The organism is Aestuariispira insulae (assembly GCF_003385955.1).
GTDB lineage: Bacteria > Pseudomonadota > Alphaproteobacteria > UBA8366 > Aestuariispiraceae > Aestuariispira > Aestuariispira insulae.
This window is the reverse complement of the sequence record NZ_QRDW01000001.1, coordinates 1,044,479-1,101,284: the sequence shown is the minus strand read 5'-3', so window position 1 is coordinate 1,101,284 and position 56,806 is coordinate 1,044,479. Positions and strand designations below refer to the sequence as shown.

55 protein-coding genes (2 of these 55 cut by a window edge) are annotated in these 56,806 nt (G+C 55.9%); 26 read left to right on the top strand and 29 right to left on the bottom strand.

Going from position 1 to position 56,806, the window contains the following annotated elements:
* The 4 genes in view from DFP90_RS05425 to sdhC are tightly spaced (at most 25 nt apart) and all read right to left on the bottom strand, a layout consistent with a single transcriptional unit that may run on beyond the window.
* Positions 1-695, bottom strand: partial view of a succinate dehydrogenase iron-sulfur subunit gene (locus DFP90_RS05425; protein WP_115935352.1) — the 5' portion only. It extends 100 nt beyond the left edge of the window; the window shows 695 of its 795 coding nt (coding positions 1-695); it begins with the start codon at positions 693-695; its stop codon lies off the left edge, out of view.
* A gap of 25 nt (positions 696-720) precedes the next feature.
* Positions 721-2,514, bottom strand: a complete 1,794-nt coding sequence (gene sdhA, locus DFP90_RS05420; RefSeq protein WP_115935351.1) for a succinate dehydrogenase flavoprotein subunit — start codon at positions 2,512-2,514, stop codon at positions 721-723.
* A 6-nt stretch (positions 2,515-2,520) separates the two neighbouring features.
* Positions 2,521-2,901 carry a succinate dehydrogenase, hydrophobic membrane anchor protein gene (sdhD, locus tag DFP90_RS05415; protein ID WP_115935350.1) on the bottom strand — a complete coding sequence of 127 codons (381 nt, stop codon included), beginning with the start codon at positions 2,899-2,901 and terminating at the stop codon, positions 2,521-2,523.
* Between the two features lie 16 nt (positions 2,902-2,917).
* On the bottom strand, positions 2,918-3,301 hold the full coding sequence (sdhC, locus tag DFP90_RS05410; protein WP_115935349.1) for a succinate dehydrogenase, cytochrome b556 subunit: 384 nt from the start codon (positions 3,299-3,301) through the stop codon (positions 2,918-2,920).
* 1,119 nt (positions 3,302-4,420) lie between these two features.
* On the opposite strand from sdhC, the gene DFP90_RS05405 reads away from it, so the two are divergent.
* Positions 4,421-4,930 (top strand): PAS domain-containing protein, encoded by a 510-nt coding sequence (locus DFP90_RS05405; protein WP_181905199.1) that lies wholly within the window; start codon positions 4,421-4,423, stop codon positions 4,928-4,930.
* A 9-nt stretch (positions 4,931-4,939) separates the two neighbouring features.
* Here the strand turns inward: DFP90_RS05405 and DFP90_RS05400 are convergent, their stop codons facing one another.
* Complete coding sequence (locus DFP90_RS05400; RefSeq protein ID WP_115935347.1) at positions 4,940-5,824, bottom strand: HpcH/HpaI aldolase/citrate lyase family protein; 885 nt, start codon at positions 5,822-5,824, stop codon at positions 4,940-4,942.
* Here DFP90_RS05400 and pdxY point away from each other — a divergent pair.
* From pdxY to DFP90_RS05380, 4 genes are all read left to right on the top strand, one after another.
* Entirely contained in the window at positions 5,811-6,800 is a 990-nt protein-coding gene (pdxY, locus tag DFP90_RS05395; protein WP_245956967.1) for a pyridoxal kinase PdxY, read from the top strand. The genes DFP90_RS05400 and pdxY overlap by 14 nt on opposite strands.
* Before the next feature lie 260 nt (positions 6,801-7,060).
* Positions 7,061-8,104 (top strand): site-specific DNA-methyltransferase, encoded by a 1,044-nt coding sequence (locus tag DFP90_RS05390; RefSeq protein WP_342767793.1) that lies wholly within the window; start codon positions 7,061-7,063, stop codon positions 8,102-8,104.
* Between the two features lie 84 nt (positions 8,105-8,188).
* Entirely contained in the window at positions 8,189-9,469 is a 1,281-nt protein-coding gene (locus DFP90_RS05385) for an NAD(P)H-binding protein (RefSeq protein WP_115935345.1), read from the top strand.
* Positions 9,469-9,936, top strand: coding sequence for a DUF2269 family protein (locus DFP90_RS05380; RefSeq protein WP_115935344.1), 468 nt, complete (start codon positions 9,469-9,471; stop codon positions 9,934-9,936). Before DFP90_RS05385 ends, DFP90_RS05380 begins: the two co-directional genes overlap by 1 nt.
* A 16-nt stretch (positions 9,937-9,952) precedes the next feature.
* On the opposite strand, the gene DFP90_RS05375 is transcribed toward DFP90_RS05380, so the two are convergent.
* The 3 genes from DFP90_RS05375 to mutY all read right to left on the bottom strand — a co-directional run bounded on the left by DFP90_RS05375 (position 9,953) and on the right by mutY (position 14,241).
* Positions 9,953-11,749, bottom strand: coding sequence for a sensor histidine kinase (locus tag DFP90_RS05375; protein WP_115935343.1), 1,797 nt, complete (start codon positions 11,747-11,749; stop codon positions 9,953-9,955).
* Positions 11,750-11,979: 230 nt separating this feature from the next.
* Entirely contained in the window at positions 11,980-13,128 is a 1,149-nt protein-coding gene (locus tag DFP90_RS05370) for a mechanosensitive ion channel family protein (protein WP_218044573.1), read from the bottom strand.
* A 21-nt stretch (positions 13,129-13,149) separates the two neighbouring features.
* Positions 13,150-14,241, bottom strand: coding sequence for an A/G-specific adenine glycosylase (mutY, locus tag DFP90_RS05365; RefSeq protein WP_115935342.1), 1,092 nt, complete (start codon positions 14,239-14,241; stop codon positions 13,150-13,152).
* Positions 14,242-14,288: 47 nt separating this feature from the next.
* Between mutY and DFP90_RS05360 the strand changes: the two genes are divergently transcribed.
* The 3 genes from DFP90_RS05360 (at position 14,289) to DFP90_RS05350 (ending at position 19,202) form a co-directional block, all read left to right on the top strand.
* Positions 14,289-14,834 (top strand): DUF721 domain-containing protein, encoded by a 546-nt coding sequence (locus DFP90_RS05360; protein WP_115935341.1) that lies wholly within the window; start codon positions 14,289-14,291, stop codon positions 14,832-14,834.
* 81 nt (positions 14,835-14,915) lie between these two features.
* Positions 14,916-15,518, top strand: a complete 603-nt coding sequence (locus tag DFP90_RS05355; protein WP_181905198.1) for a DsbA family protein — start codon at positions 14,916-14,918, stop codon at positions 15,516-15,518.
* Between the two features lie 24 nt (positions 15,519-15,542).
* Entirely contained in the window at positions 15,543-19,202 is a 3,660-nt protein-coding gene (locus DFP90_RS05350) for an AAA family ATPase (protein WP_115935339.1), read from the top strand.
* Between the two features lie 97 nt (positions 19,203-19,299).
* On the opposite strand, the gene DFP90_RS05345 is transcribed toward DFP90_RS05350, so the two are convergent.
* Both DFP90_RS05345 and DFP90_RS05340 read right to left on the bottom strand, forming a co-directional pair.
* Positions 19,300-19,893: a hypothetical protein gene (locus tag DFP90_RS05345; protein ID WP_147300938.1), complete on the bottom strand. Its 594-nt coding sequence runs from the start codon at positions 19,891-19,893 to the stop codon at positions 19,300-19,302.
* An 18-nt stretch (positions 19,894-19,911) separates the two neighbouring features.
* Positions 19,912-20,904: an ATP-binding protein gene (locus DFP90_RS05340; protein ID WP_115935337.1), complete on the bottom strand. Its 993-nt coding sequence runs from the start codon at positions 20,902-20,904 to the stop codon at positions 19,912-19,914.
* 256 nt (positions 20,905-21,160) lie between these two features.
* On the opposite strand from DFP90_RS05340, the gene DFP90_RS05335 reads away from it, so the two are divergent.
* From DFP90_RS05335 to DFP90_RS05290, 10 genes are all read left to right on the top strand, one after another.
* Positions 21,161-21,541 carry an AtpZ/AtpI family protein gene (locus DFP90_RS05335; RefSeq protein ID WP_115935336.1) on the top strand — a complete coding sequence of 127 codons (381 nt, stop codon included), beginning with the start codon at positions 21,161-21,163 and terminating at the stop codon, positions 21,539-21,541.
* 48 nt (positions 21,542-21,589) lie between these two features.
* Positions 21,590-22,324 carry a F0F1 ATP synthase subunit A gene (locus DFP90_RS05330; protein WP_115935335.1) on the top strand — a complete coding sequence of 245 codons (735 nt, stop codon included), beginning with the start codon at positions 21,590-21,592 and terminating at the stop codon, positions 22,322-22,324.
* Positions 22,325-22,414: 90 nt separating this feature from the next.
* Positions 22,415-22,639 (top strand): ATP synthase subunit C family protein, encoded by a 225-nt coding sequence (locus tag DFP90_RS05325; RefSeq protein ID WP_115935334.1) that lies wholly within the window; start codon positions 22,415-22,417, stop codon positions 22,637-22,639.
* A gap of 81 nt (positions 22,640-22,720) precedes the next feature.
* Positions 22,721-23,293 carry a F0F1 ATP synthase subunit B family protein gene (locus DFP90_RS05320; RefSeq protein ID WP_115935333.1) on the top strand — a complete coding sequence of 191 codons (573 nt, stop codon included), beginning with the start codon at positions 22,721-22,723 and terminating at the stop codon, positions 23,291-23,293.
* Between the two features lie 13 nt (positions 23,294-23,306).
* The gene (locus tag DFP90_RS05315; protein ID WP_115935332.1) at positions 23,307-23,798 is read left to right on the top strand and encodes a F0F1 ATP synthase subunit B family protein; all 492 of its coding nucleotides are present in this window, start codon (positions 23,307-23,309) and stop codon (positions 23,796-23,798) included.
* A gap of 154 nt (positions 23,799-23,952) precedes the next feature.
* The gene (locus tag DFP90_RS05310; protein WP_115935331.1) at positions 23,953-24,291 is read left to right on the top strand and encodes a hypothetical protein; all 339 of its coding nucleotides are present in this window, start codon (positions 23,953-23,955) and stop codon (positions 24,289-24,291) included.
* A 14-nt stretch (positions 24,292-24,305) separates the two neighbouring features.
* A complete protein-coding gene (locus DFP90_RS05305) occupies positions 24,306-24,728 on the top strand; it encodes a secondary thiamine-phosphate synthase enzyme YjbQ (RefSeq protein WP_115935330.1) in 423 nt (140 codons plus the stop codon).
* 33 nt (positions 24,729-24,761) lie between these two features.
* Positions 24,762-25,538 (top strand): EipB family protein, encoded by a 777-nt coding sequence (locus DFP90_RS05300; RefSeq protein WP_115935329.1) that lies wholly within the window; start codon positions 24,762-24,764, stop codon positions 25,536-25,538.
* A gap of 65 nt (positions 25,539-25,603) precedes the next feature.
* Positions 25,604-27,001, top strand: coding sequence for a leucyl aminopeptidase family protein (locus tag DFP90_RS05295; protein WP_342767792.1), 1,398 nt, complete (start codon positions 25,604-25,606; stop codon positions 26,999-27,001).
* A 51-nt stretch (positions 27,002-27,052) separates the two neighbouring features.
* Positions 27,053-27,400: a MarR family transcriptional regulator gene (locus tag DFP90_RS05290; protein ID WP_115935327.1), complete on the top strand. Its 348-nt coding sequence runs from the start codon at positions 27,053-27,055 to the stop codon at positions 27,398-27,400.
* Positions 27,401-27,406: 6 nt separating this feature from the next.
* Here the strand turns inward: DFP90_RS05290 and DFP90_RS05285 are convergent, their stop codons facing one another.
* From DFP90_RS05285 to DFP90_RS05270, 4 genes are read right to left on the bottom strand one after another with little or no spacing between them, the layout of a single operon-like run.
* Positions 27,407-29,038, bottom strand: a complete 1,632-nt coding sequence (locus DFP90_RS05285; RefSeq protein WP_115935326.1) for an ABC transporter ATP-binding protein — start codon at positions 29,036-29,038, stop codon at positions 27,407-27,409.
* Positions 29,039-29,041: 3 nt separating this feature from the next.
* Positions 29,042-30,118, bottom strand: coding sequence for an ABC transporter permease (locus tag DFP90_RS05280; protein ID WP_181905197.1), 1,077 nt, complete (start codon positions 30,116-30,118; stop codon positions 29,042-29,044).
* The gene (locus DFP90_RS05275; protein WP_115935324.1) at positions 30,115-31,224 is read right to left on the bottom strand and encodes a microcin C ABC transporter permease YejB; all 1,110 of its coding nucleotides are present in this window, start codon (positions 31,222-31,224) and stop codon (positions 30,115-30,117) included. Before DFP90_RS05275 ends, DFP90_RS05280 begins: the two co-directional genes overlap by 4 nt.
* Before the next feature lie 2 nt (positions 31,225-31,226).
* Entirely contained in the window at positions 31,227-33,092 is a 1,866-nt protein-coding gene (locus DFP90_RS05270; protein ID WP_115935323.1) for an extracellular solute-binding protein, read from the bottom strand.
* Positions 33,093-33,259: 167 nt separating this feature from the next.
* Between DFP90_RS05270 and DFP90_RS05265 the strand changes: the two genes are divergently transcribed.
* Entirely contained in the window at positions 33,260-34,081 is an 822-nt protein-coding gene (locus DFP90_RS05265; protein ID WP_115935322.1) for a substrate-binding periplasmic protein, read from the top strand.
* Positions 34,082-34,124: 43 nt separating this feature from the next.
* On the opposite strand, the gene DFP90_RS05260 is transcribed toward DFP90_RS05265, so the two are convergent.
* Positions 34,125-35,306: an aminotransferase class I/II-fold pyridoxal phosphate-dependent enzyme gene (locus DFP90_RS05260; protein ID WP_115935321.1), complete on the bottom strand. Its 1,182-nt coding sequence runs from the start codon at positions 35,304-35,306 to the stop codon at positions 34,125-34,127.
* Positions 35,307-35,418: 112 nt separating this feature from the next.
* On the opposite strand from DFP90_RS05260, the gene DFP90_RS05255 reads away from it, so the two are divergent.
* Positions 35,419-35,997 (top strand): helix-turn-helix domain-containing protein, encoded by a 579-nt coding sequence (locus DFP90_RS05255; protein ID WP_115935320.1) that lies wholly within the window; start codon positions 35,419-35,421, stop codon positions 35,995-35,997.
* Between the two features lie 10 nt (positions 35,998-36,007).
* Here the strand turns inward: DFP90_RS05255 and hisN are convergent, their stop codons facing one another.
* Positions 36,008-36,787 (bottom strand): histidinol-phosphatase, encoded by a 780-nt coding sequence (hisN, locus tag DFP90_RS05250; protein WP_115935319.1) that lies wholly within the window; start codon positions 36,785-36,787, stop codon positions 36,008-36,010.
* A 98-nt stretch (positions 36,788-36,885) separates the two neighbouring features.
* Positions 36,886-37,428 carry a c-type cytochrome gene (locus tag DFP90_RS05245; RefSeq protein ID WP_115935318.1) on the bottom strand — a complete coding sequence of 181 codons (543 nt, stop codon included), beginning with the start codon at positions 37,426-37,428 and terminating at the stop codon, positions 36,886-36,888.
* Positions 37,429-37,607: 179 nt separating this feature from the next.
* Between DFP90_RS05245 and DFP90_RS05240 the strand changes: the two genes are divergently transcribed.
* On the top strand, positions 37,608-38,339 hold the full coding sequence (locus tag DFP90_RS05240) for a 3-deoxy-manno-octulosonate cytidylyltransferase (protein ID WP_425452144.1): 732 nt from the start codon (positions 37,608-37,610) through the stop codon (positions 38,337-38,339).
* A gap of 212 nt (positions 38,340-38,551) precedes the next feature.
* Here DFP90_RS05240 and DFP90_RS05230 read toward each other — a convergent pair whose 3' ends face one another.
* On the bottom strand, positions 38,552-40,099 hold the full coding sequence (locus tag DFP90_RS05230; protein WP_115935542.1) for an AmpG family muropeptide MFS transporter: 1,548 nt from the start codon (positions 40,097-40,099) through the stop codon (positions 38,552-38,554).
* A gap of 178 nt (positions 40,100-40,277) precedes the next feature.
* The gene (locus DFP90_RS05225) at positions 40,278-40,775 is read right to left on the bottom strand and encodes an acyloxyacyl hydrolase (RefSeq protein ID WP_115935315.1); all 498 of its coding nucleotides are present in this window, start codon (positions 40,773-40,775) and stop codon (positions 40,278-40,280) included.
* 356 nt (positions 40,776-41,131) lie between these two features.
* On the opposite strand from DFP90_RS05225, the gene rpmB reads away from it, so the two are divergent.
* Complete coding sequence (rpmB, locus tag DFP90_RS05220; RefSeq protein ID WP_115935314.1) at positions 41,132-41,425, top strand: 50S ribosomal protein L28; 294 nt, start codon at positions 41,132-41,134, stop codon at positions 41,423-41,425.
* 196 nt (positions 41,426-41,621) lie between these two features.
* Here rpmB and DFP90_RS05215 read toward each other — a convergent pair whose 3' ends face one another.
* Both DFP90_RS05215 and DFP90_RS05210 read right to left on the bottom strand, forming a co-directional pair.
* Positions 41,622-42,617, bottom strand: coding sequence for a response regulator (locus tag DFP90_RS05215; protein WP_115935313.1), 996 nt, complete (start codon positions 42,615-42,617; stop codon positions 41,622-41,624).
* Positions 42,618-42,637: 20 nt separating this feature from the next.
* Complete coding sequence (locus tag DFP90_RS05210) at positions 42,638-46,657, bottom strand: response regulator (RefSeq protein ID WP_115935312.1); 4,020 nt, start codon at positions 46,655-46,657, stop codon at positions 42,638-42,640.
* Positions 46,658-46,955: 298 nt separating this feature from the next.
* Between DFP90_RS05210 and DFP90_RS05200 the strand changes: the two genes are divergently transcribed.
* The 3 genes from DFP90_RS05200 to DFP90_RS05190 all read left to right on the top strand — a co-directional run bounded on the left by DFP90_RS05200 (position 46,956) and on the right by DFP90_RS05190 (position 48,745).
* Entirely contained in the window at positions 46,956-47,390 is a 435-nt protein-coding gene (locus DFP90_RS05200; protein ID WP_115935310.1) for a response regulator, read from the top strand.
* Complete coding sequence (locus DFP90_RS05195) at positions 47,383-47,883, top strand: peroxiredoxin family protein (RefSeq protein WP_115935309.1); 501 nt, start codon at positions 47,383-47,385, stop codon at positions 47,881-47,883. The genes DFP90_RS05200 and DFP90_RS05195 overlap by 8 nt, the downstream gene beginning before the upstream one ends.
* Before the next feature lie 193 nt (positions 47,884-48,076).
* A complete protein-coding gene (locus DFP90_RS05190; protein ID WP_115935308.1) occupies positions 48,077-48,745 on the top strand; it encodes a response regulator transcription factor in 669 nt (222 codons plus the stop codon).
* A gap of 10 nt (positions 48,746-48,755) precedes the next feature.
* On the opposite strand, the gene queG is transcribed toward DFP90_RS05190, so the two are convergent.
* The 8 genes from queG to DFP90_RS05150 form a co-directional block, all read right to left on the bottom strand.
* Positions 48,756-49,862, bottom strand: a complete 1,107-nt coding sequence (queG, locus tag DFP90_RS05185) for a tRNA epoxyqueuosine(34) reductase QueG (RefSeq protein WP_115935307.1) — start codon at positions 49,860-49,862, stop codon at positions 48,756-48,758.
* Positions 49,863-49,871: 9 nt separating this feature from the next.
* Positions 49,872-50,999 (bottom strand): tRNA guanosine(34) transglycosylase Tgt, encoded by a 1,128-nt coding sequence (tgt, locus tag DFP90_RS05180; protein ID WP_115935306.1) that lies wholly within the window; start codon positions 50,997-50,999, stop codon positions 49,872-49,874.
* Entirely contained in the window at positions 50,992-52,047 is a 1,056-nt protein-coding gene (gene queA, locus DFP90_RS05175) for a tRNA preQ1(34) S-adenosylmethionine ribosyltransferase-isomerase QueA (RefSeq protein WP_115935305.1), read from the bottom strand. Before queA ends, tgt begins: the two co-directional genes overlap by 8 nt.
* 21 nt (positions 52,048-52,068) lie before the next feature.
* A complete protein-coding gene (locus DFP90_RS05170) occupies positions 52,069-52,719 on the bottom strand; it encodes a queuosine precursor transporter (RefSeq protein WP_115935304.1) in 651 nt (216 codons plus the stop codon).
* Positions 52,720-52,855: 136 nt separating this feature from the next.
* Entirely contained in the window at positions 52,856-53,539 is a 684-nt protein-coding gene (locus DFP90_RS05165) for a helix-turn-helix transcriptional regulator (protein WP_115935303.1), read from the bottom strand.
* A 165-nt stretch (positions 53,540-53,704) separates the two neighbouring features.
* Positions 53,705-54,319 (bottom strand): DNA-3-methyladenine glycosylase I, encoded by a 615-nt coding sequence (locus DFP90_RS05160; protein WP_115935302.1) that lies wholly within the window; start codon positions 54,317-54,319, stop codon positions 53,705-53,707.
* 18 nt (positions 54,320-54,337) lie between these two features.
* Positions 54,338-54,625 carry a YciI family protein gene (locus DFP90_RS05155; RefSeq protein ID WP_115935301.1) on the bottom strand — a complete coding sequence of 96 codons (288 nt, stop codon included), beginning with the start codon at positions 54,623-54,625 and terminating at the stop codon, positions 54,338-54,340.
* Complete coding sequence (locus DFP90_RS05150) at positions 54,625-55,230, bottom strand: TetR/AcrR family transcriptional regulator (protein WP_115935300.1); 606 nt, start codon at positions 55,228-55,230, stop codon at positions 54,625-54,627. Before DFP90_RS05150 ends, DFP90_RS05155 begins: the two co-directional genes overlap by 1 nt.
* Positions 55,231-55,395: 165 nt before the next feature.
* Here DFP90_RS05150 and DFP90_RS05145 point away from each other — a divergent pair, with 165 nt between their 5' ends.
* Positions 55,396-56,806, top strand: partial view of a Rieske (2Fe-2S) protein gene (locus DFP90_RS05145; protein WP_115935299.1) — the 5' portion only. It continues 188 nt past the right edge of the window; the window shows 1,411 of its 1,599 coding nt (coding positions 1-1,411); it begins with the start codon at positions 55,396-55,398; its stop codon lies off the right edge, out of view.

The window sequence follows — 56,806 nt, the reverse complement described above, 5'->3', positions numbered from 1 at the left end:
CAACGATACAGCCGGAACGGATCTTCCAGATTATCCAGGCGCTCACCGGTATATTCGTCGCGACTGTCCGCGATCCAGCGGTAAGCCTGCAGCAGGACGGCCGGGCCGAGATACCGGTCACCGTTCCACCAATAGCTGGGGCAGGATGTGGAGCAGCTGAAGCACAGGATGCATTCATAAAGCCCATCCAGCTTTTTGCGTTCCTCCGGCGATTGCAGGCGTTCCTGATCCGGCGGCGGCGGGGTCTGGGTTTTCATCCAGGGTTCGATCGAGGCCAGCTGGGCATAAGCCTTGTTCAAATCCGGGACCAGATCCTTCACCACTTCCATGTGGGGCAGTGGGTTGATCACAACATCGCTGCCCATGTCGGATATATATTTGGTGCAGGCGAGCGTGTTGGTGCCGCCCTTTTTGCCGTCGCCGATATTCATGGCGCAGGATCCGCAGATCCCTTCGCGGCAGGACCGGCGGAAGGTGAGGGTGGGATCAATCTCGTTTTTGATCTTGATCAGCGCATCCAGCACCATCGGACCGCATTCGTCCAGGTTGATCTCATAGGTATCCACCTGCGGGGTTTCCCCGGAATCCGGGCTCCAGCGGTAGATCTTGAAGGTTTTAACGTTCTTGCCCTCCGCTTTGGGCCATTTTTTGCCCTCACGGATTTTGGAATTTGCGGGCAGTCGGAATTCAGCCATTGTCCTTAAATCCTCTTCCCGATCCTTAATAGACGCGTGCCTTGGGCGGAACGCTCTGGACGTCATTGGTCATGGGCTGCATATGGACCGGACGTTTGTCCAGCTTCACATTGCCCTTCTCGTCACACCAGGCGATGGTGTGATGCATCCAGTTTTCATCATCCCGGTCCGGGTAATCATCACGGGCCTGGGCGCCGCGGGATTCCTTGCGGCTTTCCGCGCCAACGATGGTCACCATGGCCTGAGCCATCAGGTTCTCCAATTCCAGCGTTTCCACCAGATCAGAGTTCCAGATCATGGAGCGGTCGGAAACCTTGATGCTTTCCTTCTTCTCCCAGGTGGCTTTCAGCTTGGCGATGCCTTCATTCATGCTCTCGCCGGTCCGGAAGACCGCGCAATGCTGCTGCATGGCTTTCTGCATTTCCAGGCGCAGGGACGCCGTTGAATGTTCGCCGTCCGCATGACGCAACCGGTCCAGGCGTGCCAGGCATTCGTCGCCAGCCCCTTTCGGCAGTTCCGGCTGGGTGGCTCCAGCAGTCAGGCTATCCTTGCAGCGGATTGCCGCTGCACGGCCGAACACAACAAGATCCAGCAGGGAGTTGGAACCAAGGCGGTTTGCGCCATGGACCGACACACAGGCCGCTTCGCCAACCGCCATCAGACCAGGCACGACCGCATCCGGATCACCATCGCGCTTGGTCAAAACCTCGCCATGATAATTGGTCGGGATGCCACCCATATTGTAATGACAGGTCGGGATGACCGGGATCGGCTCCTTGGTTACATCAACACCGGCAAAGATCCGGGCGGACTCGGCGATGCCAGGCAGGCGTTCGTCGATCAGGCTGGGATCCAGATGTTCGATATGCAGATGGATATGATCGCCTTCCGCACCGACGCCACGGCCTTCGTTAATCTCCATGGTCATGGACCGGCTGACCACATCGCGGCTGGCCAGGTCTTTTGCAGAGGGCGCATAACGTTCCATGAAACGTTCGCCTTCCGAGTTGGTCAGATAACCACCTTCGCCGCGGACACCCTCGGTGATCAGGCAGCCCGCGCCATAGATGCCGGTCGGGTGGAACTGGACAAATTCCAGATCCTGGGCCGGCAGGCCGGCCCTCAACACCATGCCGCCACCGTCACCGGTGCAGGTATGGGCAGAGGTTGCCGAGAAATAGGCCCGGCCATAACCGCCGGTGGCCAGGATCACTTTCTGGGCGCGGAACCGGTGAATGGTGCCATCATCCAGATTCCAGGCCATGACGCCGACACAGGCACCTTCGTCATTCATGATCAGATCCAGCGCGAAATATTCGATATAGAATTCCGCCTGGTTTTTCAGAGCCTGCTGGTAAAGGGTGTGCAGCATGGCATGCCCGGTCCGGTCGGCTGCCGCGCAGGTGCGCTGGGCCGGGGGGCCTTCGCCAAACTGGGTGGTCATACCGCCAAACGGGCGCTGGTAAATCTTGCCCTCTTCGGTGCGGCTGAAGGGGACGCCGTAATGTTCCAGTTCAATGACGGCAGGAACGGCTTCGCGCACCATATATTCAATGGCATCCTGGTCGCCGAGCCAATCAGACCCTTTGATGGTGTCATACATATGCCAGCGCCAGTCATCCGGGCCCATATTGCCCAGTGAGGCGGAGATACCGCCCTGGGCGGCCACGGTATGGCTGCGGGTCGGAAAGACTTTGGTGATGCAGGCGGTCTTCAAGCCTGCTTCGGCAAGGCCAAAGGTCGCCCGCAGGCCGGCGCCACCGGCACCGACGACCACAACATCATAAGTGTGGTCAATGATGGAATAGGATTCGCTCATTATCTGTTATCCTCCGAAAGCAACCTTGAGAATCGCGAAGATCCCCGCAGTCGCCAGGATGAAGCAGCCGAATTTTGAACCGACCAGCAGGATCAGTTTGGCCGCGCCGCCATGAATATAGTCCTCGATCACGACCTGCAGGCCCAGATGGACATGCTGGAAGGTGGCTGCGACCAACAGGATCAGCAGCACAGCGTTGAAGGGATCGGCCGCCCAGGCGGCAAAGGCCGCATGATCGGCACCGGACATCCCGGCGATGGAAAAAATGAACCAGAGGGTCAGCGGCACCAGGGCGGCACCCGAAAGGCGCTGAAGCCACCAGTGGTGAACCCCTTCTTTGGCAGAGCCCAGGCCACGGACCTGGGCGAGCGGCGTTCTCAATGTCATGATATCTGCCTCCCGATCAGGATGAATAAGCCAGGACCCACACCAGCAGTGTCAGCACCACCGATGAGGCCAGCGAAATATGGCCGGACAGTTCAGCCGGCTTCAGCTCCAGCCAGCGACCGCTGTCCCACACCATGTGCCGGATACCGTTCGCCAGATGATAAAAGAGTGACCAGGTCCAGCCCAGCAGCATGATCTTGCCGATGATGGAAGCCGAGAAATCCTGTACGAGTGTAAACTCCGCCGCTCCGCCTGCCAGCGCCACCAGCCAGCACACCAGAAACAGTGCGCCGACCGACAAAGCAACGCCCGTGGCCCGATGCAGAATCGAGTAGGCCATCGTCCATTGCCAGCGATAGACTTGCAGATGCGGGGATAGAGGTCTGTTTTTTGCGCTCATGACCGCCCCTTAGATACGCAACAAGCGGATGTGTCCGCCATTAGTCCTTGTCCTTTACCATTTTCAACGCCGCCGGTTTTGATACCGGGGATACGAAAATGATCGCGAGATAGTTTTCCGCGCCGAAGCATTTCTTTTCTTAGCGTGTCGCAATTAGTGAATTACGCACCGCCTTTATGCAGTTTCCTAAACTACTCAATGCCCGTCGCGTGTAAAGGGCTTTTGTGTTGCACTGCAAGAAATAACTGCATTCACAGTAAAAAAAACTAAATTAGGGCTTTATACTCCTGTTTGGCATATAAATACTTGTGGATAATTCTGTGGAAAAGATGTGTGTCTGTTGTGTGGTAGTAAAAAAGTTTTGCACAGATTTTTGTATTTTTCGATTACTTTTGACTCGACTCCCGAAGCGATTCCGGTGAAAATTTCTGTTACAAGTTAAAGCCGAATTCAAAGTTATCATTCAATATAATTCCAGTATTACTGGGTTTTGAATGTGAATAGATGGCTTCGGTGGGTGGAAATACTGCTTTCTGCAGTGTTTTTACTCCAGGTTGGCGCTTTTGTTCAGATATGCCTTCAGGAACGAAGCGCGGGAAAGTTGCTCTGTCTTTGAGAGGATGTCCAAAGGTTCAAGTGGGATGGTTGCGTGTATTCACGGAGCAGGTTGGGCCTTTTGCTTTCACGATCGGTATAGCCAGACCGGTTTCTGATTGGATGGTTAGACCAGGGGTGTAGGGTGCTGGGTTGTAGGCGATCTCCCTCGTCTGTGTGGCCCGGATTTCCTGGATATTGTCGACATTGACACCGCTTTTCAGTCTTTAGGGCCAGGGATCCCCATATCCTGTGTGTCCGAATGCCGCTCCGCCCGGGTCGAGGTGCTTTGCCAGGGTGACCGGAATGCCCGGCTGAGTGCGCGAGACAGCCCTTTGACTTGTGCGAGGAACCAAAGCGTTCTTCATGAAGCGTCGGGAATGTCCCCAGGGTTGCCCGGGACATTTGGTTGCAAGACAGTCTCAACCCCTGTCATGCCGCCACCGACGCTTCATCTCGTTTTTTTTCAAGGGCGCAGGCATTCAAGCCCTAATCAGGCCATATTTTTCATGCTATCTTCACCGGATGAATGATTTATCCGGGTTTTCCACCTTTCCTGATCCGCTGCATCCGGATTTGATGCGATTTATTTCCTATTGGATTGAGAAATCCGCGGGACGGGACATGCCGTCGCGATCCGACATTGATCCCTTGGATATACCCGATCTGCTGCCGGGCATCTGCCTTCTGGATGTGGAGGCTCTTGACCGGCCCGCCTGCAAAGTGCGGTTCCGCCTGGCGGGAACCCGGATCCGCGATATGGTCGGCCATGATGTGACCGGCAAATTCATCGATGATGTATTTGACCCGCCGACAGTGGAAATGATGGCGGCAAATTACCAATGGATCGCAGAGCGGTTGGAACCGCATTATGACCGGCGCACCAAACAGCTTAGCGAGGTGACGACCGCCGTTTATGAACGGATTCTGGCGCCTCTCGGGGAAGAGGGCAAAAAGCCGGATATGTTTTTCGGCATGCATGTGGTCTCCATGCAAGGGGCTCAGCCCTTGAATGAGCCGCTGCCGGTGGGGTGAGCGCCCGGCTTATTCTGACTGGGCAGCAATCTCCGCCGCTTTCTCTGCCAGGGCCAGGACCCGCCTGGCATCTTCAACATGCAGCCGCTCGACCAGCTGGCCGTCCAGCAGGGTAACGCCCTGGCTTTTGGCTTCCGCTTCCGCGAAGGCGCTGATTACCCGCTTGGCGCGCTCAATATCGGCCGGGCTAGGGCCAAAGGTTTCATTGGCTGTGGCTATGGTTTTCGGATGGATCAGGCTCTTGCCGTCAAAGCCCCATTCCAAGCTCTGTTGGCAGATGGCGGCAAAGCCCGCATCATCGTTGAGATCCTCGAACGGCCCGTCGATGATGGCCAACCCATAGGCGCGGGCCACCACGATGCAATGGCCGAGACTGTAGAGATAGGGCAGGCGGTCGGCGGTTTTCAGGCAATGCAGTTCCTTGGTAAGATCGGCCGTTCCCAGTACTATGCCGCCCAACCGGTCGCTGGCACCGGCAATTTCCTCCGCGCGCAGGATCCCTTTCGGGGTTTCAATCATGAACCAAAGCTTCATGTGATCAGGCGCGCCAGCTTCCATCATCAGATCAAGGGCGGATCGCAGGGTTGCGGCATCTTCGGTTTTGGGCATCAAAAGAGCATCCGCGCCACAGGCCGCCATCTGCCGGATATCCTCCGCGCCATGATCCGTATCCAGATGATTGACCCGCACCATAATTTCCCGCGCACCGTAACCGCCTTCACCCAGGGCGGCCTTAATATTGTCGCGTGCTGCCTGTTTTTTGTCCGGCGTGACAGAATCCTCCAGATCCATGATCAGTATGTCGGCGGCCAGGCTGCGGCCCTTTTCCAGCGCGCGCGGATTGGAGCCGGGCATATAAAGGGCGGAGCGGCGGGGGCGGATGGCGGTGGTCATGCTCTGGTTCTCGATCGAATTCTTTTTCAATAATTTTCTGGCGGCAGGGCCTGCCCGGTTATACTTCTTCAATAATGTAAAATCCTATCCCGATTGGGAAAACAACCTCAAAAGCGTCATCATGTCGATCCTCTCCATTCAAAGTCACGTCAGTTATGGCCATGTGGGCAACTCCGCCGCCGTCTTTCCGCTCCAGCGTCTGGGGTTCGAGGTCTGGCCGGTCCATACGGTGATGTTTTCCAACCATGCGGGCTATGACAGTTTCAAGGGACCGGTTCTGGCACCCGATGATTTACGCGCGGTTCTATCCGGCATGGGCGAACGCGGATGCTTTGCCAAATGCCGGGCTGTATTGTCGGGATATCTGGGCTCCGCCGCGCTGGGGGAAGTGGTGTTGGAAGCGGTGCAGAGGGCCCGGGCGGAAAACCCCAACACCCTTTATTGCTGTGATCCGGTGATGGGGGATGTGGGCAAGGATGTTTATGTCAAAAAAACCATTCCGTCCTTTATTGAAGAAAAGCTGTTGCCGGAGGCGGATCTATTAACGCCCAACCAATTTGAGTTGGAATTACTGTCCGGACATAAAGTAAAAGATCTGAATAGTTCCATCGCGGCGGCGCGTGATCTTGTTGCGCGCGGGGTGACGGCCCTTCTGGTGACCAGCCTGGAGCGCGACGATCTGCCGGCGGGCCAGATTGAGATGCTGGCGGTTTCCGGTGACGAAGCCTGGCTGGTTAACACGCCGCGCCTGGATTTCCCCATTATGCCCAATGGCGCGGGTGACATTTGCGCGGCGCTTTTCACCGGTCATTTCCTGAAAAACCGCGATTTGAAACGGGCTCTGGAGCAGACCACAGCCACGGTTTACGGGCTGTTCGAAGCCAGCTGGCAGCGGGGCGAGCGTGAGTTGGCCCTGATCGAGGCTCAGGATGAAATCATCCGGCCCAGCCATCCATTTGACGCGCGTTCTGTGTGAAACCTGAAAAGTTATCCACAGGCTGTTGTGGAAACAGCATGGAAAACAGGTGTGTAATTTCACGCGCACCACATGTAAATCAAGATCTGGTGAATGTAATCGGCGGAAGGACTCTATATATAGCGTCTGAAATTTAAGTTATTGACGGCGAATCCGTGGTGAATCATGATTCTTTTACTAACCCTGGCAAACTAAAAATAAGTAGAATCATGAAACAACTTCCGACTAATGAAATTTTAGTTGGCGACTGCATAGAATTAATGAATCAGTTGCCCGAAAATTCTGTTGACGTTGTCTTTGCGGACCCGCCCTACAATCTTCAGCTGCGCGGCGACCTGCACCGTCCGAACAATTCCAAAGTGGACGCGGTGGATGACGCCTGGGACCAATTCGATGATTTTGCTGCCTACGACCAGTTTACGAAGGCCTGGATGTCGGCAGCACGGCGCATTTTGAAACCCAACGGCACCATCTGGGTGATCGGCAGCTACCATAATATCTTCCGTGTGGGGAACGAGCTGCAGAACCAGGGCTTCTGGCTGTTGAATGATGTGGTATGGGTCAAGACCAACCCGATGCCCAATTTCAAGGGCAAGCGTTTCACCAACGCCCATGAGACCCTGATCTGGGCCTCAAAAACGGAAAAGAGCAAATATACCTTTAATTATGAAGCCATGAAGGCCAGCAATGACGATCTGCAGATGCGCTCCGACTGGGTGCTGCCGATCTGCACCGGTCATGAGCGTCTGAAGGGCGAGGACGGGCAAAAGGTCCACCCGACCCAGAAGCCGGAAAGCCTTTTGTTCCGGGTGCTGTTGTCGTCCACCAATCCGGGAGATGTGGTTCTCGATCCTTTCTCCGGCACCGGTACGACCGCGGCGGTCGCCAAGCGCCTGGGCCGGAAATTCATCGGCCTTGAGCGGGATGAAACCTATGCGGCGGCAAGCCGTGAGCGCCTGCGTCAGATCACCGACCTGGCAGATAAGGAAGCCTTGCAGGTGATGCAGTCCAAACGCAAGGAACCGCGCGTTCCCTTCGGCCGCCTGATTGAAGAAGGCCTGTTGCATCCGGGCGACAAACTGGTCAGCCCGTGCAAGAAATATGTCGCCAAGGTGCGTGCCGACGGTACCATCATGACGCCGAAACATACCGGCTCAATCCATCAGGTGGGCGCTGCGATTCAGAACGCGCCCAGCTGCAATGGCTGGACCTATTGGAATCTGCAGTCCGATGGTAAGCGCAAGGTGCCGATTGACTTGCTGCGCCAGAAGATCCGGTCCGACATGCAGCCGCGCATGCAGTAACCGGATGGTTCTTATGGGATGAGTTTTCAGGGGCGGCCCGCCGGCATACGGGCCGCCCTTGTCATATTCATGGGGGGATAAGACGTGAAAATACTTCTGACCGGTGCCAATGGCTTTATTGGCGGTCATATCCTATCGGCATTGCGAGTGGCAGGCCATGAGGTTGTTGCGGCTGTGCGCAACCCCGACCGTTTCCCGAGGCTGGAAAAAGTAACTGTGATCCGGGCTGATATGAACCGGGATGTTTCCCCCGCTGACTGGGCCGGGCGATTGGACGGGGTTGACGCGGTGATCAACTGCGCAGGCATCCTGCAACAGCGTCACGGCCAATCGATCTGGGCCATCCACCGGGATGCGCCGGTGGCGCTGTTCAAAGCATGCGACGAAGCCGGTATTGGTAAGGTGATCCAGATATCGGCCATCGGCACAGAGGCCGCCACCGATTATGCCGCCAGCAAAAAGGCAGCGGATGATTATCTTCAGGCCGGTTCACAAAACTGGGTCATCCTGCGCCCGTCCCTGGTTTATGCGCAAGGGTCCTATGGTGGCACCAGCATGTTGCGCGCTCTGGCGGTTATGCCTTTTTTCGTGCCGGTCATTGGCAGCGGTGAGCAATGTTTCACACCAATCCATGCCGATGACCTGGCCCGCCTTGTGGTGCAGGCGCTTGAAACCGATGGTCTGGACAGGCGGATCATTGAACCCTGTGGTCCGGAGAATATTGAATTGGCCGATCTGGTCATGCGCCTGCGCCGGTGGCTGGGCATCCGTGGCGGCCATATTCTGCGTGTGCCGCGATGGCTGGTCGGCCTTGGTGCCTGGTTTGGTGACAGGGTCGGTGTCGGGCCGCTGACCAGCACCTCTCTGGCGCAGCTGGATTTCGGTACTGATGCGGACCCCAGAGCTTTCCGCGAGACCATCGGTTGGGAAGGCCGGCGCCTGGATGATGCGCTGGCCCAAAACCCGGCCCAGGTGCAGGATCGCCTTCATGCGAGGCTTTATAATCTGCGGCCCTTGGTCTGGATTTCGCTTATTGTGCTTTGGCTTTGGTCCGGCATGCTCGGTTTCCTGACGGATGACGCTTTCGTGGCCCGCTATGGCGATGCATTGGGCCTGGGCGCGGAAATTATCCCCTGGGTGGGCCCGGTGACGGGCCTGTGGGACCTGGTGTTGGCTGGATTGGTTCTGGCCCGATATAAAGTGGTCCGGACCGGCGCGCTGCAATTGGCGACAATCGCTGCCTATACCGCCGGGATCACCTTTGCCCAGCCGGATATCTGGCTGGATCCTTTCGGGTCCTTGCTGAAAAACATTCCGATCCTGGTTTTGATCCTGATCTGGATGGTGTTGGAGGATGAACGCTGATGGATCTTTATCTGATCGCGAAATGGGCCCATATCCTGAGCAGCACGATTCTGTTTGGCACCGGGCTTGGCACGGCACTTCACATGTGGCTGACCCATCTGACCGGGAACGAAAAGGCGATTGCGGTGACCGCGCGCAACGTGGTCCGGGCGGATTGGTGGTTCACCACGCCCAGCGGCATCTTTCAGCCGCTCTCAGGCGCAGTGCTGATCTGGCAGGCGGGTTATGATTGGAATGAGGGTTGGTTGCTGGCGACCTATGGCCTTTATCTATTGGCGCTTTGTTGCTGGTTGCCGGTGGTCTGGCTGCAACTTCGGGCCTGCCGCATGGCAGAACGGGCCGTTGTCGAAGGCCAGCCGTTGCCAGAGGCCTATTTCCGCTATATGCGTCGCTGGTTCTGGCTGGGATGGCCGGCCTTTATCGCGCTGATCACAATTTTTTATCTCATGGTGGCCCGGCCCGGCTGACTTTTGTCAGTTCGTATCAGGCGATCCGGGCGGCGGTATCCGGGGCCATTGCCCCGGAGAGATAAAACACCACAGATGATCCCTGGCCCAATGTGCTGTAGAATTCCAGGCGGCCGCCATGGAGCGTGCAGAGCGCGCGGGCCAGCGGCAGGCCCAGCCCGGTGCCGGTACCCTGTTGGCTGACCATGGGGTTCTTCACCTGGCCGAAGGGTTCGAAGATGGTTTCGATATCCTTGGGACTGACCCCGATGCCGCTATCACAAATCTCAACCCTTAGGCCGCCATCCGCCTGCATGTCGGCATGGACCGATATGGTGCCGCCCGCCGGGGTGAATTTCACTGCGTTTGATAGCAGGTTCAGCAGCACCTGGCGTATCTTGCGTTCGTCCGCCTGCAACAGGATGCAGTCATGGCTGACATTGCGGGCAATGCTCAGCTGGCCGGCGGTGGCTTGTGGGGTCACCATCTGTATCGTGGTGTCGATCAGCGCGATGATATCGATTTCCTCCAATTCCAGCTCTTCATGGCCGGATTCTATTTTGGACAGATCCAGGATATCGTTGATCAAGGCCAACATATGTTTGCCACTGTTGTGGATGTCGTTTGAATAGCTGACATATTTTTCATTCATCGGGCCGAAATACTGGCTGCCCAGCACTTCTGAGAAACCGATGATCGCATTGAGCGGCGTTCTGATTTCATGGCTCATATTGGCCAGAAATTTGGATTTCAGCGCATTGGCGGTTTCCGCCTTGTCGAGCAGATGAAGCTGTTTATGGGAATGGTCCTCCAGCACATCCAGCATGCTGTTGAACTCCTGTTCCAGCTCGTTAAGCTCGCGCGCTGTAAAGATATCATTCAAACGAACCCGGCGACCGGGGTTGCCTTCCTTGACCTGTTTGACAATGGCCAGGAAGCGAGAGATCGGCCGGGTTAGAAAAGATGCGAGGATCCAGCTTGCAAATAACGCCAGCAAGGCGCCCCACAAAATCACCAGAAGGCTGTCCCAGCGGACCGAGTTTGCTTCTTCAACAAGCTCGGAAAACGGCTGTGGAATCATCACGCCCCAGCCGGGGCCTGCAACAGAGGTGAATCCCGCGATCATGTCTCCTTTGAGGGCGGGGGAATAGAATTGCGCGACCCCGGTCTGGCCCTTCATCATATGTCTGACCGGTTCGATCTGATTGATATTGCGGGCGGAAAGCCGCCAACTTTCCAGCGGGTGGGCCAGGATCGCGCCGGTTTGGTCAACAATGGCTGCATGTCCTTTTTTGCCAAAGGAAACGGATTTGCCTAACTGGGTAAAATAATCCGTTGTCAAAGTGCCGATCGCCAACAGGTCACCATATCGGCGCAGCGCATAAAGGACAGGCTCGCCGGAGGCGGCCAGGATCACACCTGTCATTCGGGTTGCATCAGCGCGGGTTTGTGCGATTTCGACCGCGATGCGATTGAGCTCGGTTTGATCCGGACAAGCGCGTCCCGGCTGGAGCAAGGCTTGGGAAACAGCCCCCGATCCCGGATCAATCAGGCAGACAGATTGATAATGCAGGCCGGCTAATAAGGGGACCGAACCGTCAATCTCATTGCCGGAAACCATATTGCCGGAGACGAACTCAAAACCGATCCTGAGATCCTTGTGATAGCGTTCCAGCGCGGTTCCCAGATTGCGCGCAATCACCAGATGGCGTTCCGAGACCTCGGCGATGGCATTATCGAGCGCGCGCGAATGCGGCCACAGTGTGAAAATGGCAATAGGGATGAAGGTGACCACCACCACAACGATGAAGACCAGATTCCGATAACTGAACATATATTTTACGGTACCCCGCTGACACCTTGCCGAGAATGCACCCTTCAGGCCTTTAAAAAAGTCCGACCTGCCTACCCTGGTATGCCCTCGGCGCGGGGCGGAGTGTCTCTATGAATGCTATCGGAGTCAAGCGGAAGCGGGTTTTCCGGCGTTTTCAATCATGGCGGAAAACCGGGGAAAGAAACGGCCCCGGCAGATAACTGACAGGGCCGTATGGCAAATATCCATTGTCAGGCTTTTGCAGCCTCTTCCGGTGGAACAAATATTTCCGGTGTATCCGCGCCCTCTGGCATGCTTTCGAGATAGATTGACTGGCTCGGGAAGGCAAAGCCGCTGCCGGCACCTTCGACCACTTCCTTAATGTCACAGGCCAGTCTTTCCTTGATTTCCAGCCATTCCCCCCAATTGGTGGTCTTGGTGAAGCAATAGAGCATGATGTCGATCGAGGAGGCGGCGAATTTATCGATCCGGACAAAGGAAGATACTTCCGGCGGCTGCGCAAAATCCGGATTGTCGGTGATCAGCGCGTCAATACCGTCGCGAATCTGATGCAACTGTTCCACGGTGGTGCGGTATTCAACCCCGATCATCCAATAGATTCGCCGATGGGTCATGGCAGAGAAATTGGTGACGGCATTGTCGGCCAATTTGGTGTTGGGGACAAAGACCGGCGCCTTATCGAACTGACGGATCCTGGTGGACCGGAAACCGATGCTTTCCACGGTGCCCTCAACCACGCCGTCGACCCGGACCCAATCACCGACGCCAAAGCGGTTTTCCGCAATGACCAGAATGCCGGCAATCAAATTCTTGAACAGGTCCTGCGCCCCAAGGGCGACCGCCACACCGAACAGGCCAAGACCGGCAATCAGGGCGCCGACATTGACCCCCCAGATCTCCAGGACGGTGGCACCGCCGATGATCACAACAATCACTTTCAGCGTTTTGCCAAGCCAGTCGACGAGGGCGGGGGGAAAGACCTGATCCAATTTTTCCAGCATGTAGGAAAATTCGTTACAGGCACGGAAAAGGGTCCAGAACAGCGTGAAAACGACCAGGGTGCGGATCAGATTGTTGGCGATAATCGACATATCGCCTTCCAATTGCAGATATTCGAAAGACAGAAAAAGGCCGAACACAATCGGCACGAGACGGATCGGGTTTTTCAGCGCCCGGATAATCCGGTCATCCGCTTCTGTCTTTGTCTTGGCCGTGAGCCTGGCGATTCGGTTCAGGACAAGTCGGGAGAAGATACGCCGGATGAATAGGAAAGCCAGGAAAATGCCGATGGCGGTAAAGACCCGGCCAAAATCAAATCCCATAAATCCATGTTGCCAGACATCAACGACAATGTCCCAAAATGCTATCAAATGTTCCACCGATACCCCCGGATACCCCGATTAGTCCGAATTTTCGCCATTCTTTCTGCTGCCGCCCTGTTTGGCAAGCAGGCGTACTTTTTTCATCACCGTCGGCAGGGCGAGACTGTCCAGTTTCTCTTCCGCCGCCCAGAAAAACTGGTCTTCCATCTGGTTGGGCAGGTGGCTTTCGGCCAGGGTTGCCGTTGCCACCGACAGTTCCAAGTGAAAATGGGTAAAGGTATGTTTCACATGCCCTTCAAGGAGAGTGGGTGCAAGATGGGGCAGCGGTGGCTGGGGCAGCGGCTGATCCTCTTCCTGCCAGGGACTGCCTGGAAAGCCAGTCATGCCGCCCAACAGGCCTTTTTCCGGCCGCTTCTCCAACAGGACGTGGCCATCGGCGCGCTCAATCCAAAAACAGGTCCCGCGTCTGGTGGGTTTGTTTTTTTTCGGGGCCTTGCGAGGCAGGCTTTCCGCCTCCATCCGTCCCAGGCAAAGATCCAATGCCGGGCATAGTGTACATTTCGGTGATCTGGGGGTGCAGACGGTCGCGCCCAGATCCATCAGGGATTGGGCATAATCACCGGGGCGCAATTCCGGGGTGCAGCTTTTGGCCAGCTGATAGTGCTGTTCCCGCTCTTTCGGGATTTCCGCATGACAGGCAAACAGCCTTGCCATGACCCGCTCTATGTTGCCGTCGACCACGGTTGCCGGTTCTTCAAAGGCGATGGAGGCGACGGCGGCGGCGGTATAACGCCCGATCCCTGGCAGTTTTATCAGCTCCGCTTCGGTCTCGGGAAAACGGCCACTATGCTCGTTGGCGACAGTTTGTGCGCATTTATGGAGGTTCCTGGCCCGGGCGTAATAGCCAAGTCCGGCCCAGGCGGCCAGAATATCATCCAGCGGCGCGGCGGCCATTTCGCGCACATCAGGCCAGAGGGACAGAAATTTCCGGTAATAATCCCGGACCGTGGCAACGGTTGTCTGCTGCAGCATGATCTCGCTCAGCCAGACATGGTAGGGATCGGGACGTATGCCGGGTTCCGCGCGCCAGGGCAGGCTGCGCCGGTGCTGGTCATACCAATCCAGCATGCGGGTCGCGAGATGGGATTCGATTTGCTTAATTGCCGTCATGCTGATTTACATATAGGGACTTCTATTCTTCGAAAAGAGTTCTTGTCATGGCGGCAGCCAGAAAACCCGGATCTTCGCAAAAAGGCCAGAAACAGCGCCGTGGCGGGGGCATGAAAACCATTGGTTCAATGATTCCGGGGCTGACACGCCGGGCGCTGGGCAAGCATGGGTTTGCGCATACATCCGTGATCACGGATTGGGAAAAAATTGTCGGCCAGGGGCTGGCGGATCAGTCCCAGCCGGTGCGCCTTGTCTTTCCGAAAGGGCAGCGGATGGGGGGGACGCTCTATGTCCGTGTGACCGGGCCGCTGGCCACAGAAATGCAGCATATGGAGCCGGTCGTTCTGGACCGGATCAACGGCCATTTCGGATATGGGGCGGTTTCAAAAATCAAATTGATCCAGGCACCGATTCGCAAAGACGAGGTGAAATTGCCGCCGCGGCGCCGAAATCTGCCACCGGCCTCAAAAACCGACCTCAAAGTCCTTGACGAAGAGCTTGGGGATGTGGAAGACCCTGAATTCCGTGAGATTTTGCGACGTCTGGGGGAAAGTGTCCTGCGCCGCAAAAAAGCCACAAAGGATGGTCATTAACTTCAAATGTAGTGGCAATCCTTGACTCTCTGAAAGCCTACCCAGCAAACTTTTATCCAGAACCTCAAAATGGGGACTATTATGCGACGTATCTTGTCTGTTCTGTTTTTCTGTCTGATCGGTGCCATGGCACAGGCTCAGGAAACCGAAACGCCTCTGGCGGTGCCGGGTGACCGGGTTTTGGGGGATCCCAATGCGCCGGTGACGATAATGGAATTTTCGTCGCTGACATGCCCGCATTGTGCAAGTTTCCATAAAAACACGCTGCCCCTGCTGAAAGAGAAATATATCGACACCGGCAAGGTAAAGCTTGTTTACAAGGATTATCCCATCGGTGGCAAAGCTCTGCGGGCGGCCATGTTGGCGCGCTGTGTGGCACCGAGCCGCTATTTCCAGTTCCTGGACGTCCTTTTCAAACAGCAGGAAAGCTGGGCATGGGAAGAAAATCCGGATGCTTATCTGATTAAGCTTGGAAAACTGGCCGGGGTCAGTGAAAGCAAATTTGCCGCCTGTGTGGATGACAAGGCTGTTCGCGATGGGGTGCTGAAATCCTATGTTGAAGGCAGCCGGGTTTACAAAGTGGATGCAACCCCGTCCTTCATCATCAACGGCGAAGACAAGATTTCCGGTGCCGAAGGCATTGAGGCCTTTGACGAGATCTTGGAAAAATACTTGGAAGAGTAAACCGCAACCACATATGGGACGCCCGTGCAGTTCAAAAAGCTGAAGGTTTCCGGATTTAAATCCTTTGCAGATCAGAGCGAGCTTCTGATCGATCCGGGACTCACGGGCGTCGTCGGGCCGAACGGCTGCGGCAAATCCAATGTGATTGAAAGCCTGCGTTGGGTAATGGGGGAAACCTCTGCCAAGCGCATGCGTGGCAAGGATATGGATGATGTCATCTTTGGCGGATCCTCTAACCGGCCCGCGCGCAACCTGGCCGAAGTGTCAGTGGTCCTCGACAATGGCGACCGGACTGCGCCACCCGCCTTCAATGATGCCGATGAATTGGAAATCACCCGCCGGATCGAACGGGGCCGGGGCTCGGCCTACCGGATCAACGGCCGGGATGTCAGGGCGCGCGACGTGCAATTGCTGTTTGCCGACATGGCCAGCGGCGCCAACTCAACCGCCATTGTCAGCCAGGGGCGCGTCGGGGCCCTGATTGGTGCGAAACCGGCGGAACGCCGAACCCTGTTGGAAGAGGCCGCCGGCATCCGTGGCCTGCATTCCAGGCGCCATGAGGCGGAATTGCGCCTGCGCGCCGCGGAAACCAACCTGGAGCGGCTGGAAGATGTGATCCGGGCGCTGGATACCCAGAATCAGGGCCTGCAGCGCCAGGCCAGGCAAGCCAACCGCTATCGCCGTCTCTCTGAACAGATTCGTCGATTTGATGCGATCCTGCTGCATCAGCGCTGGCAAGAGGCAAAAGAAGCGCTGGCACAGGCAGGCACTGCGCTTGGTGAAGTGGAAGGCATCGTCGAGGAGCGCACCCGGGTCGTGGCCAGTGGCTCTGCCGCTCAGGTGAAAACATCAGAAATCCTCCCTGAAATGCGCCGGGCCGAAGCGGAAGCCGCGGCGGAGTTGCAGCGGCTGATGCTGGCCGAGCGCGAGCTGACCAACGAAGAAAGCCGTATCCAGCAGGCCAAACTGGATCTGGAAAACCGGCTGCGCCAGATGGCAATGGATAGGGAACGCGAACAGGCGCTGGCCCATGATGCGGCCATTGCCCTGGAACGTCTGGTGGCGGAACGCGAGGACCTGGCGGCCAACCAGGACAGTCAGCAGGATATGGTTGAGGAATTGCGCGAGCAGATGCAAACCGCATCCGAGGAGGTGGCGACCCGGGAAGAGGAATTGAACCGGCTGACCGAAGAGGTGGCGGGCCTGGAGGCTCAGCGCACCGCCTATCAGCGCCAGGCTGAACAGGCGGTTTCGCGGATGGAGCGCCTACAGGCGCGGCTGGCGGAGCTGGCCGAAGAGAAGCAGGGGCTGGCTGCCGATATGGATGCGGTATCCGAATTGGAGATCGCCGAAGAGGCGGTGGCCGCAGCGGAAGAAGCCCTGGCCCATGTTCAGGCGCAGCTGGATGAAATGGAGGAAGCGCATAGCCAGGCGGCAGCAGCGGAAAAACAGGCGCGTATAACCTTCCAGCAGGTGGAAAATGCTTCGCGGGTCAATGCCGAGCGTCAAACCCGGGCGGCAAGGGACCAGTTCCGGGTCAATGAAGAACGTATCCGCGAGGAAATCCGGGCGGTGGAAAACCAATATTCCGCCCTGGCTGCGGAAGAAAAAGCCCTGGCAGCCTTGGTAGAAGGGGCCGACCTCACCAGCAATAGCCCGATCACGGATATTCTGGATGTGGAGCCTGGTTATGAAAAAGCGCTGGGTGTGGCGCTGGGGGATGATCTGACGGCGTCGATGGATGCGGCTGATCCCATGTATTGGACCGAACTGCCGCCGCAAAATGGGGCGATGGGGCTGCCCAAGGGGGCTGAGCCGCTGACGAAATTTGTCCATGGCCCGGCGGCGCTGAACCGGAGGCTGGCCCAGATCGGGGTGGTGGCCGGCGCGAAAGAGGCAGCAAAACTGCAGGGCGATCTGGGCCAGGGCCAGCGTTTGGTCAGCCGGGATGGCGGCCTGTGGCGCTGGGATGGGTTTGTCATTCAGGAAGGTGCGCCAACCAGTGCGGCCCAGCGACTGGAACAGCAGAACCGGCTGAGTGAGTTGAGACTGGAGCTTGGCGCGGCGGCGGAGGGCCTGGAACAGAAAAAGGCTAGTGCGGAAGAAGAGCTTGAAGGTTTGAAGGCGGAAATGGAAAACCGCCAGGAAGAGATCCGCCTGCAGGCTGAAGCCGAAGTTGAGGAGGCGCAGCAAGCATTTCAGGCTGCCGGCGAGGTTGAGGCCGCCTCCGAAGAAGGGCTGCGCGAGATCCGCCTGCGCCAGCAGGAAAGCTTTGCCAAGGTGAATGAAGCCCGTCAGGCCTATTCCGCCCTTGCCAGCCGGGCGGCGGCGGCAAAGTCCCGGGTGGTCGCGGTGGAGGAAAATACCGAGCGCACTAAGGCGGAGATCGAGGAAACCGAGGAACAGGCAGTATCCGCACGAGAAGGGCTGGAAGGGTTGGAAGATACCCAGGCGGCCTGGGACCGGTTGAATCAGCTGCGCGCCAATCTGGCAGAATTGCGTACCATCGAGGTGGAGCGGCGCAGCGCCTATGACAGGGTACACCGGGAGGCGGAAACCCGCCAGATGCGCCTGAGTGCCATTGAGGTTGAAGAGCAATCCTGGCGCGACCGGGCCGGGGGCGCGGGGAACCGCACAGAAGAACTGAGCCAGCGCATGGAAGAGGCGGCGGAGGAAAAGGAACGGCTGGAGGCGCGGCCCGAGGAAATCGCCGAACAGCGCATGGTGCTACTGGATGCGATCCAGGAAGCGGAGGTGAAGCGCAACACGGTTGCCGACAAATTGTCGGAGGCGGAACGCACCCAGATGGATGCGGACCGGGCGCTGAAAGATGCCGAGCATCTGCTGGCGGAGGCCCGGGAATTGCGCGTGCGCCGCCAGGCCGAGGTGGAACAGGCCCAGCAGGCCGCCGACAATGTGACCGAGCGGATCAAGGAAAAGCTGGGCTGTTTTCCGAAGGATGTTTTGCACGAAGGCGGCATAGAGGAAGGCGAGGAACTGCCGCCCAAGGGCGAGGTGGAAGCGAGGCTGGAACGCCTGTCCCGCGAGCGGGAGAATATGGGGGCGGTCAACCTGCGTGCCGAACAGGAAGCGGCCGAGCTGGAAGAGAAAATCACCTCGATGAATACCGAGCGGGATGACCTGATCAACGCGATCCAGCGCCTGCGCCAGGGCATTTCGGCGCTCAATCGTGAAGGGCGCGAACGCCTGTTGAAGGCGTTTGAGGAAGTGAACGAGCATTTCAAGGAATTGTTCGTGAAACTGTTCGGCGGCGGCGAGGCGGAATTGAAGCTGACCGAGGCGGAGGATCCGCTGCAGGCGGGGCTGGAGATCATGGCATCCCCGCCGGGCAAGCGCATGCAGATCATGTCGCTGCTCTCTGGCGGGGAGCAGGCGCTGACCGCGCTGTCCCTCCTCTTTGCGGTCTTTCTGACCAATCCGGCCCCGATCTGCGTGCTCGATGAGGTGGATGCGCCGCTGGATGACGCCAATGTGGATCGCTTCTGCCGCATGCTGGAAGAAATGTCCAATGCCGGCACCACAAGGTTCCTGGTGGTCACTCATCATCGCATGACCATGGCACGCGTTGACCGCCTGTTCGGTGTCACCATGGCCGAACGCGGCGTCAGCCAGCTGGTTTCGGTCGATCTCAGGCAGGCTGTGGCCTTCCGGGACGCGGGTTAACGTTTTATTGTCCGGCAAGCGGAGTTCCGTTGCCCTGGATCCCGGGCAGTAAGCAACGTTGCCGGAAATAAAAATCAATGGATGGGTTCAGTCGCCGTCACGGCTCCAAACAATCCATACGCTCTTTGGCCAGCTTGCCGAACCCTTTTAGGTCGAAGGTGAAGTCATGGGGTTGGTCCTTGTCATCGACCACCTGGACCTTGGCAAAGCTGCCTTCCATGAATTCCTCCACCAATGAATGATGGATGGCATCGACCCAGCCGCGAAAAGCGAGGGAAACCAGGCCTGTCTGCTGGTCGATGAATTCCGGTGCGACCCCGAAGCGCTCGTTGTAAATCTCGGTGTGGCGGACATAAAAAGTGCCGCGTTTGGGATCGTTTTCCACCAGGAAATAATGCCAATAAACATCGTTGTCATCGATCTGGTAGAAAAATTTGAAGGGTAGGGAAAGCTCGGCCAGCGGTTCCAGGTTGTTGAAGATGATTCGCGGCACCGAATTGGTCGGATTGCACTGGAAATGCAGCTGCGCGCGCTTGTCTTCCGAGAGGATCGCAACCCCGCTATATTCTTTCTTGGTGCGCGGATCGGTCCCCTGGGACAGGAACAGCTTGGCCTGGGCCAGGCCCGGTGCCTGCAGGAAAACGGCGGCGGCAAGGCCGAGAAACACGCGTCTAATATTTGCTGTGCTCATGATATTTGAACTGGAAATTCAACATTTTATCATGACCTGGACCTCATTGCCCCGGCCTTTATATTCCACACTATCAAATGCGATGAGGGTTGCAATGGAAATGCCGCGCCCATGAGGTTTTAATGACGGGTTCATGACGGAATCCATATAGATCCGCCAATCAAAGCCTTTGCCCTGATCCCGGATTTCAACAATGATCCGGTCGTTCCGGCGCTCAAATTCCACCTGGACATATTTTTCGCGGTTTTCAGCCAGACCCAGCCTGCGCTTTATTTCCTGCTCCCAGGTCGCTTCCCGCACCAGCTGGGCTTTCTCAGCATGGCTGATGCCCAGATTGCCATGTTCGATCGCATTGATCATCAATTCCCGGAGCCCGAGACCTGCCATGACCGGATCGGGACAAACATTGGCGATCGCCGAGGCAACATTTTCGGCCTCGGAGAGGGTCTGAACCTTGAATTCCGCCTGATCCTGTTCGTTCAGCCGGTCGGTCGGATTTTCGATCAGTTTGCCGACCCGCTCCAACCCTTCCGTCACATCCTGTTCCAGATCGAAATCCAGGAAGTTTTCACCGTCGGGGGTTTGCAGCATCCTGAATATCTGGGTCAGTTCCGCGCCGGTGCGCCGTTTGGGCAGGGGGGCCAGAGAGAATACCTCGCTCAAGGCGCGCAGCAGGCTTTTGTCGTCATCGATGAAGGCGCGCCCGGTAAAAAAAGGCGGCAGGTTATTGGGGGGGTAGGCGGGCGCGCATTGATGCCCCTCCAGATAGATGAAATCCGCTTTTAGATTTTGTCGTTCCCATAGCCTGGTCAGGCGGGCGAGGCAATCTGGCTCTTTATTGACCAGAAATCCGTTGGCCAGCACGGCATCCGGATTGCATTTTTCGATGAAGGTCGGCAGTTCACCCGGCACAAAGACGGGAATCACAAAATAGCCCCACTCCGTGATCAGCTTGTTCAACCGCTCACGTGCCGCTGTATCTTCCAAAACCAACAGGATCGTCCTGAGCATCTACCGGACCGTCTTTTTCTTCCCTGACAGGCGGGCGCACCCGCCCATAACATCTTCCAGCATAGAGGATATTTGCTACCAAAAATTTAATGCCGGACAATCGGACGAACCGGGACTTTGGACCCTCCGGCACGGCTTCGGCAGCAGAGTGAAATTGGCAGTGTGAGTCAGCTTGACTTGCGGCAAGCGCCTCTTTAATGTGCGCGGCGAATTTCAGCGCTTTTACGGCGCGGCAGGCAGGAGTGCACGGGGAACCATGACCGAGGGCGGAAAAAAGCCCTCCTTGGACGAGTTGGACGCAAAAATCAGGGCGGCAAAAGATCATGCCGGGCTGAGCCAGCGTCAAAAACTCGGCAAGGATCGCGGAAACGGTGACCAGGCCCGGGGGCTTTCATTTGCCATCCGTCTTGGGACGGAACTTGTCGCGGCTTTGATGATCGGTGTTGGAATAGGGTATTTCCTGGATCGCTGGCTGGAGACCGGCCCGTGGTTCATGATCGCCTTTTTCTTCCTGGGGGCGGCCTCAGGTATCATGAATGTCTATCGCGCGGCCCTTGGCTACGATAGCGCAGTCGGATATCACCCGGCCGACGGGGAAGAAGGCGACAAAGACGAGAGCGATCCCAACCGGCGTTAAGCTGGTCGGGGTCTTATCTGTGAACTATTACTTGAGGTGGGGTTTAGCGTGGCTGGTCCATTAGCTCAGTTTGAAATTAAAGCAATCGGTGGTGAAGCAGGTGTTTCGCTGGCCGAGCAATCTCCCTACGTTTTCACCAACTCCGCGCTTTGGATGGTGATCACGGTTGCAGCCATCACCATTTTCATGGTGTTGGGCATGCGCAAACGGGAAATGGTGCCCGGCGCCTGGCAGTCCATGGCCGAAGCCTCTTACGAATTCATCAGCGGCATGATCCGGGATAATGCAGGCGACGAAGGCCGCCGCTTCTTCCCGTTCATCTTCTCGCTCTTCATGTTTGTTCTGTTCGGCAACCTGATGGGTCTGCTGCCCTACAGCTTCACCTTCACCAGCCACATCATTGTGACGGCTGTGATGGCGGTGTTTGTGTTTGTGGGCGTGACCCTGGTCGGCATCGCCAAGCACGGGCTGCATTTCTTCAGCTTCTTCGTGCCCTCCGGCGTTCCGGCCTTCATGATCCCGATCATGGTGCCGATCGAAATCATCTCTTACCTCTCCCGCCCTGTCTCCATGTCCATTCGTCTGTTTGCGAACATGATGGCAGGCCACACCATGATGAAGGTGTTTGCCGGGTTTATCGTTCCGCTGGGCTTCTTCGGTGTTGCCCCGCTGATCATGGATGTTGCGCTGACAGGGTTTGAAGTCCTGGTAGCCTTCCTGCAGGCCTATGTATTTACCGTACTGACGTGCCTGTATCTCAATGATGCACTGCATCTCCACTAAGTAACGTAATCCGTTATTAAAAAGTTCAACCTGACCGGTGGGCCATAAACCATCCCCCGCCGGTCAAACAGATCTGAAAAGGATAGTAAAATGGAACTCGAAGCTGCAAAGCTGATTGGTGCTGGTCTCGCTGTTATCGGTCTTTCCGGTGTTGGTATCGGTATCGGTAACATCTTCTCCTCCATGATTGCGGCCATCGCCCGCAACCCGGCTTCTGAAAAGTCCGTCTTCCCGAAAGCCATGCTCGGCTTCGCACTGGTGGAAGCAGTTGCTCTCTACGCCCTGCTGATCGCTTTCCTGGTTCTGTACGGATAAGAATGATTTTCCGGGGCGCGGTCTCTTACGGGACCGCTTCCCGAATCGTTTTTACGACTATTTGATCTAGGGAGCCGGCAAATGGCTAAGACACGAAAAGGTATGATGATTGCGGCAGCCGCTGCAGCCATGATGCCCGGCGTCGCCCTCGCAGAGGGTGGTCTGCCGCAGCTGAATCCTGTCAGCTACCCGACCCAGGTCTTCTGGCTTGTCGTCACTTTTGCCGTCCTGTTCCTGCTGATGTGGAAAGTGGCTCTGCCGCGGGTGAGCGAAACGCTCTCCAACCGTCAGCAGAAGCTGTCCGGAGACCTGCAGAAAGCTGCTGATCTCAAGGAAGAGGCCGAAAAGGCCCAGGCCGATCTGGAAGAAGCACTGGCATCCGCCCGTGCCGAAGCCCAGGCCGTCCTGCGCAAGGCTTCCGAAGAGATTGCCGCTGAACAGGCCAAACGTCTGGAAGCTTTTGATGCCGACATGGCTGTCAAAGCGGAAGAGGCGGAGAAACGTATCTCTGCCGCCCGTGAGGCCGCTTTGAAAAGCGTCAAGGATGTAGCTGGCGAAGTGGCTCTGGCCGCTGTGGAAAAACTGTCCGGCGATGCTGCCGATCAGGCCGCGGTGACCAAGGCGCTTGACGCGGCTTCCAAGGCTAACGGTTAAGGGGAGGCATGATATGGACGCTTTGATTCACGATACCTCCTTCTGGACCGCGCTGGCTTTTGTCCTCTTTGTCCTGTTGGTTGTCTGGAAATTCCGGAGTGCGGTTGCCTCTGCGGTAAACGCCCGTCCGGAAGCCATTCGCCAGGAACTGGAAAACGCGGAAAACCTGCGTGACCAGGCCCAGGCGGCTTTGGCCGAAATCCAGCGTCAGCAGCGCGATGCCACGGCTCAGGCCAAGGACATTGTTGCCAACGCGAAAGCCGAAGTGGCACATCTGAAGGCTGAAGCCCAGGCGAAGCTGGAAGAAAATATTAAGCGGCGTGAAGCCCAGGCGACTGACAAAATCGCCCAGGCGGAAGCCCACGCAATCCAGGAAGTGCGCAACCTCGCCGTTGATCTGGCGATGGCGGCCACGACCCAGGTCCTGACCGATAAACTGTCCGGCCGTGACGGTGATAAGGTTGTGGATGCCGCGATTGCGGATCTGTCTGGCAAGCTTCACTAAGAAGCGCTGTCAAACAGCCGAAGATTTGAAAAGGACCGGTTCGCCGGTCCTTTTCTTTTTGTCTGCCTGTCAGGCATTTGCCACTCTCGGTGATTGTTCCGGGCTCTCTTTGGCACTAGATTACGGGACGGAACGGTAACGCTGGGAGATATGTATGCCTTATGTGATTCGGGATGGGTCCAATGAGATCATCGGCCTGTCAGTGGAACCGGTCGGTGCCAAGCCTGAACTTCTGCCCGATGATCACCCGGATGTCGTCGCCTTTCGGCGGAATGCACGTCATTCGAAGTCGGCTCAAGAAGAGCTGCTCGAGAGTGATTTGGCCATGGCGAGGATCATCGAGGATTTGATCGACGTGCTGATTTCGAAGAATATCATCAATTTCACCGATCTGCCGTTGCCGGCACAACGTAAGTTGACCGGCCGACAAAAGCTGCGTTCCAACCTCTCCACGCTGTCCAACCTGGTGGCCGACCAGGATGATTTGCTCTAGGCGGAAGGATCATCATGCGTCAGGCGCAAACCACCATCTCCCTCCAGACCGACGGACAGAGGCTTTATGAAATGACCCGCCAGGTTCAGTCCTGGATACGTGGAACCGGCATTGAACAGGGGCTGCTGACGGTTTTTTGCCGACATACCAGCTGTTCCTTGACCATCCAGGAAAATGCCGATCCGGATGTGCAGCGGGATCTTTCGGAATTCTTCAAACGCTTGGTGCCGGAAGGCATGGAATGGCTGCGTCATACCATGGAAGGTCCCGATGACATGCCGGCCCATATAAAAGCCGCTCTGACAGATGTTAGCCTGTCGGTGCCGGTTGACCGGGGCCAGGCGCTGTTGGGAACCTGGCAGGGCATTTATCTGTTCGAGCATCGCCATCGGCGCCATGACCGCCAGGTGGTGCTGCATCTGATGGGCGAAGATTGAGACAATGAAAGATCATCCAGGAAGGGGCATATCATGAGGGTGTTTGGAAATATTCTATTGCTGTTGTTGGTGGGCGGTGCGTCGGCGCTGGCGGATCCTGTCTCCCATTCCGCGCGCTACCGGATGGTGGCAGAACAGATCAATATTCCCGGTGTCAGCCAGGTGGAGGGCGAGTTGATCTCCCGCCTGGAAAAGGGGTGCAACAGCTGGACCCAGTTTGTGCGTGTGGATATTTTGATGGCGGGGCAGGGCATGCCGGAAATCCATACCCAGAATATCTCTGTCTTTCAGGAAGACCTGGCCGGCCGGCGCATGCAGTTTCGCACCCAGCAGATCCTGAATGGCCAGGTGACCGAGGAAGTGGCCGGTACAGCGGTCACCGGTGAGATTGATCTGACGGCACCGGAACAGAAAAAGATCAAGATCGCCAAGGACGTGATTTTTCCCGTGACCGCGATGCGCCGGGTTCTGGACGGCTTGGACGCAGGTGAAAAATTCCTATCCCATAAAATCTATGATGGTGATGGTGAGGAACCTTATCTGGTGACCGAGATGGTGATGAAGGAATTGCCGGAACCGGGGTCCTATCCGGCTGGTGACACTGGTCTTGCGGAAGGCAGGCCAAAGAGAATGCTCAGCAGCTATTTCAAACTGGATGGCCAGGACCAGGAACCCTTCATGGGAATTGAATATGATCTTTTGTCCAACGGCGTGACGACCCGGGTCCAGTTTGATTCGCCGGAAATGAAACTGGTCGGTACGCTGACCCATGTGGAAGAGATCGCCAAACCGGATTGCAACGGTACCTGAGGCAGGGTGATTGCAAATCACCCGGCAGCGCTTATAACTAAATTCCTCGCACTGATTTTCAACAAATGAGACTGATGATGAACTGCTTCCTGGATAAAGCCGACGATAAGACCGTTACCCTGATTCCTGTGGATAGCGAGGGGCTTTCGGATTGGCTCGAGGGAGATGGGTCTGCGCATCAGAATTGGGTCAAGGCACAGGATTTCAAGGCGGCATCCGGCACGGTTTTGCTGTTACCCGGCAGCGACGGGATTGAGGCGGCGCTGGTCGGCACGGACCGGGATGAATTGCTCTGGTCCTGGGGCGGGGCGGCGATGAAACTGCCGGCCGGCAGCTATCGGATTGCTGGCGATTTGGATCCGGAAGAGGCGCATCAGGCTGCATTGGGTTGGGCCATGGGCGCATACCGTTTTATCCGCTACAAGAAAGAGCAGGACGAAACTGATGTAAGGGCTCTGATCTGGCCGGAAAAGGCCGATCAAGGCACGGTTCAGGCAATGGCGGAGGGAATTTACCTGACCCGTGACCTGACGACCACACCGGCCAGCGATATGGGGCCGGAGGAGCTGGCTTCCGCCGCACAGGCGCTGGCACAGAATTTCAATGCCTCTGTCAAAGTGACCGTGGGCGAGGATCTGTTGAAAGACAATTTCCCACTGATCCATGCGGTGGGCCGTGCCAGTGACCGGGCTCCGCGCCTGATAGACCTGGTCTGGGGCCGTGAGGATGCGCCGAAGGTGACCCTGGTCGGCAAAGGGGTCTGCTTTGATACGGGCGGGTTGGATCTGAAACCCTCTAATAACATGCTGATGATGAAAAAGGACATGGGCGGTGCTGCCCAGGTGCTGGGTCTGGCGAGCATGATCATGGGCACAGGGCTGGATGTGCGCCTGCGTGTCTTGGTGCCTGCGGTGGAAAACTCGGTTGCAGGCAATGCCTTCCGGCCGATGGATATCATCAAGGCGCGCAACGGCATGACCGTTGAGATCGGTAATACCGATGCCGAGGGGCGCCTGGTGCTGGCCGATGCGCTGGACCTGGCGGGTGAGGAAAAACCGGAAGTGATTTTTGATTTCGCGACCCTGACCGGGGCATCGCGCGTGGCCCTTGGGACCGATGTTCCATCCTTCTTCACCGATGATGATGAGTTGGCCGATGGTCTGTTTGATTTTTCCACCATCGATTCGGACCTGGTCTGGCGGATGCCGTTGCACAAGCCTTACAGGTCGATGCTGGACAGTAAAATCGCTGATATTTCAAACTGTTCCACATCCGGTTATGGGGGGGCGATCACCGCTGCCCTGTTCCTGAAAGAGTTCCTCCCCAAGGGGCAGAGCTGGTGTCATTTGGATGTAATGGCCTGGAACACGGCGACCAAGAATGGTCGACCGGAAGGCGGTGAAGCCCAGGGAATCCGCGCTGTTTACAGCTATTTGCGCAGTCGGTTCGGCAAAGCGTCTTGAAAGCCCAAAGGATAGTCTTTAAGTTTTTCTGGGTTTCATAACGCAATCGATATGACTGTAAAATTATCTCAAAATCAGGCTCTTACTATCTGGCAAGAGGCCATCACTGAAAGTGTCCGGGGCGATGCACCGGACCTGTCGGCGCGCCAGATGGCTGTTCTGACCACAGTCTATCTCACCCAGCCGCCGCACACGGTGCGCGGTCTGGCGGATCAGCTGAAAGTGTCCAAGCCTGCGATCACGCGGGCATTGGACCGTCTGTCCGAGCTTGGCATGATCCGGCGCAAGCCGGATGAAAAAGACCGGCGTTCGGTCAATGTCCAGCGCACGGTCAAAGGCTCGGTTTATCTCTCCGAATTTGCAGAATTGATTATCCAGGCCGGTGCCAAGGCGGAATAGGCCGCGTTAAACGGCGACTGTACCGCTTCCATCGGCCTCCAGGTCAAAGGCGGCAGCCATCAGGGCCTTGGTGTATTCCTGGGCGGGGGATTCGAATATTTCCTGGGCGCTGCCCTGTTCCACGACTTCACCATGTTGCATAACAATAACCTGGTCGGACATGGCGCGGACCACCTTCAGGTCATGGCTGATGAACAGATAGGCCAGCTTGTGTTTCTTTTGAAGGTCCCGCAGCAGATCAACAATCTCGACCTGAACCGACATATCCAGCGCGGAGGTGGGTTCATCCAGCACGATGAAGCGCGGTTTTAAAATCAAGGCCCGGGCAATGGCAATGCGCTGGCGCTGGCCGCCGGAAAATTCATGAGGGTAGCGGAACCGGCATTCCGGATCCAATTGAACCTCTTGCAGGGCTTCGACCACCCGAGCATCCCGGGCACCGGCATCCAGCGCGCTTTCATGGACACGCAGACCCTCGCCGATAATCTCCCCCACCGGCATGCGCGGGCTCAGGCTGCCAAACGGGTCCTGAAACACCACCTGCATCTCATTACGTAGGGGCCGGAGGCTTCGTTCATTCATCGCGTCAATGGCCTGTCCCTGGAACAGGATCGGCCCGTTTGATGGCAGCAACCGCAGCAATGCCATGCCCAACGTGGTCTTGCCGGACCCGGATTCACCCACCACACCGACAGTCTGGCCCTCGCGGATTTCCAGTGTGATGCCGTTGACGGCCTTGATATGATCCACTGTGCGCCGGAAAACGCCGCGCTTGATCGGGAACCATACCTTGATATCGCGTCCTTCCATAACCACCGGAGATCCGGCCGGTGCCGGCTCTTTCAGACCTTTGGGTTCGGCGGCCAGAAGGCGTCGGGTATAGTCATGGGTGGGGTTGGCAAATAGGGCGGCGGTTTCATCCGCTTCAACAATGCGACCCTGTTGCATAACGCAAACCCGGTCGGCCATTTTCCGAACGATGCCAAGGTCATGGGTGATAAACAAAATCGCCATGCCGAACTTTTCCTGCAATTCTTTCAGCAATTTTAGAATCTGCGCCTGGATCGTGACATCCAGCGCGGTTGTCGGCTCGTCCGCGATCAAAAGGTCTGGTTCATTTGCCAGGGCCATGGCAATCATCACCCGCTGGCGCTGGCCGCCGGATAATTCATGGGGATAGGCGTTCAGGCGCTTCTCCGGCGCGCGGATGCCGACCAGGCGGAGCAGTTCCAGCACCCGCGGGCGGGCCTGGGACACCGTCATACCCTTATGGATGATCAGGGCTTCCCGAACCTGTTTTTCAATGCTGTGGAGCGGGTTGAGTGAGGTCATCGGCTCTTGGAAGATCATGGCGGCCTTGTTGCCGCGCATACCGCGTAATTTGCGCTCAGGCGCGCCGATCATTTCCTCGCCTTGATACCGGATCGAGCTGCTTTGGGGATGCATGGCCGTGGGGTAGGGCAGAAGTTGCAGGATCGAAAGTGCGGTCACGGATTTGCCCGATCCGGACTCTCCCACAAGGGCCAGTGTCTCCCCCTTCCTGATGGAAAAGCTGACATTATCGACCGCGCGGTTGATACCGGCAGGACTGCGGAAATCGACAGAGAGGTTTTGAACGTCAAGCAGAGTGTCGGACATGGATCATCCCTCCATCACGGATTTGCGGGGATCGAACGCATCGCGGACGCCTTCGCCAATAAAAACCAGCAGTGACAGCATGATTGCCACCGTAAAGAATGCAGTGAAAGTGAGCCAGGGCGCGAACAGGTTGGAACGCCCCTGTTGCAACATTTCACCAAGCGAGGGAGAGCCCGGCGGCAGGCCGAAGCCCAGGAAATCCAAGGAGGTTAGCGCGACCAGAGAGCCTGAGGCAATGAAAGGCAGATAGGTGACGGTCGCGACCATTGCATTGGGTAGGATATGGCGGAACATCAAAACCTGATTGCGCACGCCCAGCGCGCGGGCCGCGCGGACATATTCCAGATTTCTGGCCCGCAGGGTCTCTGCCCGGACCACTCCGGTCAGCGCGGTCCAGCTAAACAGCAACAGCAGGCCAAGCAGCCACCAGAAAGTTGGTGTGATCATGCTGGCGAGGATCATCAGAATGAACAATTGCGGCAGACTGCCCCAGACTTCGATGAAACGCTGGCCCAGAAGGTCCGTGTAGCCGCCGAAATATCCCTGGATCAAACCGGCCGCGATCCCGACAACGGAGCTGAGCAGGGTCAGGATCAGGCCGAACAGCACGGAAATCCGAAATCCATAAATTAGGCGGGCGACAACATCACGGGCCTGATCATCGGTTCCAAGCCAGTTTTTCAGGGTCGGTGGGGAAGGCGATGGGGTTTCAAGTCCGACGACATAGCTGTCATAACGATGGGGGATGATTGGCCGGATCATCCAGCCATCCTGTTGAATCAGATCAATCAGGTAGGGGTCGTTGTAATCGGCCTCCGTTTCAAACGCGCCTCCATAGGCGGTTTCCGGATAGGCTTTAACGGCAGGAAAAAACAGCTGATCATTGTGATAGACAACCAAAGGGCGGTCATTGGCAATGAAATCTGCAAACAGGCTGATGAAAAACAGGGCCAGGAAAATCCAGAGGGACCAATAAGCTCTTTTGTTGGCCTTGAAACGCTGGACCCGGCGCCAGGTCACCGGCGAAACGGAAAGACCCAGGACCCTGTGCCGGAGGGGCTTCGTGATTGTCGCCATCATCGGTCTCCCTGCGCTTCGAAATCGATGCGGGGATCGATCAGCATATACATCACATCGTTGACGATTCCCATGACCAGCCCCAGCAGGGTGAAGAAATAGAGGCTGGCAAACATGACCGGATAATCCCGGTTGATGACGGCTTCCCAACCCAGGCGCCCCAGCCCGTCGAGCGAAAAGATAATCTCGATCAGCAAGGCACCGGTGAAGAGAATGCCGATAAATGCCGCCGGGAAACCGGCAATGACGATCAGCATACCGTTGCGGAACACATGGCCGTATAAAACTCTTCTTTCGGTCAAGCCCTTCGCCCTGGCGGTCACGACATATTGCATATTGATCTGATCCAGGAAGGAATTTTTTGTCAGCATGGTTAGACCGGCGAAACCGCCAATCACCATGGCGGTGATCGGTAACGCCAGATGCCAGAAATAATCAACGATCCTCTCCGGCCAGCTCATCATGTCCCAGTTGTCGGATACCAGGTCCCGCAAGGGGAACCAGTCCAGATAGCGGCCGCCTGCAAATAGGACGATCAACAGTACGGCAAACAGAAAGGATGGGATTGCCGCACCGATGATGACGATGCCGCTGGTCCAGACATCGAACGGGGTGCCGTCGCGCACCGCCTTGGCAATGCCCAGCGGGATCGAGACCAGATAGGTAATCAGCATGGTCCAAAGACCAAGCGAGATTGAGACGGGCATTTTTTCCAGGACCAGATCGACCACTTTGCGATCCTGGTAATAGCTCTCGCCGAAATTGAAAGTGAGATAATCCCGCAGCATCATCCAGAAGCGTTCATGGGCGGGTTTGTCAAAACCGAAACGTTTTTCAATCTCGGCAATGATTTCCGGATCCAGTCCCCGTGACCCGCGATAACTGCTTTCGCTGTCGCTGCCTCTGGCAACGGGAAGAGTTCCCTGTTCCGCTTGCTGCACACCGCCGCCGAGGCGTGCGGTCGCAGAGGTTGAGAGCCCTTCAATCTCGGCGATTGCCTGTTCGACCGGGCCGCCAGGGGCAAATTGGACAATGGCGAAATTGATCAGGACGATCAAAAAGAGCGTGGGAACAATAAGGAAAAGACGGCGGATGATATAGGCAGACATGGTCACCCTCCTGCCGTGTCGGTTGCTGACAGCCCGTTTTGGCGGGCCAAGTCCGGATCATACCACCAGGTGGTTAGATCATACCCCATCGTGGGCGCAGTTTCCGGATAACGGTATTTATTCCAAAAGGCGTGGCGGTCAAAATCGCCATAATAGGTTGGAATAAGAAGATAATGCCATTGCAGAACCCGGTCGAGTGCTCGGGTCCTCGCTTCCAGTTCCTGCCGGTCAGGGGCATTGACGACCAATTCAATCAACTCGTCGACAATGGGATCCTTGAGCCCCATGTAATTCCGGGTCCCCGGCTGGTCTGCGGCCGCGCTGCCCCAATAGAAGCGCTGTTCATTGCCGGGGGACTGCGCCTGGGCCCATCCCAGGTAAATGACGTCATAATCATAATTACGGACCCTTTGGCCGTACTGTGCGGAATCAACGATTTTGAGCTCCACGGCAATGCCGAGCCGCTTCAGACTGCGCCGTATGGTCAGCATGACCGCTTCAAGGGTCTTGCCGGACATCATAATGTCAAATTTAAATGGTTTTCCCGTTTCACCGTGAACCAGCATCAATGTATCGGGATCAATGACCCACCCCGCTTCTTTCAGCAACCGGGCCGCCTCTAGAAGATTTCGCCGCTGATCGCCAGGCTTGTCGGTGGAGGGGGGGGAATATTCCCGGGTGAAAAGCTCGGGGGGCAGGCGGTCACGATATTGATTGAGGATTTCCAGTTCCCGACCCGTCGGGATACCTGTGGCGGCGAGGTCCCCTTTACCGAAAAAGCTTCTCAAACGGCTGTATTGTCCGAAGAAAATATTCTCGTTGGCCCAGGTGAAATCAAAAACATACGACAGGGCCTGTCGAACCTTTCGATCCTGGAAAAGATCTTTCCTCTGATTGAAGATCAGGCCCAGCATGACCTGGGTTGTGATGTCGTCAGTCCGTAACTTGATCAGGCGGCCTTCTTTGACAGCCGGAATCTCATATTCGCGGGCCCAGTTCTTGGATGTATTCTCCCAGCGGTAATCCAGCTCGCCAGCCTTCAGGGCTTCCAGGGCGATATTGTGCTCCTGGTAATAGTCATATTGCAGGCGGTCAAAATTATAGCGGCCCTTATGGACGGGAATGTCACGGCCCCAATAGGTCTCCACGCGCTTGTAGCTGATGCTTCGGTTGACCTCGAATTTCTCAATCTTGTAGGGGCCGCTTCCCAAGGGGGGAGTGAGCGTTGTTTTGGTGATGTCCCTGTCTTCGCTGGTCCAGTAATGTTTGGGCAAAATGGTCAGATCACCAAGGATCAGGGGCAGTTCTTTATTGGTGTTTGTCTTGAAGAGGAAACGGACGGTCCGTTCATCGAGCTTTTCCAGTCGGTCGACATCCGCATAATACTGCCTCTCCTGAGGGGAGCCGTGCTCAAGAATGGTTTCAAATGACCAGATCACGTCATCGGCGGTGATGGGCTGGCCGTCATGCCACCTGGCTGTTTCGCGAAGCCTGAAAGCCACCCAGGATCTGTCGGCGGGGAGATAGATCAGTTCCGCCAGTTCCCCATACATGGTGAAAGGTTCATCACCTGATTTTGTCATCAGGCCGCTATAGATCAAAGAGAGGCCGACCGCCGTATGGCCTTTGGGAATGATAGGGTTAAAACTGTCGAAGCCGTCGCTGATCGTTGCCTGTTTCATGCTGCCGCCCTTGGGCGCATCCGGGTTCACATAGTCGAAATGGGTAAAGCCAGGTGGATATTTCGGAATGCCATGCATCGCGATGGCATGGCGGCCGGGAACGCCGTCTATCATGTCGGCTGCGAGAGCGAACGGTGCCAGCATGAATAGGATGCTGGACGTCAGGAAAGTTGCGAAGGCCCGCATTTCACCCCTGTCATATAGGCTGTTTTGTTCATTCTGGACTGGATCGCCAGTATGGCCCGGTTTTTCTAAAAAAAGCGTTAAATATAAGACCTTAGCCTGCTATTCTTGTCAAATTTTATATGAGGCCGTTTAACAAGAGAACGATTTTTTAACATAAGGGTTCTATCATGGCCCGCATGGCAGAAAACTGGAAAAAAATTCTGGCGGGCATGCTGTTCATCTTCGCGGGGCACTCTGCTTCGGCGGAACCTGTCATTGTCGAATTTGTGGCCGAGGAAAACTATCGCCCCTATTCCTATCTGGAAGGTGGATTGCCCAAAGGCATTTATGTCAGAATCCTGACCGCAGCCTTTGCCAAGATGACGGATTTCGACGTCTCCTTTCGCATGTTGCCGTGGAAACGGGCCATTGCGCTGATTGAATCGGGAGATGCCTTGGCGATCATCCCGCCCTATTACAAGCCGGAAGAACGGCCCTTCATGAAACCCTATTCCGAGCCGATCCTGCTGGAAAAGGTGGCGGTTTTCTGCAGGGCATCGCACTTGCAACAGGATAAATCGGCCTGGCCGGATGACTATTTCGGGCTTCGCATTGCCAATAACCGCGGGTATCTCTCGCCGGGACCGGTATTTTTCGATGCGGTCGAACAGGGAAATATAGAGCTGAATGAGGTGACCAGTGCGGTGCACGGTTTGAAAATGCTGATCCAGGGGCGGGTGGATTGTTACATCAATGATGCTCAGGCGATCCGATGGGAGCTGGCCCGTCTACAAAGCCGAGGAGAATATGACCCGGTCCAAGTCAGGATCATCCAGGGGGCCATAGCATCCGGAGAATGGGGGTATGTGGGATTCACAGATCGAGACAATGGCAGGTTTGCATACAAGGATGCCCTGGTCCGTCAATTGAATGAGGTTTTGCGCCAAATGAAGGCAGATGGTCAGATTGACCGGATCGTAGAGCGCTTTTTCCTGAACCCGGCCGGTTAGGGAAGGCCAAATTGGCCCTCCCCGGCAAACCGGAACATATTGTTTAGCCGCCGATGGCGTTGGCGACCGCCTGTGCCACTTTTTCCAGCTGTTCACGGCTATGGGCATGGGAGATCTGGAAGCGCAGGCGCGCTTCGCCTTCCGGCACGACCGGGAAACCAAAGCCGGTGACAAAGATCCCGTCCTTCAACAGTTTGGATGAAAGCGCGATGGCCGCCGCCGTCTCACCGATGATGACCGGCACGACCGCGCTGTCACCGTCCAATGCCTTCAACCCGTGACGCTGCAGCAATTCGCGGAAATACTGCGCCTTTTCAATGGTATCGCGCGCCCATTCAGGATGGGTTTTCAACAGTTCCACGGATTTGATCGCTGCGCCTGCGACACTGGCAGGCAATGCGTTGGAGAAGAGATGCGGTCGGGACTTGTGGATCAACAGCTCGCGCACCGCTTTCGGCCCGGCGACAAAGCCGCCTGTCCCGGCGCCCAGCGCCTTGCCCAAAGTACCGGTGAAGATATCAATCTTGTCCAGGACACCGAAATGGTCTGCGGTGCCAAGGCCGTTCGGCCCCAATACGCCGAGACCATGGGAATCATCCAAGACGATCAGGGCATCAAACTCTTCCGCCAGCGCGACGATCTCCGGCAGCGGCGCGATATCGCCCTCCATGGAAAACACGCCATCGGTCACGATTATCCGGCCGGGGGCGTCGCGATGCTCTTCCAACTTGGCCTTAAGCGAGGCCATATCGGAATGTTTATAGACCGTGCGCACCACATTCTTGGCGCTGGCCCGGCAGCCGTCGATAATGCTGGCGTGATTGAGCTCGTCCGAGATCAGCACGTCACCCGGCCCGGCGATGATCGGCATCAGGCCGGTATTGGCGGCCCAGCAGGATGAATAGGTGAGCGCCGCCTCGGTCCCGTGCAGGTCGGCCAGGGCCTCTTCCAATTCCTGGTGGATGGTCTGGGTGCCGCATATGAATCGGACCGACGCGGTGCTCGCCCCGTATTTCAACAGAGCCTGTTTCGCAGATTCAACGATTTCTGGATGATTGGACAGGCCCAGATAATCGTTGGAAGACATCAGGATCACATGACCGGCCTCTTTCAGGTCGACCTCGGCGCCGATGGGGGTTTCCATGGTCTTGAGCAGTTTCAGGGTGCCATCCTGGCGGGCGGCTTCCACTTCGCCTGCGATGCGGGCAAGCACGGGATTGGTCATGACGGTTTTCCTGCTGGGTTCATTTTGTCTGATTTAGATTTTGAGCGACGGATATATATCCGCTAAACTGGAAATACGATATAGCGGAATATTTTCCAGTCAAGTGGATTTCATGAGCAAAATTCCTTCCAATCCCCCCTCAGTCGGTAAGACCATCAATAAACTGCGTAAAGAGCGCCAGATGACCCTGGATCAGCTGGCCTCGGTCAGCGGGGTATCGAAATCCATGCTTTCCCAGATCGAACGGGACGAGACTAATCCGACCCTGGCCACCATCTGGCGGCTGGCGGAGGCCCTGGGGCAAACCATCGACAGCCTGCTGCGCCATGGTGAGCAGGGCAGCCAGATGTCGGTTATCTCGGAATCGGCCCATCCCCTGATGCATGGCCAGGACGGATCCTATACGGCGAAGGTCCTGGGCCCGGCCAGCCTGGCCAATGAGATTGAATGGTATGAGCTGACGATCCAGCCGGGCGGCTCACTGATCTCGGATCCGCATTCGGAGCGGACCGTGGAACATCTGACCGTACTGCAGGGCGCGGTAGAGGTGGTCTCGGCTGATAATGTCTCACCGCTGACCAAGGGCGAGACCGCGCGCTATGCGGCGGATGTGCATCACGAGATCCATAACCGGACGGATCAGGTAGCGGTGGTGCTGCTGGTCGACATGCTGGGCCGCGACGCGGTTTAGCCGTTGATGGTCAGCGGTTGATCAATTCCAGCGCCTCCTCATGGAGGCGCTTGTTGGCCGCCGCAATCACCTGCGGGCCGGAAGAGAGGGTCAGCGGATTGCCCTGCCAGTCGCTCATGATGCCGCCCGCTTCTTCGACCACGGGCACCAGGGCCATGAAATCATAGGGTTTGAGATCTGATTCAAACACCAGGTCCGCATGGCCGCTGGCCAGCAGGCCGTAGGAATAACAATCCCCGCCATAACGGGTCAGGCGCACCGCCTGCCTCAAGCGGCTGAACGTTTCTAATTCCGCCTCGGTGGTCAGCATCTCCGGCGTGGTGATGAACATGGCGGCGTTGGAAAGCCCGCCGCAATCCCGGGTTTTGATCGGCTGGCCATTGAAACGGGCCCCCTGACCCGTGACACCGGACCAGCGTTCGCCTGAGATCGGCTGGTTGATGACGCCCAGCACCGGCGCACCATTCTCGGCCAGCGAGATCAGGTTGCCGAAGGTGGGCAGGCCGGTGATGAAAGCGGCAGTGCCGTCAATGGGGTCCAGCACCCAGACATGTTTTGCGTCGATATTCTCCACGCCATGCTCTTCCCCGAAAATACCATGATCGGGGGCGGTTTCTTTGATCAACTGACGCATGGCGGCTTCCGCATCCCGGTCGGCGATGGTGACCGGACTGGCGTCACCTTTGGCGATCACATCCAGCGGCTGGCGGAAGTATTTGCGCGATTCGGCACCCGCCACATCTGCGAGGCGGTTGGCGAGTTCGGTCCAGGCAGAAAAGTCGTTCGGCATGATGTCGGGTCCGGCTGATGATACACAGGAATTAGAGACATAAAAAAGGGCGGCAACCGTTCGGTCAACCGCCCTTTATTGGATGATATGGCGCGGCCTTACGGCAGCGGCGCCGGATCGCTGGCCAAGGTCCGCAGGAAGGCGATCACATTGACACGATCTTCGGTTTTCTTGAAACCGGCAAAGCCCATCTTGGTGCCGGGCACATGGGCCTTGGGCTTGAACAGGAACAGGTTCAGCTCTTCATAGGACCAGTCGCCGCCGAAAGAGGCCATGGCGTCGGAATATTTAAAGTCATCATGATGGGCCTTGGCGCTGTTGACCACGTCGTAAAGGTTCGGGCCGACCTTGTGGCCGCCGCCATCTTCCAGGCTGTGACAGGCACCGCATTTTTTCTGGGCGGTTTTGGCGCCGTCTTCAATATTGGCGCTGGCCAACAGATCCAGGATCGGCTCGGGGCCGGAGGCTTTCTTGGGCTTGTCATCCCCGCCACCGGAACCGCCGGCTGCGGCAATGTCGAATGCGGGTTTTTCAATCTCGTCGGTCTGGTGCAGGAAGCTGCCATACACACCGGAGAAGGCGGCAACGGCGACTGCCAGGACGATCGCGCCGAGAATTTGTTTCACCAACGGGTTGTTCATAGCCCTATGCCTTTTCGAACCTGTATATATCTCTCTGAGGTGGTCGCTATCGGCAAAGAATGAGTTTCCGGTTGCTCCACCCGAGGAGCGGTATATCCTCTCGCCCTGGTCAAATCAACGCCCGGATGATGCCAAAAGGGCAGAATTTGGGCTGTCTGTTCAAATATGAGGTCGAGATCTTGAAATCCCTGATTGTGATTCCGGCACGGCTGGCCGCGTCACGCCTGCCGAACAAACCGCTGGCGGATATTGGCGGCGAGCCCATGATTGTTCATTGCTGGCGCCGCGCCATAGAGTCGCAGGCAGGCGAGGTGGTGATTGCGGCAGGGGACCCGGAGATTGTAGAGGCGATCGAAAAGGTTGGCGGCAAGGCCGTTTTGACCGACCCGAACCATCCCAGCGGTTCCGACCGCGTCTGGGAGGCGGTTCAGCGCATGGATCCCAATGGCGATCATGATGTGATCGTCAATGTGCAGGGCGATCTGCCGACCCTGGACCCGTCTCTGATCCAGGCCTCCCTGGCACCGCTGAAAGACCCGGGCGTGGATATCGCGACCCTGGTTTGTGAAATCACGGAAGCCGAGGAATGCACCAATCCGAACGTGGTCAAGGCCTATGCCGGTTTCAAAGCCGGTGAGACGGTCACCCGGGCGCTGACCTTCACCCGCGCGACCGCGCCTTATGGCGATGGCCCGCTCTATCATCATATCGGGCTTTATGCCTATCGCCGTGCCGCGCTGGAACGGTTTGTCGCCCTGCCGCAGGGCGTGCTGGAACAGCGGGAGAAGCTGGAACAGCTGCGCGCGCTGGAAAATGGCATGCGCATCGATGTCAGCCTGGCCAAAACCGTGCCGTTGGGTGTGGATACCCCCGCGGACTTGGAACGCGCCCGTGTACTTCTGACACCCTGACAGGCATCATTTCTGGCGGGATGCCCAAAGAATGAAGGCGTGGTGGGCTAGGAAAAAGCCCCCCGCCAGGCAGGCAACAGGTATTGCCACCGGCCAATCGGCCAGCAAGGACAGGTCTGTCAAAAGACAGGCCATTGACGCGACGGCAGCTATCAGGAACATGAGGGTCAGGGCAATGCTGGTCTTAAGGCCGGGCAAAACGGGGCCCTTTCTCAGGTCGCTTGCGACAGGCGCGGTTTTCTGAAGCCCAGATACAAAATCAAGGCCAATGGAACAATCCCAAGAAACGCTGTGCCAATGAAGAAAGAGGCATAGCCAAGCGCCTCTACCGCGACGCCGGAATAGCCGGCGATCAGTTTTGGCAGCAGCAGCATCATCGATGAAAAAAGCGCATATTGTGTTGCGGTAAAGGATTTCGACGTCAGGGAGGACAGATAAGCGACAAAGGCTGCGGATGCGATCCCGGCGGACAGATTGTCGGCGGAGATGACCACCATCAGCATCCATAACTGATTGCCCAGGCCCGCCATAACCGCGAACAGGATGTTTGTACCGGCAGCTAATATGCCACCCAGGAACAATATCCGCATCACGCCGAAACGCATGATCAACAGACCACCCAAAAATCCGCCAGCCAGGGTCATGGCCAGTCCAAATCCTTTTGAGATTCGCCCGATTTCCTGCTTTTCAAAGCCGAGGTCGACATAGAATACGTTGGCCATGACGCCCATGACAACGTCGGCAATTCTGTAAGTGGCAATCAAAAACAGGATGACCATGGCGATTCGCCCAAATCGATCAAAGAAATCCGCAAAAGGCGCGACATAGGTTTCCCTGACCATTTCCCTGGGGACCAGATGGGTCTTGGTCAGCAGGACGGCCAATAGTGCGGCCGCAGAAACTGCGGTAACCAGGCGCCCGGTACCAATCAGGAAGCCTGCCAGGCTCTCGGCCATACCAGTTTCCACTAAAACGGAACGCACCAAATTGGCCAGATCACTGCTGAGGAAGAAGGTCATGGCAAAAGCAAATGCAACGGCGATAAAGAGCCCAAGGAACTGAAGATAGTCGAGCAGGCTGTTTAAATGCGCGGATTTACCATCCGGGCGGTTTGGTTCGGGTATCAGAAAGGTTGTGATGATGCCTGCGACCATGACTGCCGCCATTGAAAAATAGGTTATCTGCCAGGCACCGTAATCATATCCTTCAATCACATCGATCATGCCGGCCAATTCAAGCGCACCGGCACCGGCAACCAACATGCCGATCCGGTAACCTGCGATGTATGTGGCTGACATCATGCCCTGTAGGTCTTCATCGGCAGAATCAATTCGATAGGCGTCGATCACGATATCCTGTGTGGCGGATGCAAAACCGAGCGCGACGGCTGCGACAGCCATGCCGACAAGGTTCTCAACCGGATCAATCATGGCCATCAACGCCAATGCGGCAATAACGGAAAGTTGCGACAATAAGAGCCAGGATCGCCGTTGCCCCATCAAAGCGGTTATTAGCGGGAGCGGCATTTTGTCGATGATCGGGGCCCAAACAAATTTGAAACCGTAGCCCAGTGCCGCCCAGCTGAAGAAGCCGATTGCAGCCCGTTCCACACCGGCTTCCCGCAACCAGACCGATAGGGTGGAAAAAACCAGCAGAATTGGGATACCGGCTGAAAAACCGAGAAACAGCATGGTAATCACGCGGGGGTGAAAGAAGGCTCGCAGAGACTCGCCCCAACTGCGCCTGACATCTTCTGTCATCCCGTTTTCTTGCATGCTGTACGACCCTGTTAGTTATCTGTCAGGCCGTCACTTTAACAGCTGCGGTCCGATTATCCAGAGGCAGAAGCAGGCCACATGGGGGATGAGACGACCCACAAATGAAAAAGCGGAGGTCGCCCCCCGCTTTTCAATGACCTCTACCCGTTGTCACTGCAAATTAGAACAGCTTGTTGAACGGATAGGAATAGTGGACCGTCAGGACTTCCGTGCCCGGGTTGTTGTCCGAGATGGAAGCGTTTGACAGATGGTAGATGGATACACCCAGGCGGGAGCGGTCATCAAATCGGTATGCCAATTCCAGTGCGCTGCGGAATTCAATGGCATGTCCCAGGTCTTTACCATCCCCATCGTGGTAAAGGCCCGGTGCAAACTGCGGGGTGAAAACCCAGCGGTCACCGAGATAAATGTCCAGGCGAATGCCGGCATAGCCATAAAAGGCCGAGTCGGTTGTCGCCATCACACCGCCAAACGGCTTGAAAACCCACCATTTTGAATCCGAGATATATTCCACATGAAACTCGCCGGCATCTTTGTCGTCATTCAGGTCATAATAGCCTGCACCAACGCGCAAATAGGCCGGGTCTTCTTCCGCTCTTGCGATTTGAGACCCCATTGCCATGACCATGGCAACCATTACAAAGATGATCCGGTTCATTTCGGATATTACCCCAGTTCTAGATATTCCCCTCTCGCAGGCAACGCGACATATGCATTTGCTGCGACTTCGCCCCCGTTTATAGAGGGGATTCAAAATGTGGCAAAGCTGTGATTGCGGTCACAAGGTGCTCTGCCACATTTTTGTGATATTTGTGCAACATACTATGGGCGGGAAAAGTCTGGAAATGGCGGTTTTCTTGGCTTTTTCGCTTGACGGGAGGCCGTCAAACGCATAAAAGAGCGCGCCTGCCCAGTGATATTTGATAGTCATCTGGACAGGGGTAGGGCGCTAAGCCCTTTATTTTTAAGCAAGAAAAGGCGTCAAAAGATGCCGAAACATAAGGATTAGAGATTATGTCTCGCGTATGCATGCTCACCGGTAAGGGTGTCCGCACCGGTAACAACGTTTCCCACGCTGTGAACCGCACCCGTCGTCGGTTCCTGCCGAACCTGCAGACCACCCGCCTGATCAGCGACATCCTGGGTGAGCCGGTTCGCCTGCGTCTGTCCACCCGCGCGCTGCGCACCGTGGAAGTAAAAGGCGGCCTGGACGGCTTCCTGCTTTCCACCCCGAACCGCAAGCTGCCTGAGGAAGCGCGCCGTCTGAAGCGCCGCATCCAGAAGAAAGCTGCTGCGGCTGCTGAATAAGAATTTCTAAGAAGATTTAAGAATTTAAATGATTCGACTGGGCCCGCTGATTGTAGCGGGCCTTTTCTTTTTGGCATATCACCAAAGTCTACAACGGGCGGGCGGTTGCATTCTTGCTGTCTGTCGCAAGGCGGGGGCAAGAGACCTATTCTTCACTTTCGCTCGCTATCGCCGGTGTTACGCCCTGTTCGGGACTTCAATCCCCCGAAGCCCGGACCCAGAGACTCTCCTCAATTTTCCCGACTTTGTGCAGGTCACGCAGCATGGTGATCATCTTGGGGCTGAGCTCGGTGCCTTCGCCGAGATAGAGGCGCCCCCGGTTGGTCATGATATCCCGACTGATGATGTTGCCCTCGGAAACCGAATAGATATCTGTCTCTTTTTCCTCTGGAGCCTTTTCAAAGACCTCCTCATTGCTGGAGGCAATCCCCGCATCCGGTTTGTCCGAGCCCGGTGCTCGCACAAACAAGCCGTAATTGCCTTGATGGTCCCGATGGGGAAGCAGGATATTGTCTTTATAAAGGTAGGACAGCACCAGAGCGATTAAATGGGTGATGGTTATGCCTTTTTTGATGAAGATTGCGCCGTCCTTGGTTTTCAAATCCCTGGCCAAAACCGCGTTATCGGGAATGGTGTGGAAAGCACATAAGGTTTCGGTGCTATCGCTCTTATCGAGATCCGTCAGGAAATCGCCGCCCTGAGGGGCAAGCTCCAAAGGAAATGATGAGCTGACAGAAGATCCTAGTCCGATGGCATCATAAACTGGTCCGGGCAGCAGCCAGCCGGTATCATCGCGTGTATCCAATATCCGCTGGAGCCTCGATTGCAGTTTGGATGACGTGATCGGCTTAATCAGGAAGGCGCTGACATCAAGTGCCAGGGCGTCGTCCACAAGATCCTGATCGGCCTTGCCTGTCAGCATGGCAAAGGGGGTCGCCCGGTCAATACCTGCCGCACCGGACCTGACCGCTTTTAGAAGCTCTAGGCCGTTTGTCTCCGGCATGTCGAAATCGGAGATAATCAGGTCAATCAATTTGTCCGTGGAGCGCATATGGGCAAGAGCAACGGCGCCGTTTTCGACGGCTGTGATTTCGGGACCGTTGAGATCCTCCAGCATCCGCATCACGGTCTGTAAGGTGAATTTTTCGTCATCAGCAATCAGAATGGCGTGATTTGATAGATCCAATGACATGGTGGCTCCTGTGACAGTGATCAGATAGATTGATTGAACTCAGTTATTCGACTGAGTTCGCTTCGGACCCGGGTGAGGTACTGACCGCCCGAATCCCCCACACCATCACCGCGTGCCAAATCCTCAAGATCATTCAGGCAATGCCACATCGGCATGGCGGCCGCTGATCCGGCGGCGCTTTTGGCGGCGTGGGCGGAGGTTTCGATCCGGCGATCCTCTTTCATGTTGATAGCCGCCTCCAGTTCATCCAGCAATTCCGGGAAAATCTCCAGGAAAAGAGAGAGATGGGCTTTTTGGTCCTCGGCTTGCGTTCCGGCGATGTCATTCAGCATGTCGGGATCTATGCAGGGGGGGGGGTCCGGATCTGGCGCGTTCGTTGGCTCAGGTCTCTTTTTTTCTTCCGCAGGGACATTGCCGGTGAACCAATCTTCTTCATCCAGGAAATCGAAATTATGAAGAGTTGCGCTCCCCAGGCTGTCCAGGGAATTGAAATGGGCGGATAACACAGCATTCAAATGATCCAAGACCAGAGGTTTGGGGAGATATTCATCCATGCCGGCCTCGGCACCGGCACGGCGGTCCTGTTGGCCGACCCTTCCGGATACCCCTATGATAAAATTGGGTCTTTTGCGTCGGGTTTCCCGTTCCCACAGCCTAAGCTGGCGGGTGAATTCCAGCCCGTCCAACTCTGGCATCTGGACATCGACCAAAATAGCTGCGAATTCATTTCTCTTCACTCTGTCCAATGCATGAATGGGGTCGGAGAGGGTTTCGCATTGGTAGTGAAGGGTTGTCAGAAGTTTTTCCGCAACAATCAAATTCATGTGCGTGTCATCCACAACCAGGATCCGGGGGCGGTCTTCCAGGTTGGCACGCTGCGCGCCCGGACGTGTCAGGTCCTCCATCCGATTGAGCAGCACAGCTTCATTGATCGGTTTCGTCAGGACGTCATCCATCCCGGCCTGTCGGCATTCGTCAAGCTCGGTCTGTGTGGCACCGGCAGTCAGTCCCAAGATAGGCCCTTTGAAGATTTCGGGTGGCATCTCTCTTAGGCGGTGGGTGGCTTCAATGCCATCCATACCCGGCATATGACGGTCCATGAGGACGATGTCGAAAGGCTGGGACTGTACCTGTTTGATGGCATCGACCCCATTCATGGCATTGATGACTTCGTGGCCGGCACGCGATAGCATTTTTTCAATAACCTCCAGGTTGATCTCATTATCATCAACATGCAGGACTTTCAGTTTTCGGACGGGCTTTTTCAACGTGACGGGCTGTTGCTCAAGGCGCAGATCTTCGAGTGTTGTTTCGAGATCTTCCTCACAGCAGATGGTGAAACTGAAGCAGCTGCCTTCCCCTGGACGGCTTTCCACCGAGATTTTTCCACCCATCATTTCCACGAGGCTTTTGCAGATGGAGAGGCCCAGGCCTGTTCCGCCATATTTTCGGGCGGTCTCCACATCCCCTTGAGAATAAGCATTGAACAGTCTGTCTTGAACAGATTGTGATATGCCCTGGCCGGTGTCGGTCACCTTAAAGCCCAGGCGGACACGGTTATTCTTGCGGGCTTCCAGTGATGTCTCAAGGGTTACCCGGCCGCTATTGGTGAATTTGATGGCGTTGCTCAGCAGGTTCAGCAAAACCTGACGAAGGCGCAAAGAATCTCCAATCACAACTTCGGGTAGTTTGTCCGAGCACTGGCTCGTTAATTCCAGTCCTTTTTCATCGGCTCTGGATGCCATTGTCGCGAGGGTATTTTCGACAATATCCTGAATATTGAAGGAAATATTCTCCAATTGAAGCCGACCTGCTTCCAGCTTGGAAATATCTAAGAGATCGTCAACGATTGTCAGGAGAGCCTGGCCGGAGATAACGATATTATTGACATATTCCGCAGCTTCGCCATCCAGCTCCATGGACTGCAACAGGCTGGCCATCCCCAGGACTCCGTTCATGGGTGTCCGCACTTCATGACTGACGACAGCGACAAAATCGCCTTTCGATTTCAGTAATCGCTCGGCGTTTTCCTTTGCCTTGCGCAATTCATCAGCGGATTGGAGGCTGGCTGTGATGTCAGTGGTCGTCACCACGTGCCCACCTGAGGGGATGGGTACACTCAACATGTCGATGCCATGGCCATTGGGGCGGATGATGGCCCGGCGCCAGATCTGCTGATCCTTAATGGACCTGAAAACATTTTGCTTCTGTTGCAGCCAGTCTTCGCCGAAATCCCGCTCGAAAACATAGTCCATCAATTCGTCGAATGTGGGATGGCTCTGCATCATTTCCTGGGGCAGGTCGAATTGGTCCTGGTATCGATGATTGTAAGAAACAAGACGCCAGTATGAATCATAGACCGTCAGGCCCTGTCCCATATTCTCCAGGGTGAGCTCCAACTGATTCATGCGGTCATTCTGCTCATCTTCCGAAATTTTCTGCTGTGAAATATCGGTGAGAACACGAACCCAGGCTCCGTTGGTTGTCGGGTAGTTCCGGACATCCAGATAGGCGCCGGTGGTGGTTTTAACCTGGTAACCAAAGGTCTCCTTTAACTCTGAAAGCAACGGCATTTGCTGATGAAAGGTGACACGGTCGGTTTCTATCGAATGCTCGAAATCCCCATGTATTTTCTGGTAGTCCAACAACTGCTGGTGATCGGGCTGGGTGAGCAGCAAATCCTCTGGAATACCGGACAATTCGCAAAATTTCTTATTATGCAAAATGTAACGGCCCTCAGAACTGATCATGGTGATTCCTTGATCAATCACTTTCAGGACCGCCTGGGTGATGGCCTGCTGCTGGTGAACCCGGTCTTCAATCTTCCATTTTTCCGTGATGTCCCTGCCGGTGCCGCGATAGCCCTGGAAATTTCCGACCTCATCAAAATGGGGCGTGCCGTTAATTGAGAGATAGAGGGTGTCGCCATTCTCCTGCTGGTAGGTGCAGATGAAATTCCGGAAAGATTGGTGATTGGAGAGTGTTTCGCCAATATGTCCATGGGCGACAGGGCGGAAACCGACCTGTTCCGCCTCCCGCAAATCCTTCCCGATCAAAATCCGGGAATCGATATTCAGCATTTCATGAAAGCGGTGGGAGAAGAAACAGAAATGGAGGTTACGGTCCATCTCCCAGAACCAATCTGCGCTGGAGGCAGCAAAATCCTGGAATTTTTTCTCACTGACACTGATCCTGATGTTTGCGTCCTGCAGTTCCTCAGTGCGCTCCGCAACCCGTGTCTCCAATTTATAATGGGCATCAAAAGCTTGTTTAAAGACATCGGACATGGCCCGGGACAATTCCCCAATTTCATCTGTGCGGGATAGTTCCAGGAAGTTAAGGCGGCCCCATTCCTCAATATCACGATCAACAAGATTTTCACGCATCCGGACGAGAGGGCGCAGCACCACTTGACTGATGGTTATCATAGTCGTCAGGGTCAGCAGACCGGCGATCAGCAGCACCAGGCCGCTGATCCGCAACACGAATGCGGCTAGTTCCTCGGTAACTTCAGTGGTGTCCATGCGCAAAAGGACATGGTGGTTGAGATTGGTCTCTCCGCGATGAAGGCCTATTTCCAAACGGTTTTCCGACCGGTCATACATGCCGGTGGATACGGGGTGAATGAGGTCACTGTGACCTGAGGATAAGCTTTCGCCGCGCGCAGCCAGATGAACACCGTCATCATCAACAAAAGCAAACCCAACAATCTTGCCCTGTTTGCCGATCAGCTCAGACATGTAATTGTGTTTTTTGCCGTTCCCTTCCTGGCCGGATCCGCTGCTATTCAGTTGATGCGTCGTGGCAGCGGCCAGGATCCAGCTTTCTCCTTCCCGCCGGAGCGCACTGATCAGGTCTTTTTCCCGCTTGATGTAGGATGGTAATAGAATTGCGGCTTCGACGACCAGGATGGTCAGGAAAACCGCAGTGGTTACTTTTTTTGCGATGCGGGAGCGGAAAACCGGACGAATGGACTGCCACCATTGGCCAACAGCCGATGATAGGGACCTGTTATTCGAAGGATGCTGCTTCTGCTGCAATGCTGGTTTTTCCTGCTCATCTCGAAAGGCCGGGAAACCCGGTTTCTCTCCTGCTCAGTGTCGCTGACCTGCTCTGTGATGGTCAAGTTGTCAGATCTGTCAATTACCTTTTCGTGCATTTCGTGATTGTGCGTAATATAATACAAATGAAAGAACGCACGTACAAAGGCGTGCGAACCTGGTTATTGCATTTCTTTCCAGATAGGAGAGGAGCGTTTAGTATCAGAGTAGTATACTCTTGTAACTATGCCGGTAATCTGGGGCGGAGGCAAAAAATAGACGCTGAAGGGTCGCTCGGATGATGGTAGCTGGTTCTCGCGAAAAAAAAGTCATTGTCTATATTGAAGACGTTGTTGTGAATGGCGTTCTTATGGAGATGATCGCCAGGCGCATTGATCGTTGTGAGTTGCACCGCTCGGAAACGGTGGGGGGCGGTCTTGATATGATAGACACCCTAAATCCTGAAATTGTTCTCGTGGATGTCAACATGCTGCAAGGGGAGCTGGATGGTACCGTCTCCCGTCTGGTTCGGCTGAAAAACCGATGCAGCGCCAAACTTCTTGCAATTGTTGATGATACGGAGATGCAGGATACTTCTTTTTTGAAAAAATTGGAAATTCAGGACTATATCAAGAAACCGTTCCGACTGGCTGAGGTGGTCTCAACGATCGACGGATTGTTTTCCCAATTTGAAGAGGTGCAACCGATCGTCAGGGAGAGCGGTAATGTCTAACTTGAAAGTTGGCGATCCCGTACCTTCAGGTGCGTTCAAATTCATCGGGCCGGAAGGGGTGGAAACGGTCACTACAGAGACATTGTTTTCCGGACGAAATGTTCTGCTGATCGGTGTGGTGGGGGCTTTTACGCCTGTCTGCACACAAAAACATCTGCCGGATTTCATGCCTTACCAGAGTGAACTGAGGGAACTGGGACTGACAGATGAAGTTGTTTGCGTTTCGGCGGTCGATCCGTTTGTCATGCGGGCCTGGTCTCGGGAGATGGATCCCAAGGGGGAGATCAGGATGCTGACGGATGTGAATGCGGCATTCGCCGAGAAGTTAGGGCTTGCCATTGACCTGTCGGAAATGGGGCTTGGCAAACGATCCAACCGATATGTGATGTTTGCCCGTGATGGTGTGATCGATATCTTGAATGTTGAAGCAAGCCCCAATAGTGTCGAGGAAACCAGTGGTGAAACGGTTCATAAACTGCTCATTTCGGGATGATGAGATATTGCGATCCTAGACATTTGGATTGAACACTCGACATGTATCCTACTAAATTCTAATGTAATAATTGTTGTCAGGGGCCAGCACACTGAAACATGGTTCCGTTCAAATGCCCATGGAACAAGCATGAGCAGTTTTCGGTGCCACCAGACGTGCCTCTGCATCGCATAATCTGAATCGAACAGAGGGAATGATGCCAAATACCATTTTGCTTGTTGAGGATGACAAGCTTTTCCAGTCGGCATTTGTCAGAAAATTCAAGGATAGCTTTAACGTTCTGTCTGCCAATGATGCGACAGAGGGACTGACCGTATTGGAGCGGCATAAGGATGTGTCGGTGATTATCACCGATATGATGATGCCGGGTCTCAATGGGGTGGAATTCCTTGAAAAAACCATTGAATGCTCCCCCTACGCAGTTCGAATTATGCTGACGGGCAGCGAGGAACAGAAGACGGCGGTTGATGCGGTTAACCGGGGTAATATATTCCGATTCCTCAACAAGCCATGTTCCATGGAATTGCTTATGACGACGATTGAGGAAGCGATTGATCTTTATGATAGCCGGATGAAGGAACGCGCGCTTCTGGAGCAGGTCTATAAAAGAATGCTTGAGGGCACTGATGAAACGGCTGCCAGTCCCTCGGAAGAAGCAGAAGTGGGCGTGAAAGGACGGCAGCTAGATTGTTTGAAATGGGCAATCAAGGGAAAGACCTACGAAGAGATATCGATTATTCTGGGGATCAGTGCGCGTACCGTGCGTCATTACATCATTGAGGCACGTGAAGCCTATGGCTATGCTTCAACCACTCAGGCTCTTGTGAGGGCTTCCAAGGATTTTTCGATCGATCCGTCCTGAACCGCGGATGTCATCCCCATTCCCGGGCAACGTCAGTGTCGGCCTCATGAGGAAGATACTGCTGTCTTAGGGCTTGGAACGTTGAGCTGTCGAGCAGTTGGCCCAACGCCCAGACCGCCATGGCGCGAACCAGGGGCGACTCATCTCGTAGGCTGGGAATGATCTTTTCCGCAAGGTCCGGATTTCGGGCGTTGCCCAGCGCGATCAACACATTGCGCAGGAATTTGTTGCGTCCGATCCGCTTGATTGGTGAGCTGGAAAAAAACTTGCGGAAGCCTGCATCATCCAGGTCCAGGAAATCCACCAGGCGCGGCGCCGAAAGCTCGGCGCGTGGCCAGAAATCCATCTTGTCGGACATTTGCGCGAATTTGTTCCAGGGGCAGACGGCCAGGCAATCGTCACAGCCATAAATCCGGTTGCCCATGGGGTTGCGAAATTCAACGGGGATATGGCTTTTATGTTCGATGGTGAGATAGGAGATACAACGGCTGGCATCCAGTTTGTAGGGTCCCGGCATGGCCTGGGTCGGGCAGATATCAAGGCAGGCCTGGCAATTGCCGCAGCTGTCTTTCACCGCCTTGTCCGGTGCGATCTCAAGGGTGGTGAAAATCTCACCAAGAAACAGCCAGGAGCCGAAGTCCCGGCTGACCAGATTGGTATGTTTGCCCTGCCAGCCAAGGCCGCTTTGGGCGGCAACCGCCTTTTCCATCACCGGAGCGGTGTCGACAAAGACCTTCACCTGGCCGGAATGTGTCTCCACAAGCCAGCGCGCCACCTGCTTCAGCTTCTTCTTCACCAGGTCATGATAGTCTTTATTCTGGGCATAGACAGAGATATTGGCCCGTTCCTGAAACTGTAATTTCAGCATCGGGTCCTGATTGGGGCCGTAATTCATGCCCAGCACAATGACGGTGCGACACTCTTCCCAGAGTGAATTCGGGCCCCTGCGCCAGTCATTTTTTTCCTGCATCCAGTCCATGTCGCCATATTGGCCGGCTTCCAGGAATTCCTGGTAGCGATCCAGATTGCGCTGGGGGATGGTGACGGGCGCGAAGGAAACGGAATCAAATCCCGCTTCCTTCGCTTTTTCAATGATGGCGGCCTTCAGGTCCGTCATGGATACTCTCTAGAGCGGCGCGATATCCCCGCCGTTATATTCTTCCAAAAAGGCGGCCTGGAAATCCTCAAAGCTGCCAGCTTCGATAGCATCGCGCATCCCCTGCATCAGCTGTTGATAATATTGAATATTATGCCAGCTGAGCAGCATCATGCCCAGAATTTCACCGGCCTTGATCAGATGATGCAGATAGGCGCGGCTATATTGTGTGCAGGCCGGGCAGGGGCATTCTTCGTCCAGCGGCCGATGGTCGGTCGCATGGCGGGCGTTTTTCATATTGACCGGCCCGCGCCTGGTGAAAGCCTGGGCATTGCGCCCGGACCGGGTGGGAAGCACGCAATCAAACATGTCGATGCCGCGTGCGACCGCGCCCACCAGGTCTGTCGGCTTGCCAACGCCCATCAGATAGCGCGGCTTGTCCGTCTTCATGGCTGGCGTGGTGAAATCAAGCGTCGAGAACATCAGTTCCTGGCCTTCGCCAACCGCCAGGCCGCCAACCGCATAGCCTTCAAAATCGATGCCGTTCAGGGCCTCGATCGAACGCAGGCGCAGATCCTCATGCACGCTGCCCTGGACGATGCCGAACTGGCCATAACCTTCGCGTTTGACGAAGGCATCCCGGGAGCGCACGGCCCAGCGCATGGACAGCTCCATGGATTTCTCCGCCTCTTCCTTGGTGCAGGGATAGGGCGTGCATTCGTCAAAGGCCATGGTGATGGTGGATCCCAGCAGATGCTGGATTTCGGTCGAGCGTTCCGGGGTCAGCATGTGATAGCTGCCGTCGATATGGGAACGGAAACGCACCCCTTCTTCGGTCAGTTTGCGCAGCTCGGTCAGGCTCATCACCTGGTATCCGCCGGAATCGGTCAGGATAGGCTTGGACCAATTCATGAATTTATGCAGCCCGCCCAGCTCGGCGATGCGCTCGGCGGTGGGGCGCAGCATCAGGTGATAGGTGTTGCCCAGAACGATCTCGGCCCCGGTCTTGGCCACATCTTCGGGGAACATGGCCTTTACCGTGGCGGCGGTGCCGACCGGCATGAAGGCTGGGGTTTCGATGGTCCCATGGGCGGTGGTGACGCGGCCGCGACGGGCCTGGCCGTCGGTGCCCAGCAGGTCAAATCCAAAATCAGGCATGATCGGCCTCGCATTTTAAAAGACAGCAATCGCCATAGGAATAAAAGCGATAGCCGGTCTCGATGGCATGTTTATAGGCGGCTTGCATTTGGTCCAGACCGGAAAAGGCGCTGACCAGCATGAAGAGGGTGGATTTCGGCAGGTGGAAATTGGTCATCAGCAGGTCAACCGCCTTGAACCGGTAACCCGGCGTGATGAAGATATCGGTCTCGCCCTCGAACGGTTTGATGATGCCCTCTGCCGTGGCGGCGCTCTCCAGCAGGCGCATGGAGGTTGTGCCGACCGAGACGATCCGGCGGCCTTCCGCCTTGGCCTTGTTGATGATGTCGGCTTCTTCCTGTGTGATCACCCCAAATTCGGAATGCATCACATGATGGCGGGTATCCTCCACTTTCATCGGCAGGAAGGTGCCGGCGCCAACATGCAAGGTGATGGTCTGGAAGGAAATGCCCTTGGCCTCCAGGCGGGACCGCAATTCGTCGGTGAAATGCAGACCGGCTGTGGGGGCGGCGACAGCGCCTTCTTCCTTGGCGAACAGGGTCTGGTAATCATTGCGGTCTTCGGCTTCTTCCGCTGCATCACCGCCCTTGGTCCGGCGGATATAGGGCGGCAGCGGCATGATGCCATGGCTCCAAAGCTCGGTGATCAGCTCGTTGCCGCTGAGATTGAAGGCCAGCAACACTTCGCCGCCGTCGCGCTTTTCCTGAACCTCCGCATGGAAACCGTCGGTCACGGTGAAGGTCTCGCCGACGCGCAGCTTCTTGGCCGGTCTGGCAAAGGCCCACCATTTGTTGGGGGCTTCCTGCTTATGCAGGGTCACTTCCACTGTGGCGTCACCGCGCTTGCCGGTGATCCGGGTCGGGATCACCTTGGTGTCGTTGCAGACCAATAGATCTCCGGGCTGGAGGACATCCGGCAGGTCGCGCACGATGCGGTCGGCAAAACCGTTCCCGGTCAGGTCCAGCATGCGGGCGGAATCCCGAGGGCTTGCCGGGTGCTGGGCGATGGTTTCCTGCGGTAGCTCGAAGTCGAAGAGATCAACATGCATGGGTACAGTTTCCTCTAAAAATCACGCTTCGCGCAAATTGGATGGGTACAGAGCGACCAGCAGTTTGAACGGATAAAGCAGCAATGCGATCATCACCAGTTTGGCGCAGAAATCGCCTGCCGCCCAGCTCATCCAGGGCAGTCCGGTTCCTGCGAAGGCGATGGAAAAGAAGATTGCGGTATCGATCATAGAGCCTGCGAAAGAAGAAAAGATCGGCGCTTTCCACCAGGTCAAGCGGCGCAGGCGATCAAAAATGGCGATATCAAGCAACTGCGCGATCAGGAAGGCGGTGCCGGATGCGACAGCCGTACGCAGCATGGCAAAAGCCTCTTCATCCTCCATCAGCATGGTCAGGATGTCTGAATTTTTGGCAACCGCAGCGGTGGTGGCCAGGCCAAGGGCGGCGACACCGGTCAGGAAGACACCCAGCGCAAAGCCGATATAAACCACCAAACGGGCTTTGTGGGCACCAAACAGGCGGTTGGTGGTGTCGGTCACCAGGAAGGCGATGGGATAGGTGAAGGCGCCCCAGGTCAGAAGATCTGCCAGATCAATGCCGCCAACGGTCATTTCGACCGGATGTTGAACCAATTCATTGGAGCTGAGGATAACAGCGCCCATAGCGAACACGGGCAGTATCAGCCGGATGACCGGCTGGGTCAGGAAAGTCATTATCATGTCCTTTGTTAAAGGGCGTACGTAAGCAGGCATAATAGACCTGCCCCCAAAAACCGAATGGGCGGGTTATACGGATTTTGACCGAATCGTCAATCTTTATGGGGTATTTGGCTTTATGGGGTATTTGGCTTTATGGCGTATTTGGTTTTGTGGAGGTATCAGGTGGCGGAGGGGTCACCCGATAGGCGCAGCGTCGCGCACCCGCCAGGATGTGATCGGTGCGCTCAACGGTTGCCAGATCGCCGATCACCTCCTGGAAAACGGATAATTCCAGAGCGCATAGTCCGCTGCAGCTTTTGGCGGCAACACAGATTGGACAATGGTTTTCCACCAACAGAAAATCACCTTCCGGAGATTTTTCCAGCGCTGCCATATAGCCTTCCGCCGTGCGCAGTGCCATCAGGCCTTTCAATCGGTCTTCCAAGCTTTTGTAATCGGACAACCGTGCACAATAATCCGCACTCTGCTTTGTTGCCCGGATGCCCAACAGCTTTTGCACACCATCATCGCCAAAGCTTTCGGCCATGGCGTCGATCAGGGAGATGGTGAGCTCGGCATGGGCATCCGGGAACAGGCTGTTGGCCGCCTCGGTCAGCTGCCAAAGTTTGGCCGGCCGTCCTTTCGGACGTGGCTCCAGTTCGTATGTGACCAGTTTTTCTGCTTCCAGGGCATAAAGATGCTGGCGCACCGCCATGGCGGAAACGCCCAGCGTCTCACCCAACTCGGCGGCTTCCTTCGGGCCTTCGGTCTTGAGAATCTGCTGGATGCGCCGACGGCTGCGGACATCCCGGTCACGGACTGTTTCTTTGCTCATGTCAAAATTACTAAAGAGAAAAATTTAGAAAATCAAGATACGTTTCTTATCGTTTTGTCATCCCCAATGTGATCGGGGATCCGGAGTCGGGCCCTATACCGTTGGCGTTTACAGCCCTGGATTCTGACGCACGGGTCGGGATCCAGGGGGATTAACAACTTCTTTTTAAACTATCTGAGGGCGGGTAAATGCCGCTCTGGCCTTTGCTGCCTCTATGCGCATCGCGCAGCCCGCCGCGTGGTCATTGATCAGACCCATGGCCTGCATGAAGGCATAGACGGTGGTCGGGCCGACAAATTTCCAGCCCCGTTTTTTCAGATCCTTTGATAGCTGGATTGAGGCCTCTGAGGTTGAGGCGGTTTGGGGTTCCGCCAATTCCTTCTCATCCGGTTCGTAAGACCAGACAAAGGCGGCGATCGAGCCTGCTTCCGCCACCAGCTCTTTGGCGCGTTTGGCATTGTTGATCACGGCTTCAATCTTGCCGCGGTGACGGACAATGCCCGGGTCGGCGAGCAGACGTTCGACATCAGCTTGCGTGTAGTTGGCGACTTTGCGGAAATCGAAATTATCAAAAGCGGCGCGGAAATTATCCCGCTTGGCCAGGATCGTGCGCCAGCTCAGGCCTGATTGGAAGCTTTCCAGGCAGATTTTTTCAAACAGCCGCCGGTCATCATCGACAGGAAAACCCCATTCACGGTCGTGATAGGCGAAGAATTCAGGTGCAGCGGCGCACCAGCCACAGCGGGGGCGGCCATCCGGCCCCTCAACGGTTTTGGGCATCTCATTATTATCCTTGTTTCAACCAACCAAAAATTTCAGCCGCTCACCGGCCAGGGCCGGAGTCATTTCGATTATCTCGGGTTTAACCACATCTTCTTCGACAAAGGGGTCTTCTTTCACCCGGGCGGCAATATCGTCCAGGGATCCCGCCTGCGCCAGGATGCCGCCGCCGAGGCCCGGCTGCAAACTGCCCGCAAGCAGGAAAACCCCGTCGTCAAATCCCTGTTTCAGCCAGGCTTTATGGGCCTCCATATAGGTGCCGGCATTCTCCCGGTTGGCCGAGAATTTAAGCAGAATAATGAACATTAACTTCCCCTGTTTGAATATTCGCTGTTTGAGTCCCTGGCGTGTTCGATGCTGTCGATCCATCGGCAAATCTGGTCCACCTCCGAGTGAACATAGTCTTTATCCTTGAAGGCGGTGGCCAATGACGCCACCCCCTGGCTGCGGCCCAGGATATGCAGCGCCAGTGTTTCGGCATCTGTTTTGCGCCCCATGGCCTTGAACTGGCGGGCAAGCCAGTCCTTGAAAAGGGAGAAGATCCGGGCAGCATCAGCTTTGGAAGGATGGTCCAGCTTAGAAAGCTCGTTGGAGAGCGTGCCGACCGGGCAGCCATAGGCCATGATCTTGGCCTGGTTCCGGATCAGGATCTTGATGAAGCATTTCAGCCGATCTGCCGGTGTTTCCCCTTGTTTTTCCCAAGCCGCCAGCATGCCGACAGTATTGCGCAAGCGCAGATCGATGACCGCTTCCAAGATCTCATCCTTGGTTTTGAAATGGTAATAGAAATTTCCACGCGAGATGCCGACCGAGCTGGCAATGTCGGAAAAGGAGGTCGGTTCGAATCCTTGCTGGTAAAACAGCCTGTCCGCCTCTCCGATGATAATGGAACGTGTATCGGGCTTTTCCACAGTGACACCTCTTGTGATAGGAGTAGGACAATTGTCCTATAAAAATGTAATTAGGACATTTGCCCTAATCATTCAAGGGAAATTATTTAATAAAGAAAAAACTTGATTAAATGGGTCGCCGGGCGCATGGTTTCTAAAGAAATTAATTTATAAAAGGAAGTGGACATGGAGCGGGTTCGGTTTCAGAAAGTCGCGAGCTTGAGTGAGCTTGAAACGCGTGGGCGAATGGTGGTGAAGCTTGATGGCAAGCAGATCGTCCTGTTCAAGGGGGAGCAGGGTGTCCATGCCTGCAACAATCGCTGTCCCCATGAAGGTTATCCTCTGGTGGAGGGAAAGATCTCGGAAGATCATGACACCGGGCATTGTGTGCTGACCTGCAATTGGCACAATTGGAAATTTGATCTGGAAAGCGGCGATACCCTGGTCGGTGGGGACAGTCTTCGCCGCTATCCCGTAAAGCTGGATGGCGATGCCATTTTGCTGGATCTGACTGATCCACCGGCGGAGGAAGGCATTGAAAAAGCGCTGACAAATTTGAAAGACAGTTTCCGGCTGCATCAATATGACCGCATGGCCCGCGAAATTGCCCGGCTTGAGAAATCCGGCGGTGATCCGCTGGAAGCAGTCCGCCGGTCGATCCATTGGACCCATGATCATCTGGAATATGGCATGGGCCACGCCTATGCGGCGACGGCGGACTGGATTGATCTGCGGACCCGCTATGGCGGGGTTGATCCGGCCTTTGGGCTGGTCTCGGTTTTGGAACCGGTGGGCCATATGGCCTGGGACGGCCTGCGCCATCCGGCTTATCCCTATCCCAATGAAGTGCGTCCCTTTGATGCCGAGGCTTTGGTTGAGGCCATCGAGGAAGAAGACGAAAAGGCTGCCATTGCCATTGTCCGTGGCGGTCTGGCGCACGGCCTTGGTTGGGATGCGTTCGAGGCTCCATTGGCCCGGGCCGCGCTGGCCCATTATGCCGGTTTTGGCCATGCGGCGATCTATGTCATGAAGGTCGGGCAATTGGTGGCGCAATTGGGAGGCGGGGTGCTGGAACCTTTGCTGCTCTCCCTGACCCGCCTTCTGGTTTACAGCAGCCGGGAGGATCTGATTCCGGAATTCCGGGGCTATGCACCTGCGCTGAAAGCCTGGGACGGAAAGGGGGTGGAACGTGCCCATTGGCAGGATTTTGTCGGTCTTTCGGTCAACCGGGCGCTTGATCAATGTAATCAGGCATCCAGCAATGTCGCCGCTCTATATGACGCACTGCTGGGCGTGCTGTCATGGAATATGCTGTATTTTGACGAATCTCTTGGCATACAGACGGAAAAATCCGTGACCTATAATGTGAACTGGCTGGATTTCACCCATGGTCTTACCTTTGCCAATGCGGTACGCGGGATTTGTGGGCGCTATCCGGAACTCTGGCCCCAGGGCCTGTTGCAGATGGCCTGCTTCGCCGGACGCAATGCCGCTTATCTGGATAAGGATTTTAATGCCGAACCCTGGTTGGTGAATGACCCGGATGCCTTCTTGCGCCTTGAGGAAGAAGGGTTGTTCGACCATGGGGAATTTGAAT

Coding starts and splice junctions, on each gene's coding strand:
- DFP90_RS05255 (WP_115935320.1), top strand. CDS start 35,419: ATGAGCAAAATTCCTTCCAATCCCCCCTCAGTCGGTAAGACCATCAAT.
- DFP90_RS05215 (WP_115935313.1), bottom strand. CDS start 42,617: ATGTCATTGGATCTATCAAATCACGCCATTCTGATTGCTGATGACGAA.
- pdxY (WP_245956967.1), top strand. CDS start 5,811: ATGGCGGTGGTCATGCTCTGGTTCTCGATCGAATTCTTTTTCAATAAT.
- sdhD (WP_115935350.1), bottom strand. CDS start 2,901: ATGACATTGAGAACGCCGCTCGCCCAGGTCCGTGGCCTGGGCTCTGCC.
- DFP90_RS05360 (WP_115935341.1), top strand. CDS start 14,289: ATGGCGGCAGCCAGAAAACCCGGATCTTCGCAAAAAGGCCAGAAACAG.
- DFP90_RS05295 (WP_342767792.1), top strand. CDS start 25,604: ATGAGACTGATGATGAACTGCTTCCTGGATAAAGCCGACGATAAGACC.
- DFP90_RS05285 (WP_115935326.1), bottom strand. CDS start 29,038: ATGTCCGACACTCTGCTTGACGTTCAAAACCTCTCTGTCGATTTCCGC.
- hisN (WP_115935319.1), bottom strand. CDS start 36,787: ATGCCGAACGACTTTTCTGCCTGGACCGAACTCGCCAACCGCCTCGCA.
- queG (WP_115935307.1), bottom strand. CDS start 49,862: ATGACGGACCTGAAGGCCGCCATCATTGAAAAAGCGAAGGAAGCGGGA.
- sdhC (WP_115935349.1), bottom strand. CDS start 3,301: ATGAGCGCAAAAAACAGACCTCTATCCCCGCATCTGCAAGTCTATCGC.
- DFP90_RS05310 (WP_115935331.1), top strand. CDS start 23,953: ATGCCTTATGTGATTCGGGATGGGTCCAATGAGATCATCGGCCTGTCA.
- DFP90_RS05200 (WP_115935310.1), top strand. CDS start 46,956: ATGATGGTAGCTGGTTCTCGCGAAAAAAAAGTCATTGTCTATATTGAA.
- DFP90_RS05375 (WP_115935343.1), bottom strand. CDS start 11,749: ATGTTCAGTTATCGGAATCTGGTCTTCATCGTTGTGGTGGTGGTCACC.
- DFP90_RS05340 (WP_115935337.1), bottom strand. CDS start 20,904: ATGCTCAGGACGATCCTGTTGGTTTTGGAAGATACAGCGGCACGTGAG.
- DFP90_RS05160 (WP_115935302.1), bottom strand. CDS start 54,319: ATGCCCAAAACCGTTGAGGGGCCGGATGGCCGCCCCCGCTGTGGCTGG.
- sdhA (WP_115935351.1), bottom strand. CDS start 2,514: ATGAGCGAATCCTATTCCATCATTGACCACACTTATGATGTTGTGGTC.
- DFP90_RS05355 (WP_181905198.1), top strand. CDS start 14,916: ATGCGACGTATCTTGTCTGTTCTGTTTTTCTGTCTGATCGGTGCCATG.
- DFP90_RS05155 (WP_115935301.1), bottom strand. CDS start 54,625: ATGTTCATTATTCTGCTTAAATTCTCGGCCAACCGGGAGAATGCCGGC.
- DFP90_RS05380 (WP_115935344.1), top strand. CDS start 9,469: ATGGATCTTTATCTGATCGCGAAATGGGCCCATATCCTGAGCAGCACG.
- DFP90_RS05335 (WP_115935336.1), top strand. CDS start 21,161: ATGACCGAGGGCGGAAAAAAGCCCTCCTTGGACGAGTTGGACGCAAAA.
- DFP90_RS05300 (WP_115935329.1), top strand. CDS start 24,762: ATGAGGGTGTTTGGAAATATTCTATTGCTGTTGTTGGTGGGCGGTGCG.
- DFP90_RS05190 (WP_115935308.1), top strand. CDS start 48,077: ATGATGCCAAATACCATTTTGCTTGTTGAGGATGACAAGCTTTTCCAG.
- DFP90_RS05275 (WP_115935324.1), bottom strand. CDS start 31,224: ATGTCTGCCTATATCATCCGCCGTCTTTTCCTTATTGTTCCCACGCTC.
- DFP90_RS05195 (WP_115935309.1), top strand. CDS start 47,383: ATGTCTAACTTGAAAGTTGGCGATCCCGTACCTTCAGGTGCGTTCAAA.
- queA (WP_115935305.1), bottom strand. CDS start 52,047: ATGCATGTTGATCTCTTCGACTTCGAGCTACCGCAGGAAACCATCGCC.
- DFP90_RS05225 (WP_115935315.1), bottom strand. CDS start 40,775: ATGAACCGGATCATCTTTGTAATGGTTGCCATGGTCATGGCAATGGGG.
- DFP90_RS05245 (WP_115935318.1), bottom strand. CDS start 37,428: ATGAACAACCCGTTGGTGAAACAAATTCTCGGCGCGATCGTCCTGGCA.
- DFP90_RS05265 (WP_115935322.1), top strand. CDS start 33,260: ATGGCCCGCATGGCAGAAAACTGGAAAAAAATTCTGGCGGGCATGCTG.
- DFP90_RS05345 (WP_147300938.1), bottom strand. CDS start 19,893: ATGAGCACAGCAAATATTAGACGCGTGTTTCTCGGCCTTGCCGCCGCC.
- DFP90_RS05390 (WP_342767793.1), top strand. CDS start 7,061: ATGAATCAGTTGCCCGAAAATTCTGTTGACGTTGTCTTTGCGGACCCG.
- DFP90_RS05405 (WP_181905199.1), top strand. CDS start 4,421: ATGAATGATTTATCCGGGTTTTCCACCTTTCCTGATCCGCTGCATCCG.
- rpmB (WP_115935314.1), top strand. CDS start 41,132: ATGTCTCGCGTATGCATGCTCACCGGTAAGGGTGTCCGCACCGGTAAC.
- DFP90_RS05260 (WP_115935321.1), bottom strand. CDS start 35,306: ATGACCAATCCCGTGCTTGCCCGCATCGCAGGCGAAGTGGAAGCCGCC.
- DFP90_RS05270 (WP_115935323.1), bottom strand. CDS start 33,092: ATGCGGGCCTTCGCAACTTTCCTGACGTCCAGCATCCTATTCATGCTG.
- mutY (WP_115935342.1), bottom strand. CDS start 14,241: ATGACGGCAATTAAGCAAATCGAATCCCATCTCGCGACCCGCATGCTG.
- DFP90_RS05320 (WP_115935333.1), top strand. CDS start 22,721: ATGGCTAAGACACGAAAAGGTATGATGATTGCGGCAGCCGCTGCAGCC.
- DFP90_RS05290 (WP_115935327.1), top strand. CDS start 27,053: ATGACTGTAAAATTATCTCAAAATCAGGCTCTTACTATCTGGCAAGAG.
- DFP90_RS05315 (WP_115935332.1), top strand. CDS start 23,307: ATGGACGCTTTGATTCACGATACCTCCTTCTGGACCGCGCTGGCTTTT.
- DFP90_RS05325 (WP_115935334.1), top strand. CDS start 22,415: ATGGAACTCGAAGCTGCAAAGCTGATTGGTGCTGGTCTCGCTGTTATC.
- DFP90_RS05170 (WP_115935304.1), bottom strand. CDS start 52,719: ATGACTTTCCTGACCCAGCCGGTCATCCGGCTGATACTGCCCGTGTTC.
- DFP90_RS05305 (WP_115935330.1), top strand. CDS start 24,306: ATGCGTCAGGCGCAAACCACCATCTCCCTCCAGACCGACGGACAGAGG.
- DFP90_RS05280 (WP_181905197.1), bottom strand. CDS start 30,118: ATGATGGCGACAATCACGAAGCCCCTCCGGCACAGGGTCCTGGGTCTT.
- tgt (WP_115935306.1), bottom strand. CDS start 50,999: ATGCCTGATTTTGGATTTGACCTGCTGGGCACCGACGGCCAGGCCCGT.
- DFP90_RS05230 (WP_115935542.1), bottom strand. CDS start 40,099: ATGACAGAAGATGTCAGGCGCAGTTGGGGCGAGTCTCTGCGAGCCTTC.
- DFP90_RS05400 (WP_115935347.1), bottom strand. CDS start 5,824: ATGACCACCGCCATCCGCCCCCGCCGCTCCGCCCTTTATATGCCCGGC.
- DFP90_RS05165 (WP_115935303.1), bottom strand. CDS start 53,539: ATGAGCAAAGAAACAGTCCGTGACCGGGATGTCCGCAGCCGTCGGCGC.